The 55,218-nt window shown below is 69.4% G+C and carries 54 protein-coding genes (2 of these 54 only partly in view); 24 read left to right on the top strand and 30 right to left on the bottom strand.

Annotated features, from left to right (window positions below; translation table 11 throughout):
- Positions 1–466 carry the 3' portion of a serine O-acetyltransferase gene (locus MKL11_RS14770; protein WP_243944690.1) on the top strand. Its footprint begins 143 nt before the window's first position, so the window shows 466 of its 609 coding nt (coding positions 144–609); the start codon falls outside the window, past its left edge; it ends in the stop codon at positions 464–466.
- A 22-nt stretch (positions 467–488) separates the two neighbouring features.
- Here MKL11_RS14770 and MKL11_RS14765 read toward each other — a convergent pair whose 3' ends face one another.
- Positions 489–1,682: a DUF1972 domain-containing protein gene (locus MKL11_RS14765; protein WP_243944689.1), complete on the bottom strand. Its 1,194-nt coding sequence runs from the start codon at positions 1,680–1,682 to the stop codon at positions 489–491.
- A 24-nt stretch (positions 1,683–1,706) separates the two neighbouring features.
- Between MKL11_RS14765 and MKL11_RS14760 the strand changes: the two genes are divergently transcribed.
- Complete coding sequence (locus tag MKL11_RS14760) at positions 1,707–2,444, top strand: class I SAM-dependent methyltransferase (protein WP_243944688.1); 738 nt, start codon at positions 1,707–1,709, stop codon at positions 2,442–2,444.
- 13 nt (positions 2,445–2,457) lie between these two features.
- Here MKL11_RS14760 and MKL11_RS14755 read toward each other — a convergent pair whose 3' ends face one another.
- From MKL11_RS14755 to MKL11_RS14735, 5 genes are read right to left on the bottom strand one after another with little or no spacing between them, the layout of a single operon-like run.
- Positions 2,458–3,390: a glycosyltransferase family 2 protein gene (locus tag MKL11_RS14755; RefSeq protein WP_243944687.1), complete on the bottom strand. Its 933-nt coding sequence runs from the start codon at positions 3,388–3,390 to the stop codon at positions 2,458–2,460.
- Complete coding sequence (locus tag MKL11_RS14750; RefSeq protein WP_243944686.1) at positions 3,387–5,060, bottom strand: O-antigen ligase family protein; 1,674 nt, start codon at positions 5,058–5,060, stop codon at positions 3,387–3,389. The genes MKL11_RS14755 and MKL11_RS14750 overlap by 4 nt, the downstream gene beginning before the upstream one ends.
- The gene (locus tag MKL11_RS14745) at positions 5,057–5,692 is read right to left on the bottom strand and encodes a CpsD/CapB family tyrosine-protein kinase (protein WP_243944685.1); all 636 of its coding nucleotides are present in this window, start codon (positions 5,690–5,692) and stop codon (positions 5,057–5,059) included. The genes MKL11_RS14750 and MKL11_RS14745 overlap by 4 nt, the downstream gene beginning before the upstream one ends.
- A complete protein-coding gene (locus MKL11_RS14740) occupies positions 5,689–7,263 on the bottom strand; it encodes a Wzz/FepE/Etk N-terminal domain-containing protein (protein WP_243944684.1) in 1,575 nt (524 codons plus the stop codon). Before MKL11_RS14740 ends, MKL11_RS14745 begins: the two co-directional genes overlap by 4 nt.
- Entirely contained in the window at positions 7,260–8,432 is a 1,173-nt protein-coding gene (locus tag MKL11_RS14735; RefSeq protein WP_243944683.1) for a polysaccharide biosynthesis/export family protein, read from the bottom strand. Before MKL11_RS14735 ends, MKL11_RS14740 begins: the two co-directional genes overlap by 4 nt.
- Positions 8,433–8,891: 459 nt before the next feature.
- Between MKL11_RS14735 and MKL11_RS14730 the strand changes: the two genes are divergently transcribed.
- The 5 genes from MKL11_RS14730 to MKL11_RS14710 all read left to right on the top strand — a co-directional run bounded on the left by MKL11_RS14730 (position 8,892) and on the right by MKL11_RS14710 (position 12,286).
- Positions 8,892–9,995, top strand: coding sequence for a helix-turn-helix transcriptional regulator (locus tag MKL11_RS14730; protein ID WP_243944682.1), 1,104 nt, complete (start codon positions 8,892–8,894; stop codon positions 9,993–9,995).
- A gap of 76 nt (positions 9,996–10,071) precedes the next feature.
- Positions 10,072–10,272, top strand: a complete 201-nt coding sequence (locus tag MKL11_RS14725) for a hypothetical protein (RefSeq protein ID WP_243944681.1) — start codon at positions 10,072–10,074, stop codon at positions 10,270–10,272.
- A 290-nt stretch (positions 10,273–10,562) separates the two neighbouring features.
- Positions 10,563–10,772, top strand: coding sequence for a hypothetical protein (locus MKL11_RS14720; RefSeq protein WP_058191194.1), 210 nt, complete (start codon positions 10,563–10,565; stop codon positions 10,770–10,772).
- Positions 10,773–10,928: 156 nt separating this feature from the next.
- A complete protein-coding gene (locus MKL11_RS14715) occupies positions 10,929–11,459 on the top strand; it encodes a GNAT family N-acetyltransferase (RefSeq protein ID WP_243944680.1) in 531 nt (176 codons plus the stop codon).
- A gap of 212 nt (positions 11,460–11,671) precedes the next feature.
- Positions 11,672–12,286 (top strand): DUF2147 domain-containing protein, encoded by a 615-nt coding sequence (locus MKL11_RS14710; protein ID WP_243944679.1) that lies wholly within the window; start codon positions 11,672–11,674, stop codon positions 12,284–12,286.
- Between the two features lie 16 nt (positions 12,287–12,302).
- Here MKL11_RS14710 and MKL11_RS14705 read toward each other — a convergent pair whose 3' ends face one another.
- Positions 12,303–13,526, bottom strand: coding sequence for a serine hydrolase domain-containing protein (locus MKL11_RS14705; RefSeq protein WP_243944678.1), 1,224 nt, complete (start codon positions 13,524–13,526; stop codon positions 12,303–12,305).
- A gap of 58 nt (positions 13,527–13,584) precedes the next feature.
- Positions 13,585–14,094: a DUF427 domain-containing protein gene (locus MKL11_RS14700; protein WP_243944677.1), complete on the bottom strand. Its 510-nt coding sequence runs from the start codon at positions 14,092–14,094 to the stop codon at positions 13,585–13,587.
- A 118-nt stretch (positions 14,095–14,212) separates the two neighbouring features.
- Here MKL11_RS14700 and otsB point away from each other — a divergent pair, with 118 nt between their 5' ends.
- Positions 14,213–14,956, top strand: coding sequence for a trehalose-phosphatase (gene otsB, locus MKL11_RS14695; RefSeq protein WP_243944676.1), 744 nt, complete (start codon positions 14,213–14,215; stop codon positions 14,954–14,956).
- A gap of 81 nt (positions 14,957–15,037) precedes the next feature.
- The gene (locus tag MKL11_RS14690; RefSeq protein ID WP_243944675.1) at positions 15,038–16,045 is read left to right on the top strand and encodes a glucokinase; all 1,008 of its coding nucleotides are present in this window, start codon (positions 15,038–15,040) and stop codon (positions 16,043–16,045) included.
- A 49-nt stretch (positions 16,046–16,094) separates the two neighbouring features.
- Here MKL11_RS14690 and MKL11_RS14685 read toward each other — a convergent pair whose 3' ends face one another.
- The gene (locus MKL11_RS14685) at positions 16,095–17,567 is read right to left on the bottom strand and encodes an MFS transporter (protein ID WP_243944674.1); all 1,473 of its coding nucleotides are present in this window, start codon (positions 17,565–17,567) and stop codon (positions 16,095–16,097) included.
- 159 nt (positions 17,568–17,726) lie between these two features.
- On the opposite strand from MKL11_RS14685, the gene MKL11_RS14680 reads away from it, so the two are divergent.
- Together MKL11_RS14680 and MKL11_RS14675 are read left to right on the top strand one after the other, a co-directional pair.
- Positions 17,727–18,017, top strand: coding sequence for a hypothetical protein (locus MKL11_RS14680; RefSeq protein WP_243944673.1), 291 nt, complete (start codon positions 17,727–17,729; stop codon positions 18,015–18,017).
- 81 nt (positions 18,018–18,098) lie between these two features.
- Positions 18,099–19,040, top strand: coding sequence for a 2-hydroxyacid dehydrogenase (locus MKL11_RS14675; protein WP_243944672.1), 942 nt, complete (start codon positions 18,099–18,101; stop codon positions 19,038–19,040).
- 224 nt (positions 19,041–19,264) lie between these two features.
- Here MKL11_RS14675 and MKL11_RS14670 read toward each other — a convergent pair whose 3' ends face one another.
- Together MKL11_RS14670 and MKL11_RS14665 are read right to left on the bottom strand one after the other, a co-directional pair.
- Positions 19,265–19,642 carry a hypothetical protein gene (locus MKL11_RS14670; protein WP_243944671.1) on the bottom strand — a complete coding sequence of 126 codons (378 nt, stop codon included), beginning with the start codon at positions 19,640–19,642 and terminating at the stop codon, positions 19,265–19,267.
- A gap of 214 nt (positions 19,643–19,856) precedes the next feature.
- A complete protein-coding gene (locus MKL11_RS14665; protein ID WP_243944670.1) occupies positions 19,857–21,836 on the bottom strand; it encodes an acyl CoA:acetate/3-ketoacid CoA transferase in 1,980 nt (659 codons plus the stop codon).
- A 510-nt stretch (positions 21,837–22,346) separates the two neighbouring features.
- Between MKL11_RS14665 and MKL11_RS14660 the strand changes: the two genes are divergently transcribed.
- Positions 22,347–24,290, top strand: a complete 1,944-nt coding sequence (locus MKL11_RS14660; protein ID WP_243944669.1) for a cytochrome C oxidase Cbb3 — start codon at positions 22,347–22,349, stop codon at positions 24,288–24,290.
- A gap of 20 nt (positions 24,291–24,310) precedes the next feature.
- Positions 24,311–25,156, top strand: a complete 846-nt coding sequence (locus MKL11_RS14655) for an oxidoreductase (RefSeq protein WP_243944668.1) — start codon at positions 24,311–24,313, stop codon at positions 25,154–25,156.
- Positions 25,157–25,191: 35 nt separating this feature from the next.
- Here MKL11_RS14655 and MKL11_RS14650 read toward each other — a convergent pair whose 3' ends face one another.
- Positions 25,192–26,427 (bottom strand): MFS transporter, encoded by a 1,236-nt coding sequence (locus MKL11_RS14650; RefSeq protein ID WP_243944667.1) that lies wholly within the window; start codon positions 26,425–26,427, stop codon positions 25,192–25,194.
- A 107-nt stretch (positions 26,428–26,534) separates the two neighbouring features.
- Between MKL11_RS14650 and MKL11_RS14645 the strand changes: the two genes are divergently transcribed.
- Entirely contained in the window at positions 26,535–27,437 is a 903-nt protein-coding gene (locus tag MKL11_RS14645; protein ID WP_243944666.1) for a LysR family transcriptional regulator, read from the top strand.
- Positions 27,438–27,704: 267 nt separating this feature from the next.
- On the opposite strand, the gene MKL11_RS14640 is transcribed toward MKL11_RS14645, so the two are convergent.
- From MKL11_RS14640 to MKL11_RS14590, 11 genes are all read right to left on the bottom strand, one after another.
- On the bottom strand, positions 27,705–28,274 hold the full coding sequence (locus MKL11_RS14640; RefSeq protein WP_243944665.1) for a ClpP family protease: 570 nt from the start codon (positions 28,272–28,274) through the stop codon (positions 27,705–27,707).
- Between the two features lie 11 nt (positions 28,275–28,285).
- On the bottom strand, positions 28,286–29,341 hold the full coding sequence (locus tag MKL11_RS14635; protein ID WP_243944664.1) for an aliphatic amidase: 1,056 nt from the start codon (positions 29,339–29,341) through the stop codon (positions 28,286–28,288).
- A gap of 179 nt (positions 29,342–29,520) precedes the next feature.
- On the bottom strand, positions 29,521–29,838 hold the full coding sequence (locus MKL11_RS14630; protein ID WP_243944663.1) for an FmdB family zinc ribbon protein: 318 nt from the start codon (positions 29,836–29,838) through the stop codon (positions 29,521–29,523).
- Between the two features lie 171 nt (positions 29,839–30,009).
- The gene (fmdA, locus tag MKL11_RS14625; RefSeq protein WP_243944662.1) at positions 30,010–31,239 is read right to left on the bottom strand and encodes a formamidase; all 1,230 of its coding nucleotides are present in this window, start codon (positions 31,237–31,239) and stop codon (positions 30,010–30,012) included.
- 62 nt (positions 31,240–31,301) lie between these two features.
- On the bottom strand, positions 31,302–32,321 hold the full coding sequence (locus MKL11_RS14620; RefSeq protein WP_243944661.1) for an alpha/beta fold hydrolase: 1,020 nt from the start codon (positions 32,319–32,321) through the stop codon (positions 31,302–31,304).
- 10 nt (positions 32,322–32,331) lie between these two features.
- On the bottom strand, positions 32,332–33,096 hold the full coding sequence (gene urtE / locus MKL11_RS14615) for an urea ABC transporter ATP-binding subunit UrtE (RefSeq protein ID WP_243944660.1): 765 nt from the start codon (positions 33,094–33,096) through the stop codon (positions 32,332–32,334).
- A gap of 2 nt (positions 33,097–33,098) precedes the next feature.
- The gene (urtD, locus tag MKL11_RS14610; RefSeq protein WP_243944659.1) at positions 33,099–33,884 is read right to left on the bottom strand and encodes an urea ABC transporter ATP-binding protein UrtD; all 786 of its coding nucleotides are present in this window, start codon (positions 33,882–33,884) and stop codon (positions 33,099–33,101) included.
- A 7-nt stretch (positions 33,885–33,891) separates the two neighbouring features.
- Complete coding sequence (urtC, locus tag MKL11_RS14605; RefSeq protein WP_243944721.1) at positions 33,892–35,064, bottom strand: urea ABC transporter permease subunit UrtC; 1,173 nt, start codon at positions 35,062–35,064, stop codon at positions 33,892–33,894.
- Between the two features lie 11 nt (positions 35,065–35,075).
- Positions 35,076–36,002 (bottom strand): urea ABC transporter permease subunit UrtB, encoded by a 927-nt coding sequence (urtB, locus tag MKL11_RS14600; RefSeq protein WP_243944658.1) that lies wholly within the window; start codon positions 36,000–36,002, stop codon positions 35,076–35,078.
- A gap of 274 nt (positions 36,003–36,276) precedes the next feature.
- Positions 36,277–37,545, bottom strand: coding sequence for an urea ABC transporter substrate-binding protein (gene urtA / locus MKL11_RS14595; RefSeq protein WP_243944657.1), 1,269 nt, complete (start codon positions 37,543–37,545; stop codon positions 36,277–36,279).
- A gap of 83 nt (positions 37,546–37,628) precedes the next feature.
- Complete coding sequence (locus MKL11_RS14590; RefSeq protein ID WP_243944656.1) at positions 37,629–37,781, bottom strand: hypothetical protein; 153 nt, start codon at positions 37,779–37,781, stop codon at positions 37,629–37,631.
- A gap of 18 nt (positions 37,782–37,799) precedes the next feature.
- Here MKL11_RS14590 and MKL11_RS14585 point away from each other — a divergent pair, with 18 nt between their 5' ends.
- The 4 genes from MKL11_RS14585 (at position 37,800) to MKL11_RS14570 (ending at position 42,856) form a co-directional block, all read left to right on the top strand.
- Positions 37,800–41,174, top strand: coding sequence for an ATP-binding protein (locus MKL11_RS14585; protein WP_243944655.1), 3,375 nt, complete (start codon positions 37,800–37,802; stop codon positions 41,172–41,174).
- A complete protein-coding gene (locus tag MKL11_RS14580; protein WP_243944654.1) occupies positions 41,167–42,087 on the top strand; it encodes a response regulator transcription factor in 921 nt (306 codons plus the stop codon). The genes MKL11_RS14585 and MKL11_RS14580 overlap by 8 nt, the downstream gene beginning before the upstream one ends.
- A 106-nt stretch (positions 42,088–42,193) precedes the next feature.
- Positions 42,194–42,445, top strand: coding sequence for a hypothetical protein (locus tag MKL11_RS14575; RefSeq protein ID WP_243944653.1), 252 nt, complete (start codon positions 42,194–42,196; stop codon positions 42,443–42,445).
- Positions 42,446–42,490: 45 nt separating this feature from the next.
- On the top strand, positions 42,491–42,856 hold the full coding sequence (locus tag MKL11_RS14570; RefSeq protein ID WP_243944652.1) for a DUF6894 family protein: 366 nt from the start codon (positions 42,491–42,493) through the stop codon (positions 42,854–42,856).
- 7 nt (positions 42,857–42,863) lie between these two features.
- Here the strand turns inward: MKL11_RS14570 and MKL11_RS14565 are convergent, their stop codons facing one another.
- Complete coding sequence (locus MKL11_RS14565) at positions 42,864–43,307, bottom strand: DUF488 family protein (protein WP_243944651.1); 444 nt, start codon at positions 43,305–43,307, stop codon at positions 42,864–42,866.
- A 313-nt stretch (positions 43,308–43,620) separates the two neighbouring features.
- Between MKL11_RS14565 and MKL11_RS14560 the strand changes: the two genes are divergently transcribed.
- Together MKL11_RS14560 and MKL11_RS14555 are read left to right on the top strand one after the other, a co-directional pair.
- On the top strand, positions 43,621–44,391 hold the full coding sequence (locus MKL11_RS14560; protein WP_243944720.1) for a glycoside hydrolase family 25 protein: 771 nt from the start codon (positions 43,621–43,623) through the stop codon (positions 44,389–44,391).
- 137 nt (positions 44,392–44,528) lie between these two features.
- Positions 44,529–45,341: a Crp/Fnr family transcriptional regulator gene (locus MKL11_RS14555; RefSeq protein ID WP_243944650.1), complete on the top strand. Its 813-nt coding sequence runs from the start codon at positions 44,529–44,531 to the stop codon at positions 45,339–45,341.
- 268 nt (positions 45,342–45,609) lie between these two features.
- Here MKL11_RS14555 and MKL11_RS14550 read toward each other — a convergent pair whose 3' ends face one another.
- From MKL11_RS14550 to MKL11_RS14535, 4 genes are read right to left on the bottom strand one after another with little or no spacing between them, the layout of a single operon-like run.
- A complete protein-coding gene (locus tag MKL11_RS14550; protein ID WP_243944649.1) occupies positions 45,610–46,383 on the bottom strand; it encodes an ABC transporter ATP-binding protein in 774 nt (257 codons plus the stop codon).
- A complete protein-coding gene (locus MKL11_RS14545; RefSeq protein ID WP_409565860.1) occupies positions 46,383–47,438 on the bottom strand; it encodes a FecCD family ABC transporter permease in 1,056 nt (351 codons plus the stop codon). The genes MKL11_RS14550 and MKL11_RS14545 overlap by 1 nt, the downstream gene beginning before the upstream one ends.
- Complete coding sequence (locus MKL11_RS14540) at positions 47,435–48,472, bottom strand: iron ABC transporter substrate-binding protein (protein WP_243944647.1); 1,038 nt, start codon at positions 48,470–48,472, stop codon at positions 47,435–47,437. The genes MKL11_RS14545 and MKL11_RS14540 overlap by 4 nt, the downstream gene beginning before the upstream one ends.
- Complete coding sequence (locus MKL11_RS14535) at positions 48,472–48,855, bottom strand: VOC family protein (protein ID WP_243944646.1); 384 nt, start codon at positions 48,853–48,855, stop codon at positions 48,472–48,474. The genes MKL11_RS14540 and MKL11_RS14535 overlap by 1 nt, the downstream gene beginning before the upstream one ends.
- Before the next feature lie 203 nt (positions 48,856–49,058).
- Here MKL11_RS14535 and MKL11_RS14530 point away from each other — a divergent pair, with 203 nt between their 5' ends.
- Positions 49,059–49,988 (top strand): DnaJ C-terminal domain-containing protein, encoded by a 930-nt coding sequence (locus MKL11_RS14530; protein ID WP_243944645.1) that lies wholly within the window; start codon positions 49,059–49,061, stop codon positions 49,986–49,988.
- Between the two features lie 126 nt (positions 49,989–50,114).
- A complete protein-coding gene (gene fabI / locus MKL11_RS14525; RefSeq protein WP_243944644.1) occupies positions 50,115–50,939 on the top strand; it encodes an enoyl-ACP reductase FabI in 825 nt (274 codons plus the stop codon).
- A gap of 48 nt (positions 50,940–50,987) precedes the next feature.
- Here the strand turns inward: fabI and MKL11_RS14520 are convergent, their stop codons facing one another.
- A complete protein-coding gene (locus tag MKL11_RS14520; RefSeq protein ID WP_243944643.1) occupies positions 50,988–52,151 on the bottom strand; it encodes an AAA family ATPase in 1,164 nt (387 codons plus the stop codon).
- A gap of 16 nt (positions 52,152–52,167) precedes the next feature.
- Positions 52,168–53,160, bottom strand: coding sequence for a polyphosphate kinase 2 family protein (locus MKL11_RS14515; RefSeq protein ID WP_243944642.1), 993 nt, complete (start codon positions 53,158–53,160; stop codon positions 52,168–52,170).
- 98 nt (positions 53,161–53,258) lie between these two features.
- Here MKL11_RS14515 and MKL11_RS14510 point away from each other — a divergent pair, with 98 nt between their 5' ends.
- Positions 53,259–53,846 carry a histidine phosphatase family protein gene (locus tag MKL11_RS14510; protein WP_243944641.1) on the top strand — a complete coding sequence of 196 codons (588 nt, stop codon included), beginning with the start codon at positions 53,259–53,261 and terminating at the stop codon, positions 53,844–53,846.
- Positions 53,847–53,957: 111 nt separating this feature from the next.
- Positions 53,958–55,218: the start of a Pls/PosA family non-ribosomal peptide synthetase gene (locus MKL11_RS14505; protein WP_243944640.1), read on the top strand. The gene runs 2,867 nt beyond the window's last position; only the first 1,261 of its 4,128 coding nucleotides appear in the window; its start codon is at positions 53,958–53,960; its stop codon lies off the right edge, out of view.

The following is a 55,218-nucleotide window of genomic DNA, read 5'->3' as shown; positions in this document are numbered from 1 at the left end:
GCCGGCGATGCAGGTCGCGATCTTTCACCGGGTCGCCCATCTGCTGCATGGAAGCGGCTGGCGCCGTTGCGCCGCTTTAATCTCGGACCTGTCGCTGCGGATGACCGGCGCGAGCCTGCATCCGGGCTCGCCGATCGGGCCGGGCCTGTTCGTGCCCCACCCGGCCCGCGTGGTGTTCTGCGGCAGCGCCGGGACCGATCTGATCCTGCTGCCCGGGACCCTGGTGGGACCGCGGGACTGGGTGTTTCCCGGGCAGCCGTTTCCGGAGGACGCGCCGCGTCTCGGCGACGGCGCGGTGGTCGGCGCCCACGCCGCCGTCCAGGGCGCCGTCACGGTGGGCGCGGGCGCTACGATCGGCATCGGCGTCTGCACCTTGCGGGACGTGCCGGCCGGCACCGTGACGATGCTGGCCCAGCGGCAGATTCGAACGCTTGAGGCGGGCGCGGGGGGCGGAGATGCAGCTTAGGCCGGAACGCCCGCTCGTCCGCTCACGCCGCCCCGTGCTCGTGCCGGCCGATCGCCTCCCGGCCCCGGTGGGCGGCGCGGCGCGACGGAAGCTGGCGACGGAGCACGCTCTCATAGGCGTCGACGATGCCCTGCCAGCCGAAGGCGTCGGCGTGCCGCTCCCGGGACGCCGCCGACATCGCGTCGAGCCGGCTCGGCGCGGCGCGCACGAGGTTGAGGATGCCCCGGCGCAACTCGGTCTCGTCGCCGAAATACACCGCCCCGTCGCCAGCGACCCAGCGGTTGAACGGATTGTCGTGGGCGAGGATCGGCGAGCCGGCGCCGAGGGCCTCGACAAGGGACGGGTTCGTCCCGCCCACCGTGTGGCCGTGGATGTGGAAGCGGGCATGCAGCCGGAGCGCCGCGACGCGCTCGGCCTCGTAGATCGCGCCAGCGAAGATCACCTCGGGGCCGCCCGCGGCTTTCACGGCCCGGTGGTAGGGATCGGAGTCCATCAGCTTGCCCAGTACGACCAGCGGCAGGCCCGGGCGGATCTCGCTCCAGGCGCGGACGATCTGGAGCACGAGGTTTTCCGGCACCACCCGGGCGATCAGCAGCCCGTAATCGCGGGGGTGCGCGTTGAATGCGGCCAGCGGGGTGGTCGACGCTTCCAGCACAGGGTCCGCCCCGTACGCGATGGTGGTGATCCGCTTGACCGACGTGTTGCGGGCAAGGTGCCGGGCAATCTCCGGATGGTCGGCGACGAGATGGGTGGAGAACAGGCTGCCCAGCCGCTCGTTCAGCCAGAACCACGCCTTGGCGGGCTTCGACCAACGGTCGCGCTTCCACTCGATCCCGTCCATGTTCATCACGCTGCGCTTGCCCGTGAGCCGGTACAGGATCGAGAACGCGGCGGTGTTGTAGCCGAGCACCAGCGGCAGGGCCGGCCGGAACGCCGCCTTCAGAGTGCATTTCAGGTCGAACACGATGGTCGCGAAGGCGCCGTCGCCCCGCACCGCCACCGGGATCAGCGCGACGCCGCGCCAGACGCTCGGCGCAGTCGGTTCGCGCACCTGGCAATAGACCTCGACCCGCCAGCCGCGCGCGACGAGATCCAGCGCCAGGCGCTCGGCCAGGGTCTCGAACCCCCCGTGCGCGGCCGGCACCCCGCGGGTGCCGAGGATCGCCACGGCCGGACGCCCGTCCGACCCACACCTTTCCACCACAACCGCGCGCATCGCGCCGTCAGAGGAGCCTAAAGCATGGTCACCGTCGAACAGCGCCTGTTCCGGGAGATGGGGGCCGGGGGTTACTCCCGGCAGGATCACCGGATGGAGTACATCGTCCGCGTCAACGCGCTGCTCCGGCCGGACATGCGGGTGATGGAGTTCGGGGCGGGGCGCGGCAAGTGGAGCGATGACCCGGTCCCACTGCGCCGGAACCTCGGCGACTTCCGCGGGCGCTGCGCCCACGTCATGGCCTGCGACGTCGACGAGGCGGTCCTCGAGAACAAGTCGGCCGACGCGGTCCGGCTGATCGGTCACGACGGGATTCTTCCATTCCCGGACGGGAGCTTCGACCTGATCTCGGCGTTCTCGGTCCTCGAACATATCGAGCATCCCGAGGTCACTGCTTCCGAGCTCGGCCGGGTCCTCGCCCCGGGGGGCTGGCTCTGCGCCTGGACGCCCAACCGCTGGGGTTATGTCGGGGTCGGCGCGAGGCTCATCCCGAAGCGGCTGCACGCGCAGGTCCTGCGCTGGGTCGAGCCGCGGCGGGTCGAGATCGACTCGTTCGTGCCGCTCTACACCATGAACACGGAGGCGGCGCGGCAGCGGCTTTTCCCAGCTGATCGATTCGAGCACTTCACCTACAGTTTCGACGGGCAGCCGTTCTATCATGGCGAGAACTTCGTCCTGGGCAAGTTCTGGGAGCTGCTGTTCCGGCTCACGCCGGGTCCGTTGAAGGGCTATCACATGGTCTTCATCCGCAAGCGGCCGTGAGGGTGGGGCGAACTTAGCTTCGAAGACCGCGCAGGTGCGCGGAAAACCGGCGCATATCCTCGGCTTTCCGGGCGAGTTCCGGTCGGCGCTTCAGCCGGCCGGCGAGCCCGTAGGCCAGCGCCCGCAGGGTGAAACCGAGCCGCAGCGGAGCCGAGAAGAAGGCCGGCGAGGACAGGAACCGGCCGGCATTGCGCAGGCGGTAGATCTCCGCCAGCCCGTCGAGCCAGCGGGCGGAGCGCGCGCCGGCCGAGCCGCCCTGGAGATGGACCACCGCGATCCCCGGCAGGTAAGCGACCCGCCAGCCGACATCGCGCAGGCGGCAGCCCCAATCCACGTCCTCGCCGTAGAGGAACATTGGGCTCTCCAGGCCGCCGATCGCCTCGACCGCGGCCCGGCGCATCAGGATGAACGCGCCGCAGACCCAGTCCACATCCAGGGCCGCGCGTCTGCGGGCCTGCCGGCTCGCGAGGTAAAGGCCGCGCAGGCCGAAGCGCCCCGACAGCCCGGCGGCATGGACCAGGGTCGAGAGCGGGCGCGGCTCGTAGCCGGCATCGCCGACTTGGTGCCGCCCGTCCGGGAAGGTCAGGCGGGGCCCGAGCGCGCCGACATCGGGATGCGCGTCGAGATGGGCCAGCGCCGCGGCGAGGGCCTCCGGGTCGCTCAGAAACGCGTCGGGATTGAGCAACAGGAACGTGTCGTATTGCGCCGCCGCCAGGGCGACGGCATTGCCGCCCGCGAAGCCGTGGTTGGTCTTCTCGGCGATCAGGCGCACCCACGGGAAGGCGCTCGCGATCCGCTCCGGCGTGCCGTCCGAGGAGGCGTTGTCGACGAGGATCACCTCGTAGGGACGGTCGATCCGGCTCGCCGCCAGGAGCTGCAGGCACGTCTCGATATCGCCGCCAGCGTTGTAAGTGACGATCAGGACGCTGAGGCCGATCCCGCTCATGGTCGATCTCTCCGCGGTCTAAGGGCCGGACGGTTCTCAGTCGCGATCGGCCGCGCGCGGTCAGCCGGCGGTGACGCGGGTCCCCTCTCCTGAAGGGTGAGGGGGGGGCCCTTTCCGGAGAGACCTGATCCCTCACCCCAACCCTCTCCCGCACGGGAGAGGGAGCGCGCCGCGCCGTAGGCCTCCACAGCCGCTCGCCGCTGGGCCGCCCGCACGCCCGCGATCAGCCCGAGGCCGGTGTAGAGCAGCTCGGCGATGCCGAGGTTGAGTCGGAAGCCCGGGTCGACCAGCCCGTGCAGCAGGTGCGCGATCAGGCCGACCGCGCAGGCGGCCGCGATAGCGGCGAGGGAATCCCCCACCGGCGCGCGCCAGGCCTCCCGGAAGCCCCGGAAGATCCCGACCAGAAAGACCAGGGCGAAGGCGGTATAGCCGACGATACCGACCTCGGTGAGGATCAGGATATGGAGGTTGTGCACCACGTGGTTCGAGCGGTCGAACAGCCCGGCGAGGCGGGACAGGCCAGTCTGGTCGAGGGTCGCGAACTGGTTGCCGAAATTGTTCAGCCCGACGCCGAAGATCGGGAATTGCGCGAACAACGCCAGGGCCGCGGCGTTGAGCGGCCCGCGCTGGGCCGCCGAGCCGCCGTCATCCGCGGTCAGGCGCTCCCAGACCAGCGGCCCGGCGACGATCGCGGCGATCCCGGCCACGACCACGAGGAGGCCGAACACGATCAGGCTCGCCCGGGAGAACAGCCGGTCGCGATAGACCAGCAGGATCACCAGGGCGGCCGAGAGCGGGTAGGTCAGCCACGAGGCGCGCGAAAGGGTCAGCACCACGCCGATGACGGCCGATCCGGCGCCGGCCGCACCGATCAGGCGCAGGAGTTTCGGCCCTCGAGAGAGAGCGAGCGCCAGGGCCAGCGGCCAGACGAACTCGTAATAGTATCCCAGAATATTCGGGTGGACCTTCAGGCCGCCGGCCCGGCGCTGGGCGGTGAAGTTGATGTTCTCCTCGACGATCTGCTCCTCGCCCAGCACCGAGAGGCCGAGTTCGGAACCGGTGACGTATTGCAGTCCGGCCACCGCGGTCTGCACCAGGCACAGGGCGCAGATCGCCAGCGCCAGGGTGCGGATGTCGGTATCCGACAGGTTCGAAACCGCCACCGAGACCAGGAGCAGGCCCAGGAATCGCCAGGCATCGAACCAGAGATAGGCCGTGTCGGTGGCGTTGCTGAGAGAGAGCAGGCCGGCCGCCAGAAATCCGAGTTGCGTCAGCACGAGGGGCCGGTCGAGACGCAGGCCCGGGATGCGCTCGCCGATGCCGGTGAGCTTCGACAGGATCAGGGTCAGCGCCACTAGGAGCGCGACGCTGACGGTCAGCCCGGCCCCGCCGCCGATGCTCGGCAGGTACTGCCCGACCGCCTCGAAATGCTGAAAGAAGCTGACATCGAGCTTGACCGTCAGCCCGACCGCCAGGGCGATCAGCAGCAGCGGCGTCAGCCGGTAGCGCTGCCCGGCGATCAGGGCGCCGACCCCACCGAAGGCCGCGGCCAAGCCGACCACGGCGAATTTCAGCGGCGCGGCGCTCAGCGCTACGGCGCCGGCCGCCGCCGCGAGGCCGAGGCCGGCGACCGGCAAGGCGCGGAGCGCGCGAAGCGAAGCGCCGCTCATCCGAGCCACCGGTACAGCCATTTCGGGATCGGCCGGCGGGTGCCGTTGAGGACGATGCCGAGGGGCGCGCCGCCGGCGGCCTTGAGGTCGGCCAGCGCCCGCTGCGCCACCGCCCGGCGGGTGCGCTCGGCGCCGATCACCACGACGAACCCGTCCACGAAGGGCGAGAGCGCCGCGGCGTCGCCGATCTCGGTGATCGGCTCGCAATCCAGGATGGCGAGGTCGAAGCGCTCGTCGACCAGCGCCAGAAAATCCTCGACGCGGCCGTCGTCGAGGGTCGCCCGCCGGATCGCCGCGGCATTGCCGGCCGGGACGATGCTGAGGCCGTCGGCGACCGGATGGACCCCGACGCTCGGCGCCACGTCGCCGGCGACGATGTCGGCGAAGCCCGGCCGCCCGGTGAGCCCGTAGGCCTCGGCCAGCGATGGCCGCGACCAGTTCGCCTCGATCAGCGCGGCTGTGCGGCCGCGGCGGGCATAGGCGCCGGCGAGTTCGCGGGCCAGGGTGCTGACGCCCTCGCCGGGCTGGACCGCGGTGATTCCGACCCGGCGGAGCCGGGTCTCGTGGCGGCCGAGCTGGATCAACGCCGGCTCCAGCACGGACGGGTCGATCATCGGGGAGGCGGCGATCATGCGGCGGCTCCCCCGAAACGCGGCCGGCGGGCGGTGCCCGAGCGCAGCGGCACGGCGGCGAGCACCGGCACGCGCAGCGAGCGGGCGACCTCGGAGGCGCTGCGGTAGGTCTGGGCCAGGATCTCTGCCAGGGCGACGTAGGCGAGGGCCGCGAGCAGCCCCAGCCCGGCCGCGAGGCCGAGGATCAGCGGCCGGTTCGGACCGGAGGGCAGCCGCGGCGGTACGGCGCGGGCGACCAATGCGGAAGAGGTCACGGACTGCGCGTCGAGCCCGGTGCCGGTGCGCAGCGCGTCGATCCGCTTCTGCGTGTCGGTGATCTCGTCGCTGAGCAGGCCCTTCTGCTGGATCAGCCGGCCGTAGGCGAGGGCGGCGTCGCTCTGGCCGATGGCAGCCTTGCGGCGGCTGGCCTCGATCCCCGTGATGGTCTGGATCTTCTCCGCCAGAACCGAGAGCCGGGCCGTGTCGGCTGCGATCAGCGCCTGGTACTTCTGCCGGGTCAGGGCGGTGAGGTCCCGGTCGAGGCTGACGAATTCGGGCGCGGTCGGCCGGAACCGGACGGCGAGTTCCGCCCGCTTGGTCCTGAGATCCGCCCAGCGCGTGTCGAAGGCCGCCACCGTCGGGTCGGCGTCCGGCGGCGTCGGCTGCCAGCGGTCGGGGCCGGTCTCGCGGGTGCGCTTGAGCCGGGACTCGACGCCTTCCCGCTCGATCTGGGCGGCGGATTTCTGACGGGCGAGGTCCGACAGGGTGCCGAGGTCGTTCTGCTGCTCGATCTCGAAGCTCGCCGTGTTGTTGCCCTTCAGGGATTTCGCCAGCTGGGCGTCGATGGCGGCGAGGTCGGCGCGCGCCCGCTCCAGCTTGCCCTGGTAGAAGGTCGCCGGCGTCTCGTCGGCATAGACCTCGACATGGCGGCGCTTGTAGGCGTCGAGGAGCCGGTTCAGCGCCTGGGCGGCGAAGTTCGGGTCGGTCCAGGTGAAACCGGTCAGGATCACGTCCGTCTCCTTGACGAACACGACCTTGAAGGAGGCGAGATAGGCCTCGAAGAGCTTCTCGTCGGGGCTGAGGTGGCGCAGCAGGCCGAGCGCCTCGAACGGGATGCGGACCGTATCCACGACCCAGGTCTTGACCGCCTTGGCCCCGCGCAGGGCGACGCGGCCCTGGTAGATCAGCCAGTCCATCCAGTCTTCGGGAGGCGGGCCCAGATCGCCGGCCGGGGTGATCGCCTTCAGCGCCGCGAACTCGTCGCGCACGATGCTGGGGTCGCGCAGGATCTCGACCTCGTTGTTCACGTTCTGCGCGCGCTCGGAGAACATGTAGTTCTGGTTGGCGCCGCCCTGGACCGAGCCGGCCGACTTCTCGCGGCCCAACCGGATGATCAGCTTGGCGTCGGCCGTGTACTCGGCCGGCGTCAGCAGCAGGTAGATGCCGGCGCCGAGGATCGCGGCGGCCAGGATCAGCAGGGCCGGCCGGATGTGCCGGAACAGGGCCGCCAGGGCGTCGCGGAGATCGAAGGCGATATCCTCGAAGGCGTCGGGCGGGGGCCGGTCGGGCCGGGACAGGTCGGACTTCGTCACGTCCCGGACCTCACGGTTGCGCTGGTGGAGGTGCTGGCGGACGGGCCGGTGATGTAGTTCACCCCGAAGCCCGTGCCGTTGAAGAGCAGGATCTGACGGACCACGAGGTCGACGGCGCGGGCGGTCTTGGCCAGCAGCGACGGCGGCACGTAGACCGTGGCGTTCGGCGGCACGATGATCGTGTCGGCAAGCCCCGGCTGGCCGATATCGACGATGCGGACGCTGCCCGCGGCTTCCGCGTCGAACCGGATGATGCGCACGGCATCGCCTGCGGCGGTCGGCAGCACGCCGCCGGCCGAGCCCAGCACCTGCGCCAGGGTGCGGGCGCCCTGGAGGGTGACGGGCCCCGGGGCTCGGACCTCGCCGAACACCATGGTGTTGGCCGGCACGAGGCTCGCGAGCCGGACGCTGGTGCTCACCGTCGCCAACTGGTGATGGTAGGCCGCCGTGAGGCTGCCGGCGAGTTCGGTCACGGTCCGGCCGGCGGCCTGGACCGGGGGCACCATCGGCAGGTTGATCTTGCCGTCCGGCTCGATCGCCAGCACCTTCACGCGGCCCATATCGGCCCGCTGCGTGAGTTCGCGGAAATCATCGGTCACGGTGCGGAATTTGCGCAGCATGACCGTGACGACCGGGTCGATCAGCACGTCGTCGTAGGTGGTCTTGATCAGCGCGGCGGCGGCCTCTGGCGACAGGCCGGCGACCTTGATGCCGTTCTTGCCCGGCAGCGAGATCCGGCCGTCCGGCCGCACAATCACCGTACGGTTGTATTCCGGGTGGGTGCGGAAATCGACGTCGAACTCGTCGCTCGGGTTGAGGCGGTAGGTCGGCTGGACCACGCTCGAATCGATCAGGAACGAGACTTCGAGATTGTCGCCGACATTGAGCCGGTAATTGGCGAGCCCCAGGCGCATGGTGCGCCCGACCTCCTCCTGGGCGGCGGCGACCAAAGCGGGCGGCAGCGCCTCGCTGATCGAACCGGTCTGCGTCACGTCCGGGCCTGACCGCCCGGCCGAGTTGGGCTTGCCGGTCATGCAACCGGACAGCAACGGTGCGCAGGTCAGGATCGCCAGCGCGGCGGCGCGGCTTCGCGGATGGTCCGCGACGCCGGAGGCTCGGGAGACGCGCCGGGTCGCCGCGCCGAGGAACGCAGACAGGAAAAACGCCATCGACCTTCAGCCGCACCATGCTCGACTGCGCCCGTTCGATGACAACTCGTGATCGAACCGCGCAGAGCGATACAATCGACGGGTTTGGTTAACGAGGCTTGAACCTGGTCCGACCAAACTCTATCAGAAGTTGTGATGATGGCCTCGTGGCAGATTGCGGAGCTGCCGTGGGGGTCAAGGCCCAGCCGCGGTGTTCTCCCGCACGGCCGACTGACGCTCATCGGCTCGCGACAGCAGGCCAACTCACGCCGTCCGTGCGGCATGACCGCCTGCCGCTACCGGCACGATCACCAGTCCATCGGCCGAAAGCGAGCAACCCGAAACGTCACCTATTCAGATCCTTGCTCAATCTTGACGGTTATATTAATGGAAGTTCGATCGAACCGTGTGCGTTGTTCTGATGAAGACGGAGCATTGCGGCCCTGATTGCCGGTCGTTGCCGGCCCGGAGTCGAGCGCCATGCCCGGCCTGAACCACGATCCCGTCGCGCGCCTGCGTGATGATCTGGAGATGACCTTCCGGGAAGACCTGGAAGAGGCGGTGGTCGATCCGGCGCGCTGGCCGGACCTGATGGAGCGGGTCGCGCAGGCTTCCGGGAGTGTGGGCGCGTTGCTGCTGCGCACCGACCGGACGGGGCTTGACGCAATCACTACGGCTTCGCTCGCCGAATCCACGAAGCGCTATTTTGATGAGAATTGGCACCGGGAAGATCACCGGTTCCGCGGGCTGCCGATGATCCGTGCCCGGGGCATCACGGTCGACCAGGATTTCACCACTCCCGAGGAGATGGAGCGGCTGCCGTTCTACCAGGATCTGCTGGCCTCCTGTGGTTTGCGCTGGTTCGCCGGAATCGGCTTCGAGGTGAAGGGCCGGCTCTGGTGCCTGGCCTTGCAGAGGACGGTGGCGCAGGGTCTGTACGAGCCCCACGAGCAGGCGCGCCTCGCCACCCTGGCGCCGCTGCTCCGACGCGCTGGCCTCCTCACCGCAATGGTCGAGAAGGCCCGGCTCGCCGGGCTGACGGAGGCGTTCGAGGTCATCGGGCGCCCCGCCATGATCCTCGACTCCGAAGGCAAGGCCATCCGCTGGAACACGGCCTTCGCTGCCCTGCTCGGGCGCGACCTGAAGCTGGCGGGGGGACGTCTAACCGCCGAGGAGGGCGAGGCCGCGCGGCAACTCGAGGCGCTGTCGCGGCCGTCCGGGCGGTTACCGATTTCCGCCGTGGTGATGCCGCGGCGCGATGCGCTGCCGATCGCCATCCACGTCGTCCCGCTGGTCGGTCCGAGCCAGGGATTGTTCGCGGGTGGGAGCACGCTGCTGATCGCCAGCGTTCCCGGCAATATTCCGGTCCCGCCGGCGGCTATCCTCCAGATCGCCTACCGGTTGACGCCCGCTGAGGCGCGCCTCGCGCAGGCTGTGTCCGGCGGCCTCAGTCTCGCCGAGGCGGCAAACCGGTTCTCGATCACCGCCGCCACCGCGCGGTCGCAGCTGAAGGCGATCTTCGCCAAGACCGGAGCGGCCCGGCAATCGGATCTGCTCCGGCTGGTGACGGGGCTTGCTCGCTGACTCCTTCTCCGTGGCGAGCCGGCGGAACGTGTCGGGCTGCGAGGCCGTTGCAAGCGACACCATGGGAGTAACCGCGATGACGTTTCGAATTGCACTGGCCTCCGCGCTGACGATCGGCGCTCTCGCCTTGGGCGCGCCGGCCGAGGCGAAAGGGTGTCTCAAGGGGGCGGTTGTCGGCGGCATCGCCGGGCATATGGCCGGGCACGGCAAGATGGGCGCCGCCGCCGGCTGCGCGGTGGGTCACCACCGGGCCAACAAGAAGGACAAGCAGGGCTGATCGAGCCCTCTCGTCCGACACGAAGACCGCACCTGACCGAGCGGTGATCTGAAAACACCCACGGCCTCATGAAGCCGGATCCTCGATCGGGGGTCCGGCTTCACGCGTTTTGGATCGGGGTGTGCGCCCGGTCGACGTTTCCATGCGGGATGGCCGGGCCAACCGTTTCGCGGGATCGACGGATCGGACCTAACCCTTGACCGTTCATTGGAGCTGTTCTAATTAAGAACTGTGAGCGGGCGGCGCTTCTCAGCCCCCTGCCGAAGCCTTCACGACGACGGAGAAACACCATGACCGGTACCGCGAACGCCGCCTGCGAGAGCTGCCGCTTCTTCGACGATCACAAGCTCAACGGCGCCCAGGCGCAGGGCGACGAGGGCCTCTGCCGCTTCAACCCGCCGGTCAGCCAGCCGGCGCCGCAGTCCAAGGGTCTGTGGCCGGTGGTCGCCTCCAAGGATTGGTGCGGTCACTTCACCGCCGAGATGACCGCGGCCGAGTAATCGGATCGCGCGGCGCATCGATCGCGGATGGGGCCGGCGTCCATCCCCGCGCAGCCCCGCTCCGCGATCGGCCCGTGACGAACCGCGCGCGATCACCCGGCCCCTCGGGGTGATCGCGCATTGCCGTTTTGAGCGTGGCGCGGATATGCTCCGGCCGTGACCCACGCGATCCGCCCTGCGACCGAGGCCGACATCTCGGCTATCGCATCTATCTACGGCGATGCCGTCAGCACCGGCACGGCCAGCTTCGAATTGGAGCCGCCGAGCGTCGCGGAGATGGCTCGCCGGTTCGCCGTTCTGCGCGAAGGCGACTTCCCGTATCTCGTGGCCGTCCGGGACGGCCCTGTGGTCGGCTATGCCTATGCCGGCCCTTACCACCAGCGCGCGGCCTACCGCTCGACCCTTGAGGATTCGATCTACGTCGCCCGGTCGGCCCGGGGCGGCGGCGTCGGCCGCGCCCTGCTCGTTGCGCTGATCGCGGAGAGCGAGCGCATCGGCGGCCGGACCCTGGTCGCGGTCATAGCCGAGAGCGATTCCACCGCCTCCGTTGCGCTGCATGCCGGTCTCGGCTTCACGCCGGTCGGCATTCTGGCCGGGGTCGGCTACAAGCACGGCCGCTGGCTCGACGTGACCCTGATGCAGCGCCCTCTCGGACCGGGCCGGAGCATCGCGCCGACCCGCGTTTGAACCACCCGCCGCGGCTGCGAAGACTTACCAATACCCTTCAGCCCTAGGCTGCGCCGTCATGATGCGGACAACTTCGCGCGAGAGAGGGCGGGCACGACGCGCACGTTGCCCGGTTCACGACCCGGCGCGAGCGCAATGACGCGAGCGAAGGGGCTATCCGCGCGGCGGGCGGTCCCGTTCCTTCGGGACTCGCGAGGCAGGGGAGTTCGGGTATGACGATATCTTCGATCGGCCGGCGGTTGGCGCCGCTCGCAGTCCTGGCACTCGCGGCACTGGCGGCCCCGGCGCAGGCCGCGGCTCCGACCGACCCCAGTGGAACCTACCTCACCGAGGACGGCCGTGCCCGCGTCCGCCTCGAGAAGTGCGGCGCCGCCAACGACCGGCTGTGCGGCTACGTGGTCTGGCTGAAGGTCCCGCTCAACGACAAGGGCGAGCCGCGGGTCGACTTCAAGAACCCCGATCCGAAGAAGCAGGCTCGCGCGTCGCTCGGCCATCAGCTGATCATGGGCCTGAAGCCGAACGCCGACGCCCATTACGAGGGCAAGATCTATAATTCCGAGGACGGCAAGTCCTACGACGTCACCATCTGGACCGACGCGCCCAACGAGCTGACTGTGCGGGGCTGCCTGATCGCCTTCCTGTGCAAGTCGCAGACTTGGAACAAGGTCGTCGACCTTGCACCTGGCCAGCTCGCCGGCCCGACCAACGCGCCGAACGGTCCGCGCAGCGACCCGGAATTCGTCACGGCCCCGCCCAAGTCCACCGCCAAGGCGGGCGCGAAGCCGTCGCCGAAGCCAGCCGCCGTGGACGCCCCCGCTCCGCAATGAGCGCGGTTCGCGGTCCTCATTCGTCGAGGGCCGCGTAGGTCAGCACCCGCAGCTCCCGCCGGATCGGCAGCGCCGAGGACGGCACGAGCTGCGTCATGAGCACCACGGACAGATCCTCGACTGGGTCGATCCAGAAGGCGGTCGAGGCCAGGCCGCCCCAGGCAACCTCGCCGGGCGTGCCGAGGATCTGGGCCCGGGCCGGGTCGAGCATCACCGAGAAGCCGAGGCCGAAGCCGATCCCGGTATAGGAGGTTTCGGCGAAGCGCGGCGTGCCCATGGCGGCCAGATCCCCCGACAGGTGGTTGGCCAGCATCAGCGCCACGGTCTTCCGGCCGAGCAGGCGATTGCCATCGAGCGTGCCGCCGTTGAGGATCATCCGGCAGAAGCGCTGATAGTCGGCCGCCGTTGAGACGAGGCCGCCGCCGCCCGAGGCGATGGCCGGCCGCTGGGCGAAGGCGGTCTCCACGGAATCGTCGAACTGTCTGAGCTGGCGCGCCCGGTCATACGCGTAGGTCGCGCAGAAGCGCGGCATCAGCTCGGGGCGGACATGAAAGTCGGTGTCGACCATGCCGAGCGGCGCGATGACCGCCTCGCGCAGGTAGTCGGCGAAGGGGCGGCCGGTGAGCGCCGCCACGTACTGGCCGAGCACGTCGGTGGCGACGCTGTAGTTCCAGGCGCTGCCCGGTTGGGCGAGCAGCGGCATCCTGGCGACCCGCGCCGTCATCTCGGCGAGGCTGCCCTCGCGCGCCAGGAAATCGATGCCGTGCTCGCGATACTGCGCGTCGACGAGGGTCGCCTCCATGAAGCCGTAGGTCAGGCCGGCCGTATGGGTGAGGAGATCGCGCACGGTGATCGCCCGGCGCGCCGGCTCGGTCTCCAGCTTCGCCCGGTTGCCGCCCACGGCCACGCGCATCTCGGCAAATTCCGGCAGCACCCGCGCGACCGGGTCATCCAGCTGGAACAGGCCCTGCTCGTAGAGCTGCATCACCGCCACCGAGGTGAGTGGCTTGGTCATGGAATAGATCCGGGTCACCGTGTCGAGGGTGAACGGGGTGCCGCGGGCGAGGTCGGCCTGCCCGCAGGCGCGGGCGAACGCGACGCGGCCCCGACGCGCCACCGTCACTGACAGGCCGCCGAGCCTGCCCTCTGCCACCAGCCGGTCCATCCATGGCGTGATCCGCGCGAGGCCGCCCGGGCTGAACCCCGCACCTGTCGGGTCGATCTCGGTCAGCGCGCTCATGGCGTCTCCTTCGGCCGGTCAGGCTCGATGGGGAACGATAAAGCGCATAGCTGCGAAGTTACCAGCCCATCGTGCCCGGGCTGCCCTTGAACGGTCCGACGATGCCGGAGGTGATCCAGCCGCCGTAGAAGGTTCCGGGCTGGGGCGTCACCCGCGCGTCGCCGACGAAGCAGGCATCCATCGGCAGGGCGTAGAACGCGACGTAGCCTGAGATCGCGTCGAAGTTGGGCGTCGGGTCGGGGTAGGACCAGGCGGCGCTGGGGGCCAGCCGGTCGCCGCCATGCACGTCGAACAGCACGGCTTGCCCCTTCCACTCGCAGATGCCGCCGCGGCGCGGCCCCGAGAGCACACCGGCCGTCACGTCGCCGGGCGGAAAGTAATAGGTCGGGGGATGGGCTGTCTCCAGCACCCGGTAGCCGGCTCTAGTCTGCGCGATCACCGCACCGCCGAGGACCACCCGCAGTGTCTCCGACACCCGTTCAAGGCGCGGGGGCCGCGGATAGTCCCAGACGCTCTCGTCGCCGGGTCTGGTCGGGTCGGGGATCGGACGGGAAAGCGGACGGGCCATGACGGGTCGGGCGTATATCGTATCCCGCGTAAGCGATAGGTTGATGCCTGTAACCGTTCCTCGCGCCGTCGTCGCATGCTAGCCCGTGCCCCACGCTCACCGCCCGGGACCGACCGCGATGGACATCGCCCTCTTCCTCGACTTCGATGGAACCCTCGCCGAGATCGCGCCGCGGCCGGATGCCGTGCAGGTCGAGCCCGGCCTGGTCGAGACCCTCGAACGGCTGCGCGACCGGCTGGGCGGGGCGCTGGCGATCGTGACCGGCCGGCCGGTCTCGGTGATCGACGCTTTTCTGGCGCCCTCGCGCCTTGATGCGGCCGGGCTGCACGGCGTCGAGTGCCGGGTCGGCGGTTCCCTGTCGGGCGGCCGGGCCGAGGATCATCTGGAGCTGCGCCGTCAGGTCGAGCGCCTGCACGCCGAGAGCCGGGCGCTAGCCGACGTGCTGATCGAGGACAAGGGCGCCTCGGTGGCGGTGCATTGGCGCCTGGCGAGCGCGGCAGATGCCGCCCGGGCCGAGGCGCTGGTCAAGGACGCGGCCGAGGCCCTCGGGGGTGCTTATCGGCTCCAGCTCGGCAAGGCGGTGGGCGAGATCGTCCCGGCGCAGGCGACCAAGGCCCACGCGATCCGTGCTTTCCTGGAGCAGCCCCCCTATGCCGGACGCCGGCCGGTCTTCTTCGGCGACGACCGCACCGACGAGATCGCCTTCGCGTCGGTCAACGAGGATGGCGGTATCGCCGTCCGGGTCGGCGACGGCGACACCGTGGCCAGCCGGCGCCTGCCCGACCCGGTTGCCGTTCGCGCCCTGTTGCGGGATTGGGCGGCGGGCGGCCTCATCGATCCCGAGGCCCTGCCGCCGGCCTGAACCCGCCCTATCCTTCGTCGCATGACGGCAGGCACGTGTCCTGCCTCGCGGTGGACCCGCTCAGGAAAAGGCTCCGCGTCGATGTTCGAATTTCCGGTTCTGATCGGTGATATCGGTGGCACGAACGCCCGCTTCGGCCTGATCGCCGAGAAGGGCGCCGAGCCCCGGCTTCTGTCCCACGAGGCCACCGGCGACCATCCCGATCCGTCCCACGCCATCAAGGCGGCGCTGGCCAAGGGCGGCGATGCCGTGCCGCCGCCGCGCTCGGCCATCCTGGCGATGGGCGGGCGGGTCGACGGCCCGGAGCCCCAACTCACCAACGCGCATTGGCGGATCGGCGGCGAGCGCATCGCCAAGGATTTCGGGCTCTCCTCGGCGGTGGTGGTGAACGATTACGTGCCGGTCGCGGCCGGCGCGGCCGATATCGAGCCCCACGACCTCACGCCGGTCGGGCCCAGCCCGACGATTCCGGGGGGCGCCCGGGTTGTGCTCGGCCCCGGTACCGGCTTCGGCGCGGCGGCCCTGGTGCCCTACTCGGCCCACCTCGCCATCGTCTCCACCGAGGCCGGTCACGCCGATTTCGGTCCGGCGGACGCATTCGAGGAAAAAGTCTGGCACGCGCTGGAGCGGGTCGAGGGGCGCATCACCGTCGAGGCGGTGCTGTCGGGGCCGGGCCTCGCGCGGCTGCACGCGGCGGTGGCGCATGTCCGCACCGGCCAGCCGCACGAGAAGCTCGATCCGGCGGCGGTGACCGAAGCGGGTCTCAAGGCCTCGGACCCGCACGCCGCGGAGGCGCTGGAATTGTTCGGCCGCCTGCTCGGCCGCGTCTGCGGCGACCTCGCCCTGACGTTTCTCGCCACCAGCGGCGTCTATATCGGCGGCGGCATCGCGCCCCGCATCGTCAAGGTGCTGGAGGAGAGCGGGTTCCGCGAGGCGTTCGAGCGCAAGGCGCCTTTCGCCGAGATGATGCGCCAGATCCCCACCAGCGTCATCACCGTCCATGACCCGGCCTTCAAGGGCCTGGCCGCCCTCGCCAACGAGGGCCGGCGCTTCGTCTACCACGGGCAGGTTTGGCGGAAGGACGGCTGACCATGCTCCGCCGGGCGGCCTTTTCGGGCCACCCAACGAGTTTCGATGCTCACGCCGCCGCGAGCGGCTTCGAAACGTCCTCCAGGGACTTGCCCTCCGCGGCCGTGCCCCAGACCCCGCCGACCACCGCGGCGACCAGCATCAGCACCGCGCCGATCCCGTAGCCGAACAGCACCCAGTCGCGGGAACCGGTCTCGACCAGGCTGCCGAACAGGAGCGGCCCGGAGACACCGCCGATGCCGGTGCCCACCGCGTAGAAGGCCGCGATGGCGAGCGCCCGGATCTCCAGCGGGAAGGTCTCGGAGACGGTGAGATAGGCCGAGCTCGCCGCCGCCGAGGCGAAGAAGAACACCACCATCCAGGCCGCGGTCTGCCCAACCGGCCCGACCACGTCGAGGCGGAACAGCAAGCCGACGGCGACCAGCAGCACCGCCGAGATGCCGTAGGTGAAGGCGATCATCTGGCGCCGGCCGATCGTGTCGAACAGCCGCCCGAGCAGCAGCGGCCCCAGGAACGAGCCGAGCGCGAAGGGCAGCAGGTACCAGCCGACGCTGTTGCCCGGCACGGCGTAGAACCGCTCCAGCACCAGCGCGTAGGTGAAGAACAGCGCGTTGTAGAAGAACGCCTGCGCGACCATCAGGGCGAGGCCGACCATCGTGGCCAGCCGGTTCGTGACGAACAGGGCGCGGAACACTTCCGACAGGGGAGTGTGGTCGCGGGTGCGGACCTTCATGCGCTTGCTCTCATCCACCGGCGGCAGGGTGACGCCCTCGTCGGTGAAGCGCTTCTCGATGCCGGTGACGACCCGGTCGGCCTCCGCGGCGTAGCCGTGGGTGGCGAGCCAGCGGGGGCTCTCGGGGATCCAAGTGCGCAGCAGTAGGATCACCAGGCCGATGGCGCCGCCGGTGAAGAACGCGACGCGCCAGCCCCAGGCCGGGTCGATCACCTCGGGCTTCAGCAGCACGATCGACATGAACGAGCCGAGGGCGGCGCCGATCCAGAACGAGCCGTTGATGACCAGGTTGGTCCAGCCGCGGACCCGGGCCGGGACCAGCTCCTGGATGGTCGAGTTGATCGCGGTGTACTCGCCGCCGATGCCGGCGCCGGTGAAGAAGCGGAAGACGCAGAAGCTCGCGACATTCCAGGACATGCCGGTGGCCGCTGTGGCGACGAGGTAGAGGGCGAGCGTGATGAAAAAGAGCTTCTTGCGGCCGATCCGGTCGGTCAGCCAGCCGAAGCCGAGGGCGCCGGTCACGGCGCCGACGAGGTAGCAGGAGGCGGCCAGCCCGACATCGAATTCCGAGAACGACATCGGCGGCTGGCGCAGGGCGCCGACCAGGGAGCCGGCCAGCGTCACTTCGAGGCCGTCGAGCACCCAGGTGATGCCAAGCGCCACGATCACCAGCACGTGGAAGCGGCCCCAGGGCAGCCGGTCCAGCCGCGCGGAGATATCGGTGTCGATGACGCGGCCGATCTCCGCGCGCTCGGGTGTCCCGGCGCTTCCCTCAACCTTGCTCGCCATGCCTGCGCGTCCTCCCCGTGGGTTCGTTTACCGTGCCTCAAGACCTGGCGTTTACCGCAAGTCCAGACAGGTGTTGGGAACGGGTTGGGAATCGATTCGGTTCGATCCCGTCTTCACCCCCGACAGGCAGAACCAGCGTGTCCACGCGGGTTCACTGCCATGTCCGTCCGTTCGCTTCGCTCCCGGCCGCTTCGCCGGTCCCGTTACGGCCTCCTCGCCCTGTTCAGCCTGGCCGGGCTCGCCACCGTACCCACCGAGGGCGCGGACCGGCATCTCGAGCGGCCGAAGCCGCCGGTCCCGATGGCGGGCGCCGAGCGCTGGCGCCTGCGGCCCACCGAGGTGGCGGTGCCGGTCACCACCGGCAGCCTGCGCCAGCGCGCCGCCACAGCGATCCCCGAGGACCGGCGCAGCGTCCGGCTGGTCTACCCGGCTCTGGTCGAGGCGCGCTGATTTGGAGAAAACGCCTCAGGCAGGCACAGCGCCTGCATCGCCCCGAGCGGGCGTGGCCTGAGACGCGTACGGAGTTCGAGGATGGCGGAGGTTGTCGCGCTTGTCGGGTGCAAGGGCCTGGCGCAAGAGGCGGAATACCTCCAGATCCTTTCGGCCGCGATGCCTGGCGAGCGGCTGGTCCCGTTCCGCCTGATGACCGATGCGGAGCGCGCGGGCGCGCAGGTCGCCGTCGTGGCGAACCCCGATCCGGCGGAGGTCGCCGCCCTGCCGGGTCTGGTCTGGGTGCAGAGCCTGTGGGCCGGCGTCGAGAAGCTGGTCGGCGCCTTCGACCGGCCCCTCCCGATCGTCCGGCTGGTTGATCGCGAGATGGCCCGCGCCATGGCCGAGGCGGTGCTGGCCTGGACCTATTACCTCCACCGCGACATGCCGGCCTACGCGCGCCAGCAGCGTGAGCGGGTCTGGCAACCGCAACCCTACCGCAAGCCGTCCGACATGACGGTCGGCCTGCTCGGCCTCGGAGCGCTCGGCACCGCGGCGGCCGGACGGCTCACCGGGGCGGGGTTCTCCGTCATCGGCTGGAGCCGGACGCCGAAGACCGTGGCGGGGATCGAGACGGTCCACGGCGCGGATGGCCTCCCGGCGATGCTTGGGCGCTGCGACATCCTCGTCTGCCTGATGCCGCTGACGCTGGAAACGCGCGGCCTGGTGAATGCCCGCCGGCTCGCCGCCCTCAAGCCCGGGGCGGCGCTGATCAACTTCGCCCGGGGGCCGATCGTGGTGACCGAGGACCTGATCGCGGCGCTGGATGCCGGCCACCTGTCGCACGCGGTGCTCGACGTGTTCGACGTCGAGCCGCTGCCGGCGGCCTCGCCGCTCTGGACCCATCCAGGGGTGACCGTTCTGCCGCATATCTCCGGCCCCACCGACATGGACTCTGCCGCCGCTACGGTGGCGGCTAATCTGCGCGCGTACCGCGGCACCGGGCAGCCGCCGCAGGGGGTGGATGCCGGGCGGGGGTATTAGGATTTTGGCCCGATCCGCGAGGCGCGGGCACGGTCTGCCCTTGGCCCAGGTCGGGCACACTAGAGTTCGTCAGAACATCCCGAAAAGCGGATCCCGGTCGGGCGCTGTTGGAAGTCGGCTCGCGATTCAGCGGTGGACATACGCGCTGCGCCCTTCAGGCGCCCCACACGCACCACGCGGGTGATCGCGTCCAGCAACACCTGATGGCACATGCCGTCTTCGCCTTATGCGCCGACGGGCCTCACCACCACGTCCTCGGCGTCGACCAGTGTCGCCATGACCGCGGCCTGGATCCGAACGAAAACCTCGTCGAGATCGCCGGTGCTCTGCATCAACAGAGCGCATGAGAGGGCGATGATTTGCGGGGTGCATTCGGTCCCGTCAGCGAGGAACTCCCGGATCGCCTCCACAAGGGACGCGATCCCATCCTGCTCCGAAAGCGAGCTCAGGACATGCCTGCAGTCTTGCCGCAGCGGTGCGATCTCGCTGTCGACGACCGAAACCCATTGTCGGTTGTGGTCATAGATGAGCCAGCGCACGGACCCCGTAGCGGGAGGGGCTAGTCCCGCGAGATAGCGCTGAGCGGCGGCGTCATCGAACATAGGCCGGCCTTGAATTTCCGCCGTGCAGAACGCCAATGCGTCGTATCACCATCTCGAAGCTCAACGGATCTGCTTCTCCGGGCGTTCACACGGGGGCGCCGGTGGACGCGACGTCTGCGTCTTCCGACTCTCGCTCGACAGTGGACCGTCGCAAACCCACGCCGCGGCCGTTCGCAGGGCAAGCGGGTGGCCGCGAGGCCCTATCGCAGCTGCCCTACGCCGCCGAGGCGACCGCCGGGGAGATCCGCTTGCGGGCCTTCGTGTCGGTGCTGCCGAGGAAGGCCTGGGCCTCCTCCTTGCGCTCGAACACGTGGGGGGCGACGCCGCGCCGGGTCAGCGCCTCCTCCATCTTCAGGCGCAGGAACGCGCTGGTGACGTAGCGCGTCGTGGTCGCGTAATAGTTCGCCTGGAGATACTGGATCATCCCGGCATAATCGTCGATCAGGTTCTCGTTGAGCCGAAAGCCGTCGTGGTTGATCACGGCGTTGACCCGCTGGCCGGCCTTGCGGCACGCACCGACGATGGTCATGCGCAGCTCGTCCATGTCGCTCTTCACCCGGCAATACCAGCCTTCGAGATTGATGAAGAGGATGTTGCGCTCGCCGTCGTAGCTGATGCGCGAGGCCAGATCGAGGTTGAGCAGGTCCGAGAGCAGCTCCATCGGTTCGTCGCGGAAGATGCGCGGGTCCATCGGCACCGGATTGCGCACCACCGGCTTGAAATCCATGTGGGCGAGGATGTCGCGCTCGATGTCGATGCCCGGCGCCACCTCGACCAGTTCGAGGCCGTCGGCGGTGAGCTGGAAGACGCAGCGCTCGGTCACGTAGAGGACGGGCTGTGCCCGCTCGACCGCGTAGGGACCCGAGAAGGTGTTCTGCTGCACCTGCGTCACGAACTTGCGCGACCGGCCCTCGCTGACGATCCGCACCACGCCGTCGTCGACGGCGATCTCCAGCCCGCCCGCCGTGAAGGTGCCGGCGAACACCACCGTGCGGGCGTTCTGCGAGATGTTGATGAACCCGCCGCAGCCGTTGAGCTTGCCGCCGAACTTCGAGGTGTTGACGTTGCCGGCAGCATCGCACTCGGCCATGCCGAGGCAGGTCATGTCGAGGCCGCCGCCGTCGTAGAAGTCGAACATCTGGTTCTGGTCGATGATGCAGTCGGCGTTGGTGGCCGCGCCGAAGCTGGAGCCCGAGGCTAGCACCCCGCCGACCGCCCCGGCCTCGGTGGTCAGGGTGATGTAGGGCGTGATCTTCTCCTCGTTGGCCACCGAGGAGATGCCCTCCGGCGCGCCGACCCCGAGATTGACCACGCCGTTCGGCGGCAGCTCGAAGGCGGCCCGGCGGGCGATGATCTTGCGCTCGTTGAGCGGCATCCGCTTGATGCCGGTGACGGGGACGCGGATCTCGCCGGCCAAGGCGGCGTCGTGCATGACGCCGTAATTCATCCGGTGCATCTCGGGCTCGGCGACCACGACGCAATCGACCAGGATGCCAGGGACGCGCACGTCCTTGGGCAGCAGGTAGCCGTCGTCGACGATGCGCTCGACCTGGGCGATGACGATGCCGCCGTTGTTGCGGGCGGCCATGGCCTGGGCCAGGCAATCGAGGGTCAGCGCCTCCTTCTCGTAGGAGAGGTTGCCCGACGGGTCGGCCGAGGTGGCGCGGATGAAGGCCACGTCGATCTTGGTAGCGGTGTAGAACAGCCACTCCTCGCCATCGACCTCCACCAGCTTGACGATGTCCTCCGTGGTCAGGGTGTTGACCTTGGCGCCGCCGTGGCGCGGATCGACATAGGTCTGCAGCCCGACCTTCGAGAACAGGCCGGGCTGGCCGGCGGCGCAGGCCCGGTAGAGCTGCGAGATCACCCCCTGGGGCAGGTTGTAGCCGCGGATCAGGTTGTTCTGCGCGGCCTGCGCGACCTTCGGCATCCGTCCGAAATTGGCGGCGATCACCCGCGCGAGCAGGCCGTCATGGTGCAGGCGGCCGGTGCCGAGGCCTTTGCTGTCGCCCGCGCCCGCCGTCATGATCAGGGTCAGGCCCCGGGGCGATCCGGTCTCGACGAAGCGCTTCTCCAGGGCGGCGTGCAGCGCCTCCGGGATGCAGCTCTGGACGAAGCCCGTGGTGGTCACGACGTCGTTCACGCGGATCAGAGCGATCGCCTCGTCCGCCGTGATGACCTTGTTCTTCCTCATGAAGCCCACGATCCTCCCTCCGGCCCGAATGTCCGACCGGCCTCGGCGCCGGCCGTCTCCGAGTCTGTTACCGGCCGGCGGCGCGGAGCCCGAAGGGTTCCGGCACACGGTCGACCAAATTTCTGACCGTCAGCACTGTTGCGTCGCATCTAAGATTTGCGGCATTGCAGTACAAACACGTCCGTTACATCATGCTAACGCATAATGACCCGGACGTGCTGCTGAAAAAGTCTTTGGTAGACGATCAGAAAAATTGCTTGGCGCTGTTGTAGGCCGTGAGAGGTGCCGGTACTTTGCGCCTAAGCGCGCGTCGGATCGTCGACCTGTCCAGAGTGAGGAATCGTTCATCCCATCTGGATTGCGAGTCTTGCCGACGTCGGATGGTGTCGCGAACGTGACACCCGGTCCCCCCCGCCGGGGTGAACTTCACCGACGAATATCCGTTGATCGCCGGCCGCCGATCCCCGCACACCCGCAGGCCGGATCGGCCACGGATATCGAAGACGATCCATGGGTTGGCCCCGCCGCATCCTCCTCGTCGCCGGCCTCGCAACCGTCGCGGCCGGTGCCACGCTCGGTCTCGGCCGGTTCAGCTACGCGCCGATGCCCGACCGGGCCGACCTGCTGAACCCCGACCGCTACCCGATCCAGACCGCCTTCGACGTCCTCGGGCGCCGGGTCTCGCGCGCGGAGGCGGACCGGCTCAACGGAACCGAGGCGGGTCGCAAGGCGCTCTCGGCCGGGAGCGGCGCCGTTGCGATCGATCCCGCCATGGTCGAACGTGGTCGGCAGGCCTTCTACCAGGAGACGTTCGGCAACGAGGTGTTCCTGACCGACGTGATGGGCATGCTCGATGGCGGCCTGACGCCGACGCAGGTCGCCCTCGCTGTGGCCAAGCTCGGCGGGCAAGGCACCACCAATCTCCAAGTCGCCATGGCCCAGGACATGCGCGTCGGCAACCGGACCTACCGTAAGGGTGAACTGGTCCCGACCGGGCTCGACGTGCCGAAGGGCGGCGCTTTCATCATCGGGATCAAGACCTTCTCCGATCGAGGGCATCTGCGCATGGGCATCACCTGCGCCCTGTGCCACGCGGCGGTCGATCCGGGCACCGGCAAGGTCGTAGAGGGGGCGCCCAACACCGATCTCAATGCCGGGCTGCTGATGGCGCTGGCCAAGAACTCCTCCGCCTACTTCATGCATGCGAGCGTGCCGGAGGCGGATCCTCCGCAGGCGGGCGACACCAGCGACGCGCCGGCCCTGCCGGATGCCGAGGCCGTGGAGGCGGCCACCAAGGTCCAGGTCGCGAGCTGGCCGCCGGGCAGCTTCGATTCCTCCGCCGACCGGGTGACCAACCCGACCTCGATCCCGTCGAGCTTCTCTGCCTACGGCGAGCCCTACAGCTGGAGCGGGCGCGAGGCGATCGGGCCGTTCGCCGGCCTGTCGTCGCTCAACAACAACGTCCACGCCGCCAATTCCGACACGACCCAGCTCGCCGCCGCCGCACCTTGGCTGTTCGGCATGGAGCCCGAGACCTATCTCGGCATCGTCTTGCGCGGTGCGGCCACCGAGTCCTTCCGATACAGGCCCGGCGAGTCCCGCAAGCCCTCCGAGGTGCTGCGCAGCGTCGACCCGACGCCGGCTTCGCCCGGGCTCAACAGCTACGCGGTGCTGCCGACCTATCCGGCGACCAACTACGTCACCGACAACGGCTTGTTCACCTCGGTGCCCGGGGAGCCGGTCAACCACGCCAACAACGCCATGTCTGCGTTCCAGAACCTGCTGCACCCTCCGGCCGCGAAACAGGATTCCGCCGCCGTCCAGGCCGGGCGCGCCGTGTTCGAGAAGGCCGGCTGCGGCACCTGCCATGCCGGCCCGGCGCTAACGAACCACCGGATCATCCCGGAAGCCGAGATCGGCACCGAGCCGACCCGCGCCCGGGCCGGGGCCAAGATGGAGGCGCGGCTGTCACCGCCGACGCTCTTCTCGACCGACACGCCGTTCCCGCTGCCGGCCGATCCGGTGATCGTGCCGGTGCCGCTCGCGGGCGACACGCTCGCTCAGGTGCAGCTCGCCTGGGGGCAGGGCGGGACCGAAGGCGGCTACAAGGTTCCGAACCTCGTCGGGCTGGCCTGGACGGCGCCGTACCTGCACGATTCGGGCATCGCGGTCGGTTCCGATCCGGAGACTCAGCTCGGCGTTCCGGGGACGGTGTACCGCGGCATCGCCCCCGATCCCACGAATAGCCTGCGCGGCCTGATCGACCGGGACCTGAGGGCGAAGGTCATCGCTGCGAATAAATCGTCGGATACGGCACGCATCGCGCGCGTTACCGGCGAAGGCCACGGCTACTGGGCGGATGCCGGCACCGGCGTGTCGCGCCAAGACCAGGACGCGCTGATCGCCTACCTGCTGTCGATCGATACCCTAACCGAGCCGGCGGCGACGCCCTGATCACCACGGAACGAATCACCATGGCAAACACCCAACCGGTCTGGTTCATCACCGGCTGCTCCACCGGCTTCGGCCTAGAGCTGGCCAGGCTCGTCATCGCCCGGGGCTGGCGGGCGGTGGTGACCGCCCGCGACCGGGCCAAGGTGGCCGACCTGGCGGAAGGCGCGGCCGACCGGGTCCTGGCGATCTCCCTGGACGTCACCGATGCGGGCCAGATCGCCCAGGCGGTGAGTGAAGCAGCGACGAAATTCGGGCGGATCGACGTGCTGGTGAACAACGCCGGCTACGGCTACCAAGCCTCGATCGAGGAGGGCGAGGAGGACAAGATCCGCGCCCAGTTCGACGCCAACGTGTTCGGCCTGTTCGCCCTGACCCGGGCGGTGCTGCCGACCATGCGGGCGCAGCGCTCCGGCCATATCCTCAACGTCACCTCGGTGGCCGGATTCGTCGGCTTCCCGGGCTCCGGCTACTACGCCGCCACCAAGCATGCCGTGGAAGGCTTCTCCGACGCGCTCGCCGCCGAGGCCGGGCCGATCGGCATCAAGGTCACCTGCATCGAGCCGGGCCCGTTCCGCACCGACTGGGCCGGCCGCTCCCTGATCCAGACTCCGAGCACGATCTCCGACTACGCCGAGACCGCCGGCGCGCGCCTCAAGGCCACCTCCGAGAAGAGCGGCACCCAGGCCGGCGATCCCGTTCGGGCCGGCGAGGCGATGATCCGGGTGACCGAGATCGACAAACCGCCCCGCCACCTCGTGCTCGGCGCCTGGGGCTACGACGCGGTCACCGACCGGCTGAAGCAGAGCCTCGCCGAGATCGAGGCGTGGCGCGAGACGAGTTTGGGGGCGGATTACCCACAGGGATGAAAGATTGAGCCCGACGACGGGCGTCCGCGGCCGTTTCAGGCCGCCTGATGCCCGTCGGTGAGGGACAGAACGAGGGCGGCGCCGCCGAACAGGGCGCCGACCGCGCAAACTCCGCCCCAACCGGACTGAACCCATGCGAGGCCGGAAACACTCGAGCCCGCCGCCGCCCCGATGAAGAATAGGCCTGTGAACAACCCGTTCAGGCGCCCACGGGCTTCTGTCTGCACCATGTTGATCGCCCGCCGCCCGAGCGTCTGATCGCCAATCACGCCGAGATCAAGGATCACGGCCGCCAGCACCAGCGCCCCGAGGGCGAGGGGGGCTGGCAGGATACCGGTCACCTCCGCGCCACCGCAGGCCGCCAGTGCCATGCCGCCGAGAATGGCGAGATGCGCGAGGATTGTGGCGGGGCGCGTCAAGCCCCGGTCGCCGGCACGGCCGGCGATGGGCGCCACCACGGCGCCGGCCGCCCCCGCCAGGGCGAAGACGGCGATTCCGGTCTGGCTCAGACCGAACGGCGGCTCGGCCAGCCGCAGCGCCACTGAGGTCCAGAACACCCCGAAGGCGCCCATGCACAGACCCTGCGAGGCGGAACGGCGCCTCAGCATGGGCTCCTGTCTCAGCAAGGCGAACAGCGATGCGATCAGGCGCGGATAGGATGCTATCTCGGACGGATGCCGCTCGGGCACGATTCGGGCCAGCACGATCGTCAGCAAAGCCACGAGCCCGGCCAGGATGCCGTAGAACCAGCGCCAGCCGGCATATTCGGCGACGAGGCTGGCGGCCGGGCGTGACAGCAGGATCCCCAGCATCAGGCCGCTCATGACGTTCCCGACGACGCGTCCGCGCTCGGAGACCGGCGCCAGGGCCGCCGCGGTCGGCACCAGCATCTGGATCGCGCTCGCGGTCACGCCGACGAGGAACGAGGCCGTGAGGAAGAGCGGCGCCGACGGTGCCGCGGCGGCACCGGCCAAGGCGATCACGCCAGCGCCGAGCGTCCGCGTGATCAGAGCACGGTTCTCGGCCAGATCCGTCAGCGGCACGAGGAGGAACAGGCCGGCCGCATAGCCCAGCAACGTGATCGTCGTCACGAGGCCCGTCTCGGTCCCCCCGAAACCGAGGGACGGGCCGATCACGCCCGAGAGCGGTTGCGACGCGTAGAGGCTGAGGACGATCACGCCGGCGACGACGGCGAAGATCAGGGTCAATCCGCGCGCCACCCGCTCAGATCTGGGATTGGGGATCACGGCGCCGGGCACGGATGTCGTCATGACGGATGTCCACAGTTTGTTGTAGCGGCAGGCCCTGAACGCTAATTCTCCTCCAGGACGGCGACAATCGTCTCGCCCAGCCAGAATTTGTTGCTGAAAGCGTGAGAATGGCGGCGAACCTCGAGCGCTACAGAGCCTTCATCGAGATCGTCGATCGCGGTAGCCTGACCGCCGCCGCCCATCATCTCGACGTCTCGCTTCAATCGATCAGCCGCGCCCTGTCGGCTCTGGAGCGCGAGTTCGGAGTCGAACTGATCCGGCGCACGACGCGACGGCTCCAGCCGACCTCCGCCGGCCTCGCCTTCCATGCCCGGGTGAAGGCCGCGCTGACCGAGATCGAACTCGCCCGTGCGGAGATCGGGCGCGAGAGCGCCCGAGTCGCGGGCCTATTGCGGATCGGCGCCTCGGTCCTGTTCGCACCGAAGCACGTCGTCCCGGCCGCAGCGGCGTTCCTGGCGCGGCATCCGCATGTCGAGATCGAACTCGTCCTGTCGGACGGAATCGCCAACCTGATCGAGGACAGGCTCGATCTGGCGATCCGGATCGGCGATCCGGGTCCGTCCCACCTGAAGATGCGCCCCCTCGCACAGCTTCGGCGGGTGATTGTCGGGTCGCCGCCCTACCTCGCGCGCCGCGGGCTGCCGCTGGGGCCCCGAGACCTCGCCGATCACGATTGCGTCGTGCGCACCTTCGGACCGGAAGGGGATGCCTGGCCTCTGACGATCGACGGCACGGTCGCGCGCATTCCGGTCCGTGGCGCCTTCCGCTGCAACGATGCCGCCTCCGCCAACGCGGCCGTGGTCGCGGGCGCCGGCCTCGGCCTGGCCCCCCTCTGGCAGGTCCGGGACGATCTCGATCAGGGCTGTTTGAAAATTGTCCTGCCCGCGTTCGAGCCGCCGGCCGTTCCGGTTCAGGCCGTCTGGCCCGGAGCCATCGGCACGCCGATACGAACGCGCCTCTTCGTCGAGACCCTTGCCCTCCGGCTGGCCTCCGACGCCCCGCGCCTCTGAGGCGGCGCCGAATTTGCGCGGGACCAAGCCAAGAACCTATTCAATTTCGTGATCGAGCTTCGATCCATCTCGCGCCGTCGTCGCGAGCTTAGCGAGGCGACCCGATGCGGCGCGCGATGTCCGAGCCGGGCGCATCCCTAGGTTGCTTCGCTGCGCTCGCAAGGACGGTGAGGGCCGCCGAGAACCCGCGGATTTTTGGACCGCTCCTCCGATTGGAGATCTCGGTTACGCTTCAGGACCTCAAGATGACGTCGCGGATGCGGCCGCTCAGAGCACCGCCTCGATCAGCCCCCGCGCCTTTGCTTCCTCCGCCTCGAGGTACCAATTGGCCGGCGCTTTCTCCAGGACCTCGTCCAGGGTCACGTCCGAGCCCTGGATCAGGTTCGAAAACCCCTCGTTCTGGATGACGATCGAGCATTCGATCTCGTGCAGCGTCGCCTTCACGGCGGCGACGCAGGTGGTGAGCGGGCCCTGGACGTGGAGCTCCTTGTTCATCTTGCGCTCGTGGATCATCAGCCGCGTGCCCCGGGTGAGGTAGCGGTTCGGCCGGGCGAAGAAGCTCATGAAGGTGGTGCCGGCCGAGTAGATCGCCGCCTTGCCGAGGAAGACGAAGCGGCGGTCCGGGCTCATCTCGCTGTGGTAGCGGATGTCCTCGCCCATCATCCGGGCGACCTCCGGGTCGCCGCCCAGCGTCGAGAGCTCGACCACGACGATCGCGCGCTCGCCGGCATTGGCGAATTGCCGGCGGAAATCCTTGTACATGTCGTAGTCGACCGGGCCCGACAGCAGCACGGCAGGGCTGCGGAACGCGGTCGGGCCGAGGGGGGTGGTATCCATGGGCCTGTCTCTCAGCGAACCGGGTCGGGCGCGCCCTCACCCTTGCCGACGAACGGGATGCCCTCGATCGGGCATTCCTCGGTGCCGACGCTCTGCCGGGTTATGGCGCGAACGGCGTCGCGGGTTCCGTCGGGATCCTCGATCCAGCGCCGGTAGAACTCGTAGGGGCATTCCGACATCCCGTGCCGGTTTTCCTTGGAGTTGATCATGCCGGTATAGCCGCGGTGCAGCAGCTTGAAGAGGTGGTTCTCGGATTGGCCGTGGGCGCGGAAATCCCGGATCAGGAATTTTGAGAGCGCGGCGTACTGGATGCCCATCTCCTCCTCGCCGCACTCACCGAGCGTGCGGCCGTCGAAGCCGATGATCGCCGAGTGGCCGAAGTATGTATAGACGCCGTCGAACCCGGCGGCGTTCGAGACCGCCACGTAGACGTTGTTGGCGAACGCCATCGCCTTCGAGATCACGATCTGCTGTTCTTTCGCCGGGTACATGTAGCCCTGGCAGCGGATGATCAGCTCGGCGCCGCGCATGGCGCAGTCGCGCCAGATCTCGGGATAATTGCCGTCGTCGCAGATGATCAGGCTGATCTTCAGGCCCTTCGGCCCGTCCGACACATAGGTGCGGTCGCCCGGATACCAGCCCTCGATCGGCGTCCAGGGCATGATCTTGCGGTACTTCTGCACGATCGCGCCCTGGTCGTTCATCAGGATCAGGGTGTTGTAGGGCGCCTTGTTGGGGTGTTCCTCGTGGCGCTCGCCGGTGAGCGAGAACACGCCCCAGACCTTGGCCTCGCGGCAGGCGGCGGCGAACACCTCGGTCTCGGCGCCGGGTACCGAGGAGGCCGTCTCGTACATCTCGGCGGCGTCGTACATGATGCCGTGGGTCGAGTATTCGGGAAAGATCACCAGGTCGAGACCGGGGAGGCCGGTCTTCATGCCGATGATCATCTTGCCGATCGCCTTGGCGTTCTCCAGCACCTCGGCGCGGGTATGGAGCCGCGGCATCTTGTAGTTGACGACGGCGACGCCGACGCTGTCCTGGCTGGACGAGATGTCTCCGTGCATCATGGTGAGGATTCCTCCTACTATTTGACTCTCAAGGCACCGGCTCCCCCCATCGCTGGGGGGCGTGTTCGAACATCGAGCTGTGAAGGCTGCGACGCGCCCCCTCTCCCGCACGGGAGAGGGGACCCGCGCCGCGTTCGTGAGCTGCGAGTCCGTAAGCCCGCGGAGGGGGAAGGGCTGGTTCAGTGGCTGATCATCCAGGGCCGCGCGCTCGGAAAGCTCTTGGCGGCGGCCGGCGCCGCGGCCGTCTTCTTCGGCGTGCAGCAGCCGCAGCCCGCGCCGTGGCTGCCAGAGCGTCGCGGCGCGTGCCGGCTGCGCTCGTTGGTGGCGTGGGCCGCCGTGAGCCCCGCATCCATCCCGGAAATGCGCGGGGCGGTGAGGAAGGCCCGCGCGCAGGCCTCCCCGCAATCCGGGCAAGCGTGCGGATCCTTGAACTCCGCCATCGGCCGCATGGCGGTGAACGGCCCGCAGGCCGCACAGGCGTATTCGTAGACGGGCATGGCGTGCTTTCAGAATTGAACGGTGCGTTATCAGGTTGAGCGCGGGTCCCCTCTCCCGTGCGGGAGAGGGACAGGGTGAGGGATACGACCCCTCCGGATGGACCTGACCCCTCACCCCAATCCTCTCCCGCACGGAAGAGGGGGCAGGTCGCGTCCGTGACCGGCGGCAGATTACAGATCCGGCGAGAGCGGCATCTGGATCGACCCGTCCAGGAACTTGGTCGGCCCGTCGGCACCCGGGTTGATGTCGAACTCGAAGATCTTGGTCGGTATCCACAGGGTCGCGCAGGCGTTCGGGATGTCGACCACCCCGGAGATGTGCCCCTGGACCGGCGCCGTGCCGAGGATCGAATAGGCCTGCGCGCCCGAATAGCCGAACTTCTTGAGGTACTCGATCGCGTTCAGGCAGGCCTGCCGGTAGGCGATGTGAACATCCAAATAATGCTGGCCGCCGTGCTCGTCGACCGAGATGCCCTCGAAGATCAGGTGATCGTCGAACTTGGGCGTGATCGGCGACGGCTTGAAGATCGGGTTCTTGATCCCGTACTTCGCCATCCCGCCCTTGATCAGATCGACCTTGAGATGGACCCAGCCGGCCATCTCGATGGCGCCGCAGAAGGTGATCTCGCCGTCGCCCTGGCTGAAGTGCAGGTCGCCCATAGAGAGGCCGGCGCCGGGCACGTAGACCGGGAAGTAGATCTTCGAGCCGCGCGACAGGTCCTTGATATCGCAATTGCCGCCGTGCTCCCGGGGCGGGACCGTCCGGGCGCCGGTGGCGGCCGCGGCCTCCTTCGCGTCGCCCTGGAGGCGGCCCATATGGGCGGTCGGGCCGAAGGGGAGGGTGGCCAGCGCCGGCACGCGCTCGGGATCGGTGTCGTAGAGCGCCTTCTCGCGGGTGTTCCAGGTCTCCAGCATCTTCGGATCGGGCAGGCAGCCGATCAGCCCGGGATGGATCAGGCCGGGGAAGCGCACGCCGGGCACGTGGCGGGACTTGGTGAACATGCCCTCGAAGTCCCAGATCGACTTCTGAGCCTGCGGGAAGTGCTCGTCGAGGAAGCCGCCGCCGTTCTTCTTCGAGAAGAAGCCGTTGAAGCCCCACTGGCTCTCGGGCTTGGCGCCGATATCGAGGAGGTCGACCACCAGCAGGTCGCCGGGCTCCGCGCCCTCGACGCCGATCGGGCCGGACAGGAAGTGGACGATCGACAGGTCGATGTCGCGGACATCGTCGGCGGAATCGTTGTTCTTGATGAAGCCGCCGGTCCAGTCGTAGGTCTCGACGATGAAGTCCGCGCCCGGCTTCACGGTGGCGACCATCGGGATGTCCGGGTGCCAGCGGTTGTGCACCATGTCGTTGTCGTAGGCCGATTGCGTCAGATCGACCTTGATCAGCGTCTCGGGCATGTTCTGTCTCCAGCTCCCTAGAACCTTGGGGCGGACCCCATCCGCGCGCCGTTGCGCGAACCTCACCCGCTCGCGAGCAGCTCTTTCAGCGCGTCGTCGAGGACCTTGATGTCGTCCGGGCTGGTGCCGGGGCCGCCCGCGAAATGGCCCCACCACGTGTCGATCACGCGCAGTTCCGCGTTCGGCATGGCGGCCGCCTCGATGGCGTTGTCCTCGGGCGGGAAGTACAGGTCCGTCGACGCCGGCATCAGGAACGCCTTCGCGCGGATCGCGCCGAGGGCGGCCTTGAAGTAGCCCTTGAAGGTGTCGTTGGCGCTGATGTCGCCGTGCTGCCACGTCCACAGCATGGCGAGCAGGTTGTTGGCGTCGCGCGCGTAGAACAGCCCTTCCCAGAACCCGATCAGGAAGTCCTCCAGGGAGGCGTAGCCCATGTGGGTGATGTCGGCCTCGAGCCGGTAGAAGGTCTGCGACAGGCCCCAGCCGGCATAGACCCGGCCGAAGGCGCGCAGGCCCCGGGTCGGCGGGCGCGTGTACCAGCCCTCTTCCCAGGCGGCGTCGGCCTGCAGCGCCGCCTTGGCGCCCTCTAGGAAGACGTAGTTGTGCCGGGAGCACTTGGCCGACCCCTGAAACGGCAGGATCTTCGGCACCATGTCGGGATACATCGACGCCCAGTGGTAGGTCTGGAGCGCCCCCATCGACCAGCCGGTGACCAGAACCAGCGTCTCGATGCCGAAATGCTCGGTGACGAGGCGGTGCTGGGCGCGGACGTTGTCGTAGGCGGTGACGTTGGGGAAGCGCGGCCCGTTCCAGGGCGCGGGGGTGTTGCTCGGCGAGGACGAGAGCCCGTTGCCGAACATGTTCGGGATGATGATGAAATACTTGTCGGGATCGAGCGCCTTGCCGGGGCCGATCAGCCATTCGTTCTCCGTGTGCTGGCCCGAGTACCAGGTCGGGTAGACGATGGCGTTGTCCTTGGCCGGGCTCAGCGTCCCGAAGGTCTTGTAGGCGAGCTTGGCCGCACGCAGCGTCTTGCCGCACTGGAGCACGAAGTCGCCGAGTTCGAAGATCTCGTGATCGGCCATTCAGGCGCCCCTAGACCGACAGGAACCGGGCGACGGCGGCCTCGTCGATGCCCTCGCGCGGGGCCTCGTGGACGATGGCGCCGTTCTCCATGACGATCACCCGGTCGGCGACGTCGAGGGCGAAGCTCAGGACCTGCTCGGAGACGACGATGGAGAGGCCGCGCTGGTCTCGGATCTTCTTGAGGGTACGGCCCATCTCGCGGATGATCGAGGGCTGGATGCCCTCCGTGGGCTCGTCCAGCAGCAGCACCTTCGGGCGGCTTGCGAGCGCCCGGGCGATGGCGAGCTGCTGCTGCTGGCCGCCGGACAGGTTGCCGCCGCGCCGTCCCTTCATCTCCAGCAGGACCGGGAACATGTCGTAGAGGTCCTGCGGCACCTTGCGGGTGCCGGTGACGGTCAGGCCGGTCTCGATGTTCTCCTGGACCGTCATGGTGGAAAAGATCATCCGGCCCTGCGGCACGTAGGCGAGGCCCTTGGCGACCCGGGCATGGCTCTTGAGCCCGGCGACCGCCTCGCCCTCGACCCGGATCGTCCCGGATTTCACCGGCACGAGACCCATCAGGGTCTTCATCAGGGTGGTCTTGCCCATGCCGTTGCGGCCCATCACGGCGACGATCTCGCCGGGTGCCACCGAGAAGGTCAGCCCGTGCAGGACCTCGCTCTGGCCGTAGGCGGCGTGGAGGTCATGGACGTCGAGGGCCGGGGCCACGTCCGGGATCACGGCGCGCGGGGGCGCCTGGGCGAGTGGCGGATGCGCGGTCTGGAGCGAGGCCATCGTCAATGTCCCAGATACACTTCGATGACCTTCGGGTCGTTCTTGACCCGCTCCATCGAGCCTTCGGAGAGCACCTTGCCCTGGTGCAGGACCGTGACCCGGTGGGCGATGTCCTCGACGAACTTCATGTCGTGCTCGATCACCAGCACCGAGCGGCCCTTGATGATCTGGTTGAGCAGCTCCGCGGTCTTGATCCGCTCGCCGACGCTCATCCCGGCTACCGGCTCGTCGAGCATCAGGAGTTCCGGGTCCTGGATCAGCAGCATGCCGATCTCCAGCCACTGCTTCTGGCCGTGGCTCAGGAACTCCGCCCGCTCCTTGAGCTGGTCCTTCAGGAAGATCGTCTCGGCGATTTCGTGGATCCGGTCACGGACCTCGGCGTCGCGCTTGAAGGTGAGCGCCCCGAACACCGAGCGGCCGCGGGGGAACGAGATTTCCAGGTTCTCGAACACCGTGAGGTCGTCGTAGATCGACGGCGTCTGGAACTTGCGGCCGACGCCGGCCTGCACGATCGCGCTCTCGGAGAGCTTGGTCAGCTCCTGGCCCTTGTACTTGATCGAGCCGGCGCTGGCCCGGGTGCGCCCGCAGATCAGGTCGAGCACCGTGGTCTTTCCGGCGCCGTTGGGGCCGATAATTACCCGGATCTCGTCCGGATCGACGTAGAACGACACGTCGTTGACCGCCTTGAAGCCGTCGAACGAGACCGTCAGCGCCTCGACGGCGAGGAGGTAATCGGCCGGCACCGCCTCGGCGCCGACCACGGGGGAGGAGAGGATCGCGGCGTTCATGGATTCCTCACTCGGCCGGAGCGCCGTGGGGCGGGACGATGGCGGGTGGTGGCGCCCGCAGCCCCTTCACCCGGCGGGTCAGGCGGGGCTCGATCTGCTCGCGCCAGATGCCGGCGAGACCGTTCGGGAAGGCCAGGACCACCGCGATGAACAGGGCGCCGAGGCCGAACAGCCAGAGATCCGGAAAACTCTCGGAGAAGCTGGTCTTGGCCCAGTTCACCAGCAGCGTGCCCCAGACCGCGCCGAACAGGGACATCCGCCCGCCGACCGCGGCGTAGATGACCATCTCGATGGACGGCACGATGCCCACGAAGGAGGGCGACATGAACCCGACCTGGAGGGTGAACATCGCCCCGCCGATCGCCGCGAAGGCCGCCGCCAGGCAGAAGGCGAAGACCTTGAAGCCGGCCACCGCGTAGCCCGAGAACCGGACCCGGTCCTCCTTGTCGCGCATGGCGACCAGGATGCGGCCGAGCTTCGACTTCTTCACGTATTGCGCCGCCAGGATGCAGGCGATCAGCAAGCCGCCGTTGACGAAGTACAGGATCACCTTGGCGTGGTCGGTGCGGATGTCCCAGCCGTGGAGGGTGCGCAGGTCGGTGATGCCGTTGATGCCGCCGGTATAGCCCTGCTGGCCGACGATCAGGATCGTCAGGATCGCGGCGATCGCCTGGGTGATGATGGCGAAGTAGGTGCCGCCGACCCGGCGCTTGAACATCGCGTAGGAGATGATGAAGGCGAACAGGACCGGCACCGCGACCACCAGGATCAGGGTCAGCGGCAGGCTCTTGAACGGCAGCCAGAACCACGGCACCGCGGTGATCTGGTTCCAGTCCATGAAGTCCGGGATGCCCGGGGTCGATTGAATCTTCGTGTTGGCGACGCTCGAAGCCTCCAGCTTCAGGTACATCGCCATGCAATAGCCGCCGAGCCCGAAGAACACGCCCTGGCCCAGCGACAGGATGCCGGCATAGCCCCAGCAGATCACCAGCCCGAGGGCCACGAAGGCGTAAGTCAGGTACTTGCCGACGAGGTTGAGGCGGAACCCGTCGAGGGCCAGGGGCAGGACCACCAGGATCACCCCGGCGAGCAGAGCCAAGCTCAGCCACTCCACCGGCTTCATGAACGGGTTGTCGTTGACGGTGACCGATTTGGTCAGGGTCTGGACCGGATTCGTCATCATGGACATCCTCAGCGCCGGACCTTGAGGGTGAAGAGGCCCTGCGGCCGCAACATCAGGATGCCGACCACCGCGAGCAGGGTGATCACCTTGGCCATCGAGCCGGAGAGGAAGAATTCCAGGGTCGATTGCGTCTGCGAGATCGAGAAGGCCGACGCGATGGTGCCGAGCAGGCTCGCGGCGCCGCCGAACACGACGATCAGGAAGGTGTCGACGATGTAGAGCTGGCCCGAGGTCGGCCCGGTGGAGCCGATCATCGTGAAGGCCGAGCCGGCGATCCCCGCGATGCCGCAGCCGAGGCCGAAGGTGTAGCGATCGACCTTCTCGGTATCGATGCCCACGGCTCCGGCCATGGCGCGGTTGGCCATCACGGCCCGGACCTGCTGGCCGAAGCGCGAGCGGTAGATCAGCAGCGCCACGCTCACCGTGATCAGGATGGTGATGGCCATCACGAACAGGCCGTTGATCGGGATCTCGATCGTGTCGGTGACCTGCACCGAGCCGATCAGCCAGGACGGCAATTCGACGCCGACTTCGCGCGCGCCGAAGATCGACCGGTAGGCCTGCTGCAGGATCAGGGACAGGCCCCAGGTGGCGAGCAGGGTGTCGAGCGGGCGCTTGTAGAGGAACCGGATCAGGCTCCACTCCACCAGCATGCCGAGCGCCCCCGAGGCCACGAACGCCAGACCCATCGCGACGAAGAAGTAGACCGGGAACAGGGCCGGCAGGTAGCTCTGGCAGAACGTCGAGCAGAGATACGTGACGTAGGCCCCGAGGATCATGAACTCCCCGTGTGCCATGTTGATCACGCCCATCTGGCCGAAGATGATCGCCAGCCCCAGCGCCATCAGCAGATAGACCGAGAACAGGATCAGGCCGGCGAAGCCCTGCATGGCGAAGATCGCGCCGAGGTCGCCGAGGGAATAGTCGCCGAGCATTGCTTTCGGTCTCCCGCGATCTGGCTGGTGTGGTGGGCGCCCGGGGGCGTGGTCGTTTTTGCCGGGTACCGTCGGATTCAGGCGATGCCGATTGAGGCGCGGGTCCCCTCTCCCGTGCGGGAGAGGGACAGGGTGAGGGATGCGACCTCTCCGGAAAGTCTGGGTCCCTCACCCCAACCCTCTCCCGCACGGGAGAGGGGGCTTGTCGCGGCCTTCCCGTACCGATGTGTGAACTTCGGAACCCTCAGGGGCGGGAAGGAAGAGCTGGTGGCGACTACTGGTAACCCTTCGGGAACGGATCCGGCTTGATCAGTTCCGGGCTGGTGTAGACGATCTCGAACTGGCCGTCGGGCTTGGCCTTGCCGACCCGGGTCTTCGACCAGAGATGGTGGTTCTCGTCGATCCGGACGTAGCCCTCCGGCGCGCCCTTGAACTCCAGGCCCGGCGAGGCCGCCACCACCTTGTCGACGTCGAAGGAGCCGGCCTTCTCGCAGGCCATCTTCCACAGGAACGGCCCGAGATAGGCGGCCTGGGTCACGTCGCCGATGACGGTCTTCTCGCCCCACATCTTCTTGAAGGCGGCGACGAACGCCTTGTTGTTGTCGTTCTCGATCGACTGGAAGTACTTCATGCACGCATAGGCGCCGGCGATGTTCTCGCCGCCGATGCCGTCGATCTCGTCCTCGGTGACCGAGATCGTCATCAGCACCTGCTTGGACAGGTCGATGCCGGCGGCCTTGAGCTGCTTGTAGAACGCCACGTTCGAGCCGCCGACCACGTCGGTGAAGATCACCTTCGGCTTGGTCAGCTTGATCTTGTTGATCACCGAGTTGAACTGGGTGTGGCCGAGCGGGAAGTATTCCTCGCCGACCACCTTGCCCTTGAGCACGTTCTCGACGTGCTTGCGGGCGATCTTGTTCGAGGTGCGCGGCCAGATGTAATCGGAGCCGATGAAGTAGAAGCTGTCGCCACCCTTCTCCTTGTGGACCCAGTCGAGCCCGGCGAGGATCTGCTGCGTCGCCTCCTGGCCGGTGTAGAACACGTTCTTGGACTGCTCCAGGCCTTCGTAGAAGGTCGGATAGTACAGGAGGCCGTTATACTGCTCGAACACCGGCAGCACCGCCTTGCGCGAGGCCGAAGTCCAGCAGCCCATCACGGCGGCGCAATGGTCGTTGACCAGGAGCTTCTTGGCCTTCTCGGCGAAGGTCGGCCAGTCGGAGGCACCGTCCTCCTGGATGATCTTGATCTTGCGGCCGAGCACGCCGCCGGCCTCGTTGATCTGCGCGATCGCGAGCTTTTCCGCCTCCTGGGCGCCGGTCTCGGAGATCGCCATCGTGCCGGTGACCGAATGCAGGATGCCGACCGTCACCTCGGTGTCGGTCACGGCGAGGCCGGTTGTGTTCACCGCCGAGGTCGGTGCGGCGGCCCAGGCCCCGCGCGGCATCAGGGCGAGGGCCGGCGCCCCGGCCAGTCCCATGAGCAGCCTGCGCCGCAGCGGGGAATGCAAGCCGTTCTTCGCGCCGGTCTCGGTGTCGTCAGCCATCGTGCCTGCCTTAATCCGCGTCCGGGCCTTGAGAAGCGGCTCGGATCGACCAGTCCAGGCTAGGTCTTCGGTTGCACTGCGGCCTATACGATGTTTTGCGTATGGCCGTCGTCTTGCATCGAGTGCACCATCGCGGCGCAGAAGTCTGAGGGATCGTTGGCAGCGAGGGCGGACAGCGTGGCCAGCGCCCGGGCGCTGGATTTTTTCCGCGCGCGCGCGAGCGAAGGCAGCTCCATGCGCCGGACCGGGCTGCGATGAGCGGCCCCCAGCGCATCATCCCGATCCGCCGGGACTACAACCGCTTCGTCGCCGACGAGACCCTGGAGGATTACGCCCTCCGCTTCACCGCCAAGAAGGCGCGGCGCTGGTCCGGCTTCCAGGTGGCGCAGACGGCTTTGGGCTCGGTCTCGTTCCTGGCGCTGGAGGCGATCGGCGGGACCCTGGCGCTGACGGCCGGGTTTCCCAACACGCTCGCGGCGGTGCTGGTCGTCGGCCTGATCATCTTCGCCACCGCGGCGCCGATCACCGTCTACGCTGCCCGCTACGGGCTCGACATGGACCTGCTGACCCGGGGCGCCGGGTTCGGCTATCTCGGCTCCACCGTCACGTCGCTGATCTACGCGAGCTTCACCTTCCTGTTCTTCGCCATCGAGGCGGCGATCATGGCGCTGGCGCTGCAGCTCTGCTTCGGGCTGCCGCTCGGCGTCGGCTATCTCGTCTGCGCCGCCGCGGTGATACCCCTGGTGGTCTACGGGATCAGGCTGATCAGCCGCTTCCAGATCTGGACGCAGCCGCTCTGGGTGGCCTTGAGCCTGCTGCCGCTCGTGTTCGTGGCGGCGCAGGGCACGGAGCCCCTGCACGCGCTGGCGGATTTCCCGGGCCTCGACGGCGGCGGGGCCGCCTTCGACATCGGCCGGTTCGGGCTGGCCACCGGGGTGCTGCTTGCGCTGCTGGCCCAGGTCGGCGAGCAGGTCGATTTCTTGCGATTCGTACCTGAGCGGAACGGCCGGCAGGACTGGCGCTGGTGGCTGGCGGTGCTGTCGGGGGGCGCCGGATGGATCGTGCCCGGCATGCTCAAGATCCTGCTCGGCGCCGGGCTCGCGGTCCTGGCTCTCGGGCACGGCGTCCCGCCCGAGCACGCCGCCGAGCCGACCCGGATGTACGCGGTGGCGTTCGGCTACGTCACCGGGGAGGGCGGCCGGGCGGCCCTGCTGCTCACCGGGCTGTTCGTCCTGGTCTCCCAGCTCAAGATCAACCTGACCAACGCCTATGCCGGCTCGATCGCGTGGTCGAACTTCTTCTCCCGGCTGACCCACAGCCATCCGGGCCGCGTGGTCTGGCTGGTGTTCAACGTCGCCATCGCGGTGCTCCTGATGGAGCTCGGCATCGACAAGACCATCGAGAGCACGCTGCCGCTCTACGCCTCCGTGGTCTCGGCCTGGGTCGGGGCACTGGCCGCCGACCTCGCGGTGAACAAGCCGCTGGGCCTCTCGCCCGCCGGCATCGAGTTCAAGCGCGCCCATCTCTACGCGATCAACCCGGTGGGGACCGGCGCCATGGTGCTGGCGCTCGCCATCGGCGGGCTCGCCTATGCGGGCCTGCTGGGCCACAGGCTCCAGCCGTTCGCGCCGCTGCTGGCCCTGGCCACCGCCTTCAGCGCGGCGCCGGTGATCGCCTGGGCCACGGCAGGCCGTTGGTACCTCGCCCGGACGCCGAAGCGGGATTGGGGGGCGGGCGAGATCATCTGCCGGGTCTGCGAATTGCCGTTCGAGGGCGAGGACATGGCCCATTGCCCGGCCTACGACGCCCCGATCTGTTCCCTGTGCTGCTCGCTCGACGCCCGCTGCGGCGACCTGTGCAAGCCTCACGGGCGCCTGGAGGTACAGGCCCAGCAGGCGCTCGGCCGGATCCTGCCCGGCCGCACCGCCGCCTGGATCGGCGCGCCGCTCGGGCGCTACCTCGCGGTGATGCTGACGCTGTGCGCTGTGATCGGCCTGATCCTGGGGATCGTGCATGCCGGCGCCACCATCGCGCATCCCGAGCATCGCGACTTTCTGCGCTCGGCGCTGACCAGCGTGTTCTTCATCCTGGTGGTGATCCTCGGCGTGGTCGCCTGGCTGTTCGTGCTCGCGCAGGAGAGCCGGCGGGTCGCCCAGTCCGAGACCATGCGCCAGACCGCCCTCTACGAGGCCGAGATCGCCGCCCACAAGCTCACCGACGCCAAGCTGCAGGAGGCCAAGGAGCGGGCCGAGGCCGCCAACCTTGCCAAGAGCCGCTACGTGGTCGGGATCAGCCACGAGTTGCGCACGCCGCTCTCCACCGTGCTCGGCTACGCGCAGCTGCTGGAATCCGACCCCGCGATCCCGGCCCCGCGCCTCAACGGCATCCGGGTGATCCGCCGCAGCGCCCAGCACCTCTCCGGGCTGATCGACGGCCTGCTCGACATCTCGCGCATGGAGGCCGGCCGCCTCGAGATCCACCGGGACGAGGTCCGGCTCATCGAGTTCCTCGATCAGCTGGTCGACATGGTCCGGCTCCAGGCCCGGGAGGCGGGCCTCGAATTCCGGTTCTCGCGGCCGGAGATCCTGCCGGCGGTGGTCGCCACCGACGAGAAGCGCCTGCGCCAGGTGCTGCTCAACCTCCTGTCGAACGCGATCAAGTTCACGCCCTCCGGCACCGTGTCGCTGGATCTGAGCTACCGCAGCCAGATCGCGGTGTTCACGATCCGCGACACCGGACCGGGCATCCCCGAGGCGGATCTGGCCCGGATCTTCCAGCCGTTCGAGCGGGGCTCGACCCCGGCCGCCCGCAGCACCCCGGGCACGGGGCTCGGGCTGACCATCGCGGACCTGCTGTCGCAACTCCTCGGCGGCGAGATCACCGTGGCGGCGGCGCCGGGCGGCGGCACCCAGGCGCGGCTGCGCCTGATGCTGGCCTCCGTGGCGCAGCCCGCCCCGATCGTCCTGCCCATCCCCGCCTCCGCGCCGGAACGGGCCTATGCCGGTGCCCGCCGCACGATCCTGGTCGCCGACGACGACACCGCCCACCGCGCCCTGATGCGGGCGATCCTGGAGCCGCACGGGATCTCCGTGATCGAGGCGGGCTCCGGGCCCGAATGCCTGGCGGCGGTGGCCAAGGGCGGGATCGACCTGATCCTGCTCGACATCGCCATGCCGGGCATGAGCGGCTGGGCCGCCGCCGCGACGCTGCGGGCAGAGGGGCACACCGGGCCGATCGCCATGATGTCGGCCAACGTCCACGAGATCAGCCCGGTGCGCGGCGACGACGCCCCTCACGACGCGATCTTCGCCAAACCCTTCGACCTGCGCGACGTGCTGGAGCGGATCGGCAAGCTGCTCCACCTCGAATGGACCGACGCGGCGACGCCGTCCCTGCGCGAGCCCGCGCCCGCGCTCGCCGAGATCGGCCATCCCGGCCCCGAGCACGTCGGCGAATTGCTGCGCCTGGGCCGAATCGGCCATATCCGGGCGATCGAGGCCAAGCTGGCCCAGATGGAGGGCGATTCCGCGGTCCCGCCCGCCTTCGTGGCACAGATGCGCGGCCTCGTGGAGGGCTACGACCTGCGCCGCTACCTCTCGGTGCTGCAGGGACTCGCCCGCCATGGCTGAGGCGCCGACGAACCAGCCGAGCCGCGACGTCGTCCTGGTGGTGGACGATTCGCCCGACACGCTGAGCTTCCTCACCGAGGCGATCGAGCGCTCCGGCGCCACCGTGCTGGTGGCGGTGGGCGGCGACCTCGCCCTGGCGCTGGTCGACGAGATCACCCCGGACGTGATCCTGCTCGATGCGATGATGCCCGGCATGGACGGGTTCGAGACCTGCCGGCGGCTCAAGGCCAAGCCTCAGATCGCCGGCGTGCCGGTGATCTTCATGACCGGGCTCAGCGAGACCGAGCATATCGTGAAGGGCCTCAGCGCCGGCGGAATCGACTACGTCACCAAGCCGATCGCCCCCGACGAAATCCTGGCCCGGATCCGCGTCCACCTCGCCAGCGCCCGGGCCGCGCAGAGCGCCCGGGCCGCCCTCGACACCGCCGGGCGGACCCTGTTCGCCGTCTCGGAGGCCGGGGCGGTGCTGTGGGCGACCCCACAGGCCGGGCGCCTGCTGGCGGGGCTCGGCTCCGATCCGTCCGGGGGCCTCGCGCTCCCCGCCCGCGCCCGGGACTGGCTGCGCGGCTGCCTCACCGGCGCGCCGGCCAACGCCCTGACCCTGACCGGCGGCGACGGCACGGCTTACGCGTTGAGCTTCATCGGCCGCACCCCGGACGAGATCCTGCTGCGCCTGTCGCGCGAGGAGGCCTCGGGCGGCGTCGAGCGGCTGCGGGCAAAGCTCCCCGTCACCGGCCGGGAGGCGGAGGTGCTGCTCTGGCTGTCCCGGGGGAAATCGAGCCGCGACATCGGTGAGATCCTGGGATTGAGCCACCGGACCGTGACCAAGCACCTGGAGGGCATCTACGCCAAGCTCGGGGTGGAGAATCGTACCGCCGCCTCGATCATCGCGGCCCGCCATCTGCAGGACTGAAAGCCTGCCGGGCTTGTCCACAGGCTTCGCGGCACTGCGAAACCGGTTGGTAAGCGGCGTCCCACCAGGGTCCCGACACAGACGCACCAATTCGGGAACGGACGCGATGATGAGCAGCCACCAGCTCGCCGACGCACTGAGGCGGGTCGCCACCGAGCAGGTCAGCGACATCACCCGGGCGGTGAAGGAAGGCCAGAAGTCGATCGCGCTGAACGAGGTGCGGGACATGGCCCGCCGCCTCAGCCTGCTGGCCGACGCCTTCGACCCGAAATCGGCGGCCGAGGGCAAGGCCGAAACGGGGGCCGAAACGGGGGCCGAAACGGGGGGCGAGCCGCAGGACGGCGCCCAGGCTGCTTGACTATCCTTGCCTGACGACAGCCGCCCGATCCGGAGAAGCGCCCCCATGGTCCGCGCCTATTTCTACATCCGCCTCGACGGCGCCTACCTGGCGGCGCCGACCGCCCAGGACATCGCCGACATGGATGCGGCGCGGACGGCGGCGCGGGCGATCGTCCGGGGGCTGATGCGCCAGCATGGCGGTGACCCGCGGCTGCTCGACGCTGCCCTGGTGATCGCCGACGAGACCGGCACGACGCTCCTGGAGATGTCGTTCCTGGAAGCCCTGTACCTGCCGGTCGAGCCGGTGAACGACCCGAATCGCCGTCGGCCGATCCCGCGGGAATTCGGGGCCATGCGCACATCCCGGATGCTGTTCAGCGCCGCCATGGCGCCGATCCGGCGGTTCGCCGCCACGCGGGCGATGCGCTGAGCCGACTTCAGCCGAACAGGTCAGTCGTCACGAAGCCCCTGTCCGTGAGCCGCTCGGCCAGGACGCGCCGGTGGCAGCGGGCCGGGTCGCGCTCGAAGCACAGCAGGCAGGTCGGGGCGGCCGCCGCCATCGCGGCGAGCTCGTCGAGGGCGACGCCGCCGGCGGCGGTGTCGAGCACCTCCTCGCAGTAGATCCTGCGCATCAGCGCCGCGTCGTCGGCCCGGGCCGCCTCGCGGCCGGATTTCGGCGTGCCGAGGCTGCGCAGATGCGCGTAGCCGAGCCCCGCCTCCACAAGCCCGGTTCCGAGCGCGCCCTTCGAGAAGCCGCGCTTGCGCGAGTTCGCAACAGCCCGCACGTCGGCCAGGACGGCGACGCCGGCCGAGCGCAGCGCATCCGTAAGGCGCTCCGGGTCGAGCCCTTCGTAACCTATGGTGAATAAATGCTTGCTCACGGGACCGTGGTGGGACTCGCGTTGCGGAACCGGCACTTAGCCGGAGCCGGGCCTGTGAACCAACCGGGGATCGCTGCGGTATGTCGCGGCGGCGCAACGCATCCCGGAATTCCGCCGCAAAGATCGCAAAGCTCCGTTAACTGCGCCAGGGCCATCGATTACCCCTGACTTTGGCGCTTCTTCGGTGGCGGGCTGAACACTGATGGTGCGGGATTACACGTTTTCGCAGATGCCGTCCGCCGCGCCGGACCGGGGTGCCGGCCGGCTCAGGAATGTCCGGCGGCTCGTCACCCGGGTCCTCGCCGTCGCGGTGATGGCCGGCCTCGCGGCCTGCGCGTCGAACCCCGACTTCTACCCGACCAAAGGCGATGCCAAGCCTCATCCGGGCGTGGCCAAGGCCAAGCAGCACCCGATCCAGGGCATCGACATCTCGAAGTGGCAGGGCAACGTCGACTGGGCCTCGGTCCGGGCCGCCGGCACCCAGTTCGCCTTCATCAAGGCGACCGAGGGCGGCGACCACGTCGACGAGCGCTTCCGGACCAACTGGGACAATGCGGCCCGGGCCGGCGTGCCGCGGGGCGCCTACCACTTCGTGTTCTGGTGCCGCTCGGCCCGGGAGCAGATGGAGTGGTTCAAGCGCAACGTCCCGAACGACCCCACGGCCCTGCCGCCGGTTCTCGACGTCGAGTGGAACGGCCACTCGCAGACCTGCCCGAAGAAGCTGCCGAAGGCGCAGGCCCTGGCGATGGTCACCGAGATGCTGGAGGAGATGGAGCGCTACACCGGCAAGCGCCCGATCATCTACACCGACATCACCTTCCACAAGGACGTGCTCGAAGGTGAGCTGCCCGACTACCCGCACTGGCTGCGCTCCACCGCGGCTGAGCCGGAGCAGCGTTTCGTCAACCGGAAGTGGATGCTGTGGCAGTTCACTTCGACCGGGCGCGTCCCCGGGGTGCAGGGCGACGTCGACCGCAACGCCTTCTACGGCACCCCGTCCGACTGGGCCTCGTTCCTGTCGACCGATTGCGATCCCCGCGAGCACCTGCGGCTCTCGGAACAGGGGTTGTGCACCGACAAATAATTGATCGGTTGAGATAGACTTAAGTTGGTTCGCGAACACCGGCTGGGATATAAGCGTGCCGGGTTCTCCCGCACGCAAGCGGGTCACCCGACGAGGATCCGTTCGGGAGCCTCCGGTCCCACGATCTTCAGCCGTCCATGCCCGTTGACCGCGCCGCCACCCTCACGGGCAACCTGCTCCTCGATGCGCTCCGGGAGCCCGACCGCGCGCTGATCGCACCCCATCTCGAACCGGTCTCCTTCGACAAGGGGGCGAGCGTGTTCCATGCCGGCTCGGACGTGACCCACATCACCTTCCCGTGCGACCAGACCGTCGTGGCTCTGATCATCGCCACCCGGGACGGGCGCTGCGCCGAGACCGCCACGATCGGGCGCGAGGGCGCGGTCGGCGGCATCGTCAGCGCGGGTCGGGTGCCGGCCTCCACCGAGGCGGTCGTGCAGATCGGCGGCCCGATGCTGCGCCTTGATGCGGAGCGTCTCCAGGATGCCAAGCGCCGGTCGACCGAAGTGCGCAACCTGTTCGCGCGCTACTCCGATTGCCTCCTGGCCCAGGTGCTCCAGGCCGCCGCCTGCAACGCGCTCCACCCGATCGAGCAGCGCTGCCTGCGCTGGCTGCTGACGCTCCAGGATCGGATCGGGGGCGACACGCTGCCGATCACCCACGAATTGCTGGCCTCGATGCTGGGCGTCCAGCGCACCTACCTGACGCGGATCCTGCGGACGCTGCAGAACCAGGGCCTGATCCGGGTCGGGCGCGGGCGCATCACGGTGCTCGACCGCCGCGCGATGTCGGGAGCTGCCTGCGAGTGCCACGGCCGGGTGCAGCGCCATTTCAAGACCGTGCTCGGCGCGGTCTATAGCTCTGAGGGTATCGAGCGGATCGAGCCGCCGGCCCCGACCGAGGGCGATTTGGAAACCGCAATGGCCGCGCACGGCCGCGCCCGGGGCTGAGCCCAGAGGCTGTGAGTCTTCCGATCGATCGCTCTTCGACCTCCACCATGCCGAACGCTTGAGTGGCCACTGACGGGCCGGCGCCTCAGGACGAGGCGCTGGTCCCCTCTCCCGCCCGGGAGAGGGAGCGCGTGGCGCGCCTTCACCGGCCGCGACCAAAAACCTGTGGGGCGCGTCGCGCAGCGGTTCGCGAGCCAGGTTCTCGAGGGACGATGGACCTTTCGAGGAGCGCCGCATCATCGGTCGCGCGCGAAAAACTCACACTCTCTCAGTCGAGAATGGGCGCGCAGACCGGCACCGCGAGGCCCGGGACCGACGTCACCACCACGTCGATCCCGTAGAGCCCGCGCAGCAACTCGGGCGTGATCGTCTCGGCCGGCGGCCCGCAGGCGGCGAGGCGGCCGTCCTGCAGCGCCACGACCCGGTCGGCGCAGAGCAGCGCGTGGTCGGGATCGTGGGTCGAGAGCATCACGGCGATGCCGGACCGGGCGAGGCGGCGCACCTGCATCAGCACCCGGGCCTGGTTGCCGAAATCGAGGCTCGCGGTCGGCTCGTCCATCATCAGCAGCCGGGGCTCGCCGCTGAGCGCCCGCGCGATCAGCACGAGCTGCCGCTCGCCGCCGCTGATCTCGGTGTAGATTTTTCCCGACAGGTGCCCGATGCCGAGGGTCTCAAGCGCCCGCTCGGCCGCCGCCTCGTCGGCGGGGCCGGGGGCGGAGAACGGCCCCAGCCGGCTCGCCCGGCCCATCACGACCACCTCGCGCACCGTGAACGGAAAGAAGGCGGCGTGGGCCTGCGGCACGTAGGCGATCGCCCGGGCTACGGCGGTGCGCGACAGCGTGAACAGGTCGGCGCCGTCGAGGTGGACGCGCCCGGCACGGGCCGGCAGCAGGCCGAGCAGCGTCTTGAACAGGGTGGTCTTGCCGCCGCCATTCGGGCCGAGCAGGCACAGGACCTCGCCGGCCTCCAGGCCGAACGAGACGCTCGAGCCGACAATCCGGTTGCCATACCCGAACGCGAGGTCCTCGACCCGCAGCAGCATCAGCCGAGCCCCCGCCGGCCGGCCGCCAGCAGCCACAGGAAGAACGGCGCGCCGACCAGGGCCGTGAGGATGCCGAGCGGCACCTCGATCGTCCCGGCGCTGCGGGCGATCAGGTCGACGGTGAGCAGGTAGCCGGCCCCCAGGATCAGCGAGGCCGGCAGCAGCCGGCGGTAATCCGGCCCGACCAGCAGGCGGGCGATGTGCGGGACGATCAGGCCGATCCAGCCGATCACCCCGGTCATCGAGACGGCGGCGGCGGTCACCAGAGTCGCCCCGGCAACCAGGACGGGCCGCAGCACACGGGTCTCGACGCCGAGCGCCCGGGCCTCCTCGTCGCCCAGGCTCATCAGGTTCATGCGCCAGCGCAGCAGCACCAGCGGCGCCAAGCCCAGCAGCATCATCGGCAGGATCGCCGCGACGTCGCCGAGCGTCACCGAGGACAGGCTGCCGAGCAGCCAGAAGGTGATCGCCGGCAATTGGTTGTACGGATCGGCCAGCACCTTCAGCAGGGAGATCCCGGCGCCGAGGACCGCGCCCACCGCGACGCCCGCCAGCACCAGGGTCAGAACCGGATCGTGCCGCCGCACCGCCAGCCCGACGCCGTAGACCAGGGCCACCGCCCCGAGGCCGCCCGCGAAGGCCAGCCCCTGAATGGCCGCCACCGGCAGGCCGAGATAGATCCCGAGCACCGCCCCGAGCCCGGCCCCGGCCGAGACGCCCAGGATGTCGGGCGAGACCAGGGGATTGCGGAACAGGCCCTGATAGGTGGCCCCGGCCGCCGACAGGGCCGCCCCGACCACCAGGGCGGCGACGATCCGGGGCAGGCGCACCTGCAGCACCACGGTCTCGACCGCCGCCGGCACCCGCGACGGCAGGCCGAGCAGCCGGTGCCCGAGCATGCCGCCGAGATCCGCCAGGGACACCGGGTACTTGCCGATCGCCAGGGCGGCCAGGATCAGCGCCAGCAGGGCGAGCCCGGACAGGATCGCCGCCGACAATCCGAGGTTTCTCCGAGCCGAAACCTCGCCCGCGACGGCCGCCGGGCCTCGGCTCACTGGGCCGGGCCCGGCGACAGGATCGCCGCGGCCTGCGCGGCGTCGAGCTCGACATGGTAGACGCGGCGGTAGAAGTCCCGCACCACGTCGGGCATCGGCTCCGGGAACAGCTCCGGATGCAGCAGCCCCGCGAGCCAGCGCAGGCCGATCAGCCGGTTGACCCCGGGCGGCGCGTCGAACCAGGGGAACGGCTGCAGCGGCGCCAGGTAGATCCGGCCCGTCTGCACGGCCTTCACGTCCTTCCAGATCGGATCGGTGCTTGCGGTCGCCGCGAAGGTCGGATCGAGGGTGACGATCACATCGGGGTTCCAGGCCAGGACCTGCTCCGGAGAGACGGTCCCGAGCCGGCCGCCGCCGTCCTGCGCGACGTTGCGGGCGCCGGCCGCCTCCAGCAATTCGGTGTTGATCGATCCGGCAAAGCCGGTCTCGAGACCGCGCGGGCCGCGCGCGTAGTAGACCCGGGGACGCTGCGGCTCGGGCAGGGGACCGACCGCTTTCGCGACCGCATCGGTGAGATCCTGGGCGTAGGCCGCCAGCGCATCCGCATCTTCCTGCCGGCCGAGCGCAGCCCCGAGCTGCCGGTAGGTCTCGGGCGTCTTCGAGACGGCGCCGTCGAGCAGGATGTAGGGGATCCCGGTCTGGGCCTGAACCCGGTCGGCGAGCGACGCGTAGGTCGGCCCGAGGCTGCCCGAATCGACGATCAGGTCGGGCTTGGCGGCCAGCACCGCCTCGACATTGGCGGTGCCGCCGCGCCCGGTGAGCCGCCCGAAGGCCGGGAGCGTCCGGGTGCGGGGTTCGAGATAGGGCAGGGCGGCCGGTGCCGGCGCGCTCACCCAGCCGGCCATCAGGTCGGGGGCGAGGCTGTAGAGCAACACCGCGGCCGGCGGTCCCGCGGCCAGGACCCGGTTGATCTTCTCGGGAAGCTCGACGGTGCGGCCGGCCGCGTCTGTGAACGGGCGCGCCGCGGCCCCGCCCGCCAGGGTGAGGAACAGCGCCAGCGCCCCGGCGAGGCCGCGTCGGAGGATAAAAGCCATTAGGCGGACCGGCGCTCCAGGATCTCGATCAGCGCCCCGTCCGGCCCCTCCACGAAGGCGATCCGCAGGCCGGGGCCGCGCTCGGTGATGCCGGTCCGCACGGGGACGCCCCGGGCCGCGAGATCGGCCATGGCGGCGTCGATGTCGGCCACGCGCAGGCCGATATGCTCGATGCCGAGGCAGGGCGTCCGCGTCGCCGGCGCGGTCTCGGGCGGGGCCTGCTCGATGAACACGGTCAGGCCGCCCAGATCGAGCACCATGCGCTGCACCGGATCGGCGCCGACGCGCGTCACCTCCGTCCCCCCGAAGGTCTCGACGTAGAAGGCGGCGGCCCGCACGGCATCGCGGCTGCGCAGGTGGACGTGGTCGCAGGCATACTGCATCGCGTGTGTCTCCCGCGGTCCGGTCCCGGCAGGCCGGTGATCGCATCGTGCGTCAAGGTTATGCGGTCGCGCGCGCCAGGGCGAGATCCGCCGCTTGACGCAGGGCCCGAACCCGCAGACTTTCGCCGCCGCGATCGTTGCAGGGATGCAACATCCTTCCCACATCCGGGTGGAAATTCCACACCGCATAGCCCAAGAGACCGATGCGCAATCCCTACGACGTGCTGGGCGTCCCCAAGGGAGCGAGCGAAGCCGACATCAAGAAGGCTTACCGCAAGCTCGCCAAGGACTTCCACCCCGACCGCAACAAGGACGACGTGAAGGCCAAGGACCGGTTCGCCGAGGCGAACTCGGCCTACGAGATCATTGGCGATTCCGAGAAGCGCAAGCAGTTCGACCGCGGCGAGATCGACGCCGACGGACGGCCGCGCGCCTCCGGCTTCGAGGGATTCTCCGGCGGCTTCGGCGGCGGCCGGTCGAGCGGCTTCGATTTCGAGAACATGGCCCGCAGCCGGCAGCAGGGCGGCATGGGCGGCGGCGGGATGGGCGAGGACATCTTCTCGCACATCTTCGGCGAGGCGTTCCGCGCAGGCGGCGCCGGACCCGGCGGCCAGCGCCAGCCGGCCAAGGGCGAGGACGTCGCGGCCGAGCTGTCCGTGAGCTTGGAGCAGGCCGCCAGCGAGGAAAAGCTGCGCTTGGCGCTGCCCACGGGCCGGGAGGTCGACGTGGTGATCCCCCGGGGCGTGGAGGACGGCCAGACCATCCGGCTCCGCGGCCTCGGCCAGAGCGCCGGCCCCCGCGGCGAGGCCGGCGACGCGCTGCTCACCATCCGCATCCGCCCGCATCCCCGCTTCACCGTCGACGGGGCCGACCTGCGCACCCATGTCGAGGTGCCGCTGGAGGACGCCGTGCTCGGCGGCATGATCCGGGTGCCGACCCTGACCGGCGCGGTCGAGATGAAGATGCCGCCGATGACCAGTTCCGGCCGCACCTTCCGGTTGCGCGGAAAGGGCCTGCCCAAGAAGGACGGCACCCGCGGCGATCTGTTCGCCACGACGGCGATCACCCTGCCGGAGAGCGAGGATCCGATCCTCACCGACTTCGCCCGGGGCCGGCGCGCCAAGGCTGCCTGACACGGCCGCCTGACACACGGCGCGCGCCCGGTCGCCCGACGTCGGGTGCGGACTTCCGTCACCGGGCCGGCTCCGCTAAGGAGACCCCCGGTGCCGCGAGGGGCCGAGAGGTTTCCAGGATCGATCATGGCGGAACACGGGCAGGGTATTCTGGCGGGCAAGCGGGGCCTCGTGCTCGGTGTCGCCAACAACCGCTCGATCGCCTGGGGCATCGCCCGCAGTGCCCGCGCGCACGGGGCCGAACTCGCCTTCACCTACCAGGGCGACGCCCTGCGCAAGCGGGTCGAGCCTCTGGCCAAGGAACTCGATGCGCACGTCATCGGGCATTGCGACGTCACCGAGGCGGCCACGATCGACGCCGTGTTCGAGGAAGCCGCGCGCGTCTTCCCCGAGGGCATCGACTTCGTCGTCCACTGCATCGCCTTCTCGGACAAGGACGAGCTGACCGGCCGCTACCTCGAGACGTCCGAGGAGAACTTCACCAAGTCGCTCCTGGTCTCGTGCTACTCGTTCACGGCCGTTGCCCAGCGCGCCGAGAAGATCCTGCGCCCCGGCGGCTCCCTGCTGACGCTGACCTATTACGGCGCCGAGAAGTGGATGCCGCACTACAACGTGATGGGCGTGGCCAAGGCGGCCCTCGAAGCCTCGGTGCGCTACCTCGCGGCCGATCTCGGCCCGAAGAACATCCGCGTCAACGCGATCTCTGCCGGCCCGATCAAGACCCTGGCGGCGTCTGGCATCGGCGACTTCCGCTACATCTTGAAGTGGAACGAGTACAACGCGCCCCTGCGCCGGACCGTGACCATCGGCGAGGTCGGCGAGACCGCCGCCTACCTGATCTCCGACATGTCGGCCGGCATGACCGGCGAGATCCTGCATGTCGATGCGGGCTACCACGTCGTCGGCATGAAGAACCCCGAGGCGCCGGACCTGACCCTCGACAAGGATTAGAGCATCGTCCCGAAAGGCGGTTGCCGGCTTTCGGGCATTGACGATGCTTTAGGATTCTTCGCCGTCGTCCGCGTCGGCGAATTCGCCCGCCAGCGTCAGCCCGTCGATCCAGGTCTCGCCGTCGCGCTTGATCACCACCCGCGGCCTGGCGCCGCCATGGGTCGCGATCCCGTCCGCGAGCCGCTCGGAATGCGTGACCAGCCAGATCTGGGTGCGCTCGGCGGCCCGGGCGATCATCCGGGCGAGCGGCTCCATCAGGTCGGGATGCAGGCTGGATTCCGGCTCGTTCAGCGCGATGAACGGCGGCAGCCGGTAGCCCAACAGGGCCCCGGTGAGGGCGAGATAGCGCAGAGTCCCGTCCGATAGCTCCGTGGCCGAGAAGGTGCGGCCCGGGAAGTCCGGAAAGGTGATGCCGAAGCTCGCCTCGCGGCCCGGCTCCGGCACCACCAGCCGGGCGCCCGGAAAGGCGCCGTCCAGCGCTTCGTCGAGGTCGCCCGTGTCCTGCCGGATATGGGCCAGGGTGGCGAAGACGGCGGCGAGGTCGGACCCGTCCGAGGCCAGGGTCGGCGTCGTCACCGCGAGGCACGGGCGGCGGAGCGGCGACTCGGCATCGGTGCGGAAATCGTGGTGAAAGCGCCAGGCCGTCATGGCGAGCCGGACCAGGGCGATCTCCGGGTGGCGCGTGGCGTCGAGGAAGGTGCCGAGCGCGGTCTCGGTCGGCAGCAGGTCCAGGCCCAACGGCCGTTTGCGCCCCTCCTCGTCGCGGGCGAATCCGGTCCGGCCGTCGCGGTCGAGGATCACCGCCGTGCGGGCGCCGGTCCGGACGGTCAGCCGCTCGGCCTTCACCTGCGGTTCCTTGCGGAAGGCGGCGCCGTAGGTGGTGCCGCCGGCCTGCTGCACAAGCCCGATCTCGACCCCGTAGGTGAATGCCTGCCCGGTGCCGTCATCGTGCAGGGTGGCGGACAGCCGGACCCGCGCGGCCTCGCCGTGCCGCCGTCGTCCGGCCCAGAGCGCGGAATCCATGCCGCCCTCCGCGGCAAGCGCGCGGGTGAGCGTCCCCCGGGCCGCGTCCTGCAGCAATTCGAGCCCGCGATAGAGATTGGTCTTGCCGGTGCCGTTGCCGCCGACGAACACCGACAGGTCGTCCACCGGGAAGCCGATCCGCCGCAGCGAGCGGTAGCCCGAGACCGCGATCTCCCGAACCACCAGCATGCGCCACCCCCTCGGATCAGTCCGGGACCTTCAGGTCGGCGATGCCCTTCTTCGCCTTCGGGAATCGCGGGTCCATCGCCTCCAGCGTATCGGCGATCGTGCGGGCAATCACGTAGTTGCGGAACCACTTGCGGTTGGCCGGTACCACCAGCCACGGCGCGTGCGGCGTCGAGCATTGCGAGAGCGCGTCCGCGAAGGCCTGCTGATAGGCGTCCCAGGATTTCCGCTCGACGAGGTCGGCGGGGTCGAACTTCCAGTTCTTCTCCGGATCGGCGATCCGGGCCTCCAGGCGCTCCTTCTGCTCGGCCTTGGAGATATGCAGGAAGAACTTGATCACCACCGTGCCGGATTCGGTGAGCAGCCGCTCGAAATCGTTGATCAGCCGGTAGCGTCCTTGCCAGACCGCGTCCGGCACCAGCTGTTTCACCCGCACCACCAGGACGTCCTCGTAATGGCTGCGGTTGAACACCCCGATCATGCCGCGCCCCGGCGCCCGCGCGTGGTAGCGCCACAGGAAGTCGTGATCGAGCTCGTCGCTCGACGGAACCTTGAACGTTGACACCGTGCAGCCTTGCGGGTTCACGCCCTTGAGCACGGACCGGATCGTCCCGTCCTTGCCGCCGGTATCGATCGCCTGGAACACCAGCAGCAGGCTGCGCGCCCGCTCGGCATAGAGCCGTTCCTGAAGCGCGCTGATGCGGTCGCGCTCCTGGGCGAGCGCGTCCTTCGCCCAGGCCTTGTCGAGGCCGCCATCGGCGTCGCAATCCACGGCCGCGAGGTCGATGCGCGTCCCGGGTTCCACCGCCACGATGCCCGGGGCGGCCCGGATCGGGATCGCCCGATGGCCGCCCGGGGACGCCGGGACGGTTCCCGCGGTCACGTCGGCCGCTCCGGCCCGTACGGCGGTCGAGGATGCCCGCGCATGGGCGGCCGGGTGCCGATCGGAGCCGTCTGTCACGCCGTCGTCTCGCGACTGGCCGGGAAGATGCTTACCGTGTTTTTTGGACATGGGCAGGACCTGTCGAGGGGCTTTGCCGACGAACGCCCAGAACGGTTGGCTAGCCCGGCCGTTCCGGACGCCTGCGCAGCGACGGGACTTTGACACGGTTGGCCACGATCTACTTTATCCGCCACGGCCAGACCGCCTGGAATGCCGAGGGCCGTCTGCAGGGCAGCCGCGACATCGATCTCAACCCGCAAGGGGAGGCGCAGGCCGTCGCCGCCGCGCAGCGCCTCGCTGCGCTGGCGGGGCCGGGCGTGGCGCAGGCGGAGTTCCTCGCAAGCCCGCTCAAGCGCACCCGGCGGACCATGGAAATCCTGCGGACGACGCTCGGCCTGCCGCCGGAGGCGTACCGAACCGATCCGCGGCTCCGGGAGATCGGCTTCGGCAGCTGGGAGGGCTCGACCTGGGCCGAGATCCGCCGCCGCGACCCCGGGGGGGCGTCGGCGCGTGACCGCGCGCGCTGGAACCACCGGCCGCCCGGCACCGGCGGTGAGAGCTATGCCACCCTGGTCGAGCGGGTCGGCCCGGTGCTGGCCGATCTGGAGCGGGATGCCGTGGTCGTCGCCCATGGCGGCGTCGCCCGGGCGGCCCTGGTGGCGCTCGGCCATCTCGACATCTACGCGGCCCCCCGCCTCGGGATCCGGCAGGGCGAAGTCCTGGTCCTGGAACCGAGCGGCTGGCGCTGGGCTTAAGCCGGTCTTCATCCAAGGTTCAAAGCCGCCTCGATAACGGCATGATCGGCTGGCTATAGGTCGGTCGCCACGGTATGCGCCGCCCTGTTCGGTCGGTTAGCGGAGCAGCGGATGAGCGACCTCGCCGAGAAGACCCGGTCCGGACCGGCTGCCGAGGCGCGCGAGCGTCCGGTGGACGGGGCGGCCGTGCTGCGCGGCGACCACCGCCCCGACCTGATCCGCGACGAAGTGCTGGCCGAGATCTTTTTGGCCTCGGCACGTGCCCGGCCCGAGCATCCCTGCCTCGTCGACGGCGCCCGCCTCGTCGCGGGCGGTGCCCATCCGCACCTGACCTATGCCGCGGTCGCCGCCCGCGCCGGGCGGATCGCGGCCGGGCTCGCCCATCGCGGCATCGGCCCCGGGGACGTGGTCGGCCTGTGGATGGCCCGCGGCCCGGACCTGCTGGTCGCTCAGATCGGCATCACCCTGTCGGGCGCCGCCTGGCTGCCGTTCGACGCCGAGGCGCCGGCCGATCGGGTCGGGGTCTGCCTGACCGATGCCGCCGCCAAAGCGCTTCTGGTCTCGCCGGCGCTCGCCACCGCCGCGCCCGATGCCGCGCCGGCGCTCACGCCGGCGGATCTCGATGCCGCGACGCCCGCGGATGCGCCGGTGCCGGATCCCCGCGCCGCCGGCCTGACGCCGGAGCACCCCGCCTACCTGATCTACACGTCGGGCTCGACCGGCGTGCCCAAGGGCATCGTCATCAGCCACGCCAATATCTGCCACTTCCTCCGGTCGGGGAACGCGCTCTACGGCATGCGCGCCGACGACATCGTGTTCCAGGGCGCCTCGGTCGCCTTCGACCTGTCGATGGAGGAGATCTGGGTCCCGTATCTGGTCGGCGCGACCCTGTTCGTGGCGAGCCCGGCCATGATGGGCGACGTCGAGTCCCTGCCGGGCATCCTGGAGGCGGAGCGGATCACGGTGCTCGACACCGTGCCGACCCTGCTGGCGATGATCTCCGGCGACCTGCCGACCGTGCGCCTAGTCCTTCTCGGCGGCGAGGCCCTGCCCGAGCCGCTGGTCGCCCGCTGGGCCACCGGCACCCGCCAGTTGTTCAACACCTATGGGCCGACCGAGGCGACCGTGGTCGCCACCGCGGCCGAGATGCGGCCGGGCGAGCCCGTCACCATCGGCGGCCCGATCCCGAACTATTCGGTCTACGTCGCCGGCGAGGATCTGAGCCTGCTCGGCCGCGACCAGCAGGGCGAATTGCTGATCGGCGGTCCCGGCGTGGCCCGGGGTTATCTCGCGCGGCCCGAGCTGACCGCGGAAAAATTCATCGCCAACCCGTTCGCCTCGGACGGGACCGACCCGATCCTTTACCGCTCGG

This window comes from Methylobacterium sp. J-077 (genome assembly GCF_022829365.1).
GTDB lineage: Bacteria > Pseudomonadota > Alphaproteobacteria > Rhizobiales > Beijerinckiaceae > Methylobacterium.
Note: the sequence above shows the minus strand (reverse complement) of the source record. Positions and strands in the feature narration are given on the sequence as shown.

Bases quoted from the DNA above. Each gene is read 5' to 3' on its own strand.
- MKL11_RS14765 (WP_243944689.1), bottom strand. From the start codon at position 1,682: ATGCGCGCGGTTGTGGTGGAAAGGTGTGGGTCGGACGGGCGTCCGGCC.
- MKL11_RS14760 (WP_243944688.1), top strand. From the start codon at position 1,707: ATGGTCACCGTCGAACAGCGCCTGTTCCGGGAGATGGGGGCCGGGGGT.
- MKL11_RS14755 (WP_243944687.1), bottom strand. From the start codon at position 3,390: ATGAGCGGGATCGGCCTCAGCGTCCTGATCGTCACTTACAACGCTGGC.
- MKL11_RS14750 (WP_243944686.1), bottom strand. From the start codon at position 5,060: ATGAGCGGCGCTTCGCTTCGCGCGCTCCGCGCCTTGCCGGTCGCCGGC.
- MKL11_RS14745 (WP_243944685.1), bottom strand. From the start codon at position 5,692: ATGATCGCCGCCTCCCCGATGATCGACCCGTCCGTGCTGGAGCCGGCG.
- MKL11_RS14735 (WP_243944683.1), bottom strand. From the start codon at position 8,432: ATGGCGTTTTTCCTGTCTGCGTTCCTCGGCGCGGCGACCCGGCGCGTC.
- MKL11_RS14730 (WP_243944682.1), top strand. From the start codon at position 8,892: ATGCCCGGCCTGAACCACGATCCCGTCGCGCGCCTGCGTGATGATCTG.
- MKL11_RS14725 (WP_243944681.1), top strand. From the start codon at position 10,072: ATGACGTTTCGAATTGCACTGGCCTCCGCGCTGACGATCGGCGCTCTC.
- MKL11_RS14720 (WP_058191194.1), top strand. From the start codon at position 10,563: ATGACCGGTACCGCGAACGCCGCCTGCGAGAGCTGCCGCTTCTTCGAC.
- MKL11_RS14710 (WP_243944679.1), top strand. From the start codon at position 11,672: ATGACGATATCTTCGATCGGCCGGCGGTTGGCGCCGCTCGCAGTCCTG.
- MKL11_RS14705 (WP_243944678.1), bottom strand. From the start codon at position 13,526: ATGAGCGCGCTGACCGAGATCGACCCGACAGGTGCGGGGTTCAGCCCG.
- MKL11_RS14700 (WP_243944677.1), bottom strand. From the start codon at position 14,094: ATGGCCCGTCCGCTTTCCCGTCCGATCCCCGACCCGACCAGACCCGGC.
- otsB (WP_243944676.1), top strand. From the start codon at position 14,213: ATGGACATCGCCCTCTTCCTCGACTTCGATGGAACCCTCGCCGAGATC.
- MKL11_RS14690 (WP_243944675.1), top strand. From the start codon at position 15,038: ATGTTCGAATTTCCGGTTCTGATCGGTGATATCGGTGGCACGAACGCC.
- MKL11_RS14685 (WP_243944674.1), bottom strand. From the start codon at position 17,567: ATGGCGAGCAAGGTTGAGGGAAGCGCCGGGACACCCGAGCGCGCGGAG.
- MKL11_RS14680 (WP_243944673.1), top strand. From the start codon at position 17,727: ATGTCCGTCCGTTCGCTTCGCTCCCGGCCGCTTCGCCGGTCCCGTTAC.
- MKL11_RS14675 (WP_243944672.1), top strand. From the start codon at position 18,099: ATGGCGGAGGTTGTCGCGCTTGTCGGGTGCAAGGGCCTGGCGCAAGAG.
- MKL11_RS14670 (WP_243944671.1), bottom strand. From the start codon at position 19,642: ATGTTCGATGACGCCGCCGCTCAGCGCTATCTCGCGGGACTAGCCCCT.
- MKL11_RS14665 (WP_243944670.1), bottom strand. From the start codon at position 21,836: ATGAGGAAGAACAAGGTCATCACGGCGGACGAGGCGATCGCTCTGATC.
- MKL11_RS14660 (WP_243944669.1), top strand. From the start codon at position 22,347: ATGGGTTGGCCCCGCCGCATCCTCCTCGTCGCCGGCCTCGCAACCGTC.
- MKL11_RS14655 (WP_243944668.1), top strand. From the start codon at position 24,311: ATGGCAAACACCCAACCGGTCTGGTTCATCACCGGCTGCTCCACCGGC.
- MKL11_RS14650 (WP_243944667.1), bottom strand. From the start codon at position 26,427: ATGACGACATCCGTGCCCGGCGCCGTGATCCCCAATCCCAGATCTGAG.
- MKL11_RS14645 (WP_243944666.1), top strand. From the start codon at position 26,535: ATGGCGGCGAACCTCGAGCGCTACAGAGCCTTCATCGAGATCGTCGAT.
- MKL11_RS14640 (WP_243944665.1), bottom strand. From the start codon at position 28,274: ATGGATACCACCCCCCTCGGCCCGACCGCGTTCCGCAGCCCTGCCGTG.
- MKL11_RS14635 (WP_243944664.1), bottom strand. From the start codon at position 29,341: ATGATGCACGGAGACATCTCGTCCAGCCAGGACAGCGTCGGCGTCGCC.
- MKL11_RS14630 (WP_243944663.1), bottom strand. From the start codon at position 29,838: ATGCCCGTCTACGAATACGCCTGTGCGGCCTGCGGGCCGTTCACCGCC.
- fmdA (WP_243944662.1), bottom strand. From the start codon at position 31,239: ATGCCCGAGACGCTGATCAAGGTCGATCTGACGCAATCGGCCTACGAC.
- MKL11_RS14620 (WP_243944661.1), bottom strand. From the start codon at position 32,321: ATGGCCGATCACGAGATCTTCGAACTCGGCGACTTCGTGCTCCAGTGC.
- urtE (WP_243944660.1), bottom strand. From the start codon at position 33,096: ATGGCCTCGCTCCAGACCGCGCATCCGCCACTCGCCCAGGCGCCCCCG.
- urtD (WP_243944659.1), bottom strand. From the start codon at position 33,884: ATGAACGCCGCGATCCTCTCCTCCCCCGTGGTCGGCGCCGAGGCGGTG.
- urtC (WP_243944721.1), bottom strand. From the start codon at position 35,064: ATGACGAATCCGGTCCAGACCCTGACCAAATCGGTCACCGTCAACGAC.
- urtB (WP_243944658.1), bottom strand. From the start codon at position 36,002: ATGCTCGGCGACTATTCCCTCGGCGACCTCGGCGCGATCTTCGCCATG.
- urtA (WP_243944657.1), bottom strand. From the start codon at position 37,545: ATGGCTGACGACACCGAGACCGGCGCGAAGAACGGCTTGCATTCCCCG.
- MKL11_RS14590 (WP_243944656.1), bottom strand. From the start codon at position 37,781: ATGGAGCTGCCTTCGCTCGCGCGCGCGCGGAAAAAATCCAGCGCCCGG.
- MKL11_RS14585 (WP_243944655.1), top strand. From the start codon at position 37,800: ATGAGCGGCCCCCAGCGCATCATCCCGATCCGCCGGGACTACAACCGC.
- MKL11_RS14580 (WP_243944654.1), top strand. From the start codon at position 41,167: ATGGCTGAGGCGCCGACGAACCAGCCGAGCCGCGACGTCGTCCTGGTG.
- MKL11_RS14575 (WP_243944653.1), top strand. From the start codon at position 42,194: ATGATGAGCAGCCACCAGCTCGCCGACGCACTGAGGCGGGTCGCCACC.
- MKL11_RS14570 (WP_243944652.1), top strand. From the start codon at position 42,491: ATGGTCCGCGCCTATTTCTACATCCGCCTCGACGGCGCCTACCTGGCG.
- MKL11_RS14560 (WP_243944720.1), top strand. From the start codon at position 43,621: ATGGCCGGCCTCGCGGCCTGCGCGTCGAACCCCGACTTCTACCCGACC.
- MKL11_RS14555 (WP_243944650.1), top strand. From the start codon at position 44,529: ATGCCCGTTGACCGCGCCGCCACCCTCACGGGCAACCTGCTCCTCGAT.
- MKL11_RS14550 (WP_243944649.1), bottom strand. From the start codon at position 46,383: ATGCTGCTGCGGGTCGAGGACCTCGCGTTCGGGTATGGCAACCGGATT.
- MKL11_RS14540 (WP_243944647.1), bottom strand. From the start codon at position 48,472: ATGGCTTTTATCCTCCGACGCGGCCTCGCCGGGGCGCTGGCGCTGTTC.
- MKL11_RS14535 (WP_243944646.1), bottom strand. From the start codon at position 48,855: ATGCAGTATGCCTGCGACCACGTCCACCTGCGCAGCCGCGATGCCGTG.
- MKL11_RS14530 (WP_243944645.1), top strand. From the start codon at position 49,059: ATGCGCAATCCCTACGACGTGCTGGGCGTCCCCAAGGGAGCGAGCGAA.
- fabI (WP_243944644.1), top strand. From the start codon at position 50,115: ATGGCGGAACACGGGCAGGGTATTCTGGCGGGCAAGCGGGGCCTCGTG.
- MKL11_RS14520 (WP_243944643.1), bottom strand. From the start codon at position 52,151: ATGCTGGTGGTTCGGGAGATCGCGGTCTCGGGCTACCGCTCGCTGCGG.
- MKL11_RS14515 (WP_243944642.1), bottom strand. From the start codon at position 53,160: ATGTCCAAAAAACACGGTAAGCATCTTCCCGGCCAGTCGCGAGACGAC.